39 protein-coding genes and 1 tRNA gene are annotated in these 40,460 nt (G+C 60.0%); 19 read left to right on the top strand and 21 right to left on the bottom strand.

The annotated features are described in order from the left end of the window. Positions 1-495 precede the first annotated feature (495 nt). Positions 496-942 carry a hypothetical protein gene (locus tag ABJN75_RS04450; protein WP_348437250.1) on the top strand — a complete coding sequence of 149 codons (447 nt, stop codon included), beginning with the start codon at positions 496-498 and terminating at the stop codon, positions 940-942. Positions 943-1,160: 218 nt separating this feature from the next. Beyond that, positions 1,161-1,607, top strand: coding sequence for a DoxX family protein (locus ABJN75_RS04445; RefSeq protein ID WP_348437249.1), 447 nt, complete (start codon positions 1,161-1,163; stop codon positions 1,605-1,607). Positions 1,608-1,688: 81 nt separating this feature from the next. Here the strand turns inward: ABJN75_RS04445 and ABJN75_RS04440 are convergent, their stop codons facing one another. From ABJN75_RS04440 to ABJN75_RS04420, 5 genes are all read right to left on the bottom strand, one after another. Next, a complete protein-coding gene (locus tag ABJN75_RS04440) occupies positions 1,689-2,018 on the bottom strand; it encodes a hypothetical protein (protein ID WP_348437247.1) in 330 nt (109 codons plus the stop codon). Between the two features lie 419 nt (positions 2,019-2,437). Beyond that, positions 2,438-3,148 carry an ATP phosphoribosyltransferase gene (hisG, locus tag ABJN75_RS04435; RefSeq protein ID WP_348437245.1) on the bottom strand — a complete coding sequence of 237 codons (711 nt, stop codon included), beginning with the start codon at positions 3,146-3,148 and terminating at the stop codon, positions 2,438-2,440. Then, entirely contained in the window at positions 3,145-4,266 is a 1,122-nt protein-coding gene (locus ABJN75_RS04430; protein ID WP_348437243.1) for an ATP phosphoribosyltransferase regulatory subunit, read from the bottom strand. Before ABJN75_RS04430 ends, hisG begins: the two co-directional genes overlap by 4 nt. Positions 4,267-4,273: 7 nt before the next feature. Next, a complete protein-coding gene (gene hisS / locus ABJN75_RS04425; protein ID WP_348437241.1) occupies positions 4,274-5,929 on the bottom strand; it encodes a histidine--tRNA ligase in 1,656 nt (551 codons plus the stop codon). A gap of 125 nt (positions 5,930-6,054) precedes the next feature. Continuing rightward, complete coding sequence (locus tag ABJN75_RS04420) at positions 6,055-6,534, bottom strand: BA14K family protein (RefSeq protein WP_348437240.1); 480 nt, start codon at positions 6,532-6,534, stop codon at positions 6,055-6,057. Between the two features lie 306 nt (positions 6,535-6,840). On the opposite strand from ABJN75_RS04420, the gene ABJN75_RS04415 reads away from it, so the two are divergent. Next, a complete protein-coding gene (locus ABJN75_RS04415) occupies positions 6,841-7,710 on the top strand; it encodes a DMT family transporter (protein ID WP_348437238.1) in 870 nt (289 codons plus the stop codon). A 3-nt stretch (positions 7,711-7,713) separates the two neighbouring features. Here ABJN75_RS04415 and ABJN75_RS04410 read toward each other — a convergent pair whose 3' ends face one another. Together ABJN75_RS04410 and ABJN75_RS04405 are read right to left on the bottom strand one after the other, a co-directional pair. Beyond that, entirely contained in the window at positions 7,714-8,067 is a 354-nt protein-coding gene (locus ABJN75_RS04410) for a DUF1801 domain-containing protein (protein ID WP_348437237.1), read from the bottom strand. Beyond that, positions 8,067-8,699 (bottom strand): DNA-3-methyladenine glycosylase I, encoded by a 633-nt coding sequence (locus tag ABJN75_RS04405; RefSeq protein WP_348437235.1) that lies wholly within the window; start codon positions 8,697-8,699, stop codon positions 8,067-8,069. The genes ABJN75_RS04410 and ABJN75_RS04405 overlap by 1 nt, the downstream gene beginning before the upstream one ends. A 252-nt stretch (positions 8,700-8,951) precedes the next feature. On the opposite strand from ABJN75_RS04405, the gene ABJN75_RS04400 reads away from it, so the two are divergent. Together ABJN75_RS04400 and ABJN75_RS04395 are read left to right on the top strand one after the other, a co-directional pair. Next, positions 8,952-9,719 carry a L,D-transpeptidase gene (locus ABJN75_RS04400; protein WP_348437233.1) on the top strand — a complete coding sequence of 256 codons (768 nt, stop codon included), beginning with the start codon at positions 8,952-8,954 and terminating at the stop codon, positions 9,717-9,719. A gap of 171 nt (positions 9,720-9,890) precedes the next feature. Continuing rightward, entirely contained in the window at positions 9,891-10,598 is a 708-nt protein-coding gene (locus tag ABJN75_RS04395; protein WP_348437231.1) for a L,D-transpeptidase, read from the top strand. A 95-nt stretch (positions 10,599-10,693) separates the two neighbouring features. Here ABJN75_RS04395 and glcF read toward each other — a convergent pair whose 3' ends face one another. The 4 genes from glcF to ABJN75_RS04375 form a co-directional block, all read right to left on the bottom strand. Continuing rightward, positions 10,694-12,031 carry a glycolate oxidase subunit GlcF gene (gene glcF, locus ABJN75_RS04390; RefSeq protein WP_348437229.1) on the bottom strand — a complete coding sequence of 446 codons (1,338 nt, stop codon included), beginning with the start codon at positions 12,029-12,031 and terminating at the stop codon, positions 10,694-10,696. Positions 12,032-12,126: 95 nt separating this feature from the next. Further along, complete coding sequence (locus ABJN75_RS04385; RefSeq protein WP_348437227.1) at positions 12,127-12,504, bottom strand: DUF4870 domain-containing protein; 378 nt, start codon at positions 12,502-12,504, stop codon at positions 12,127-12,129. 53 nt (positions 12,505-12,557) lie between these two features. Beyond that, positions 12,558-13,775 (bottom strand): glycolate oxidase subunit GlcE, encoded by a 1,218-nt coding sequence (gene glcE / locus ABJN75_RS04380; protein ID WP_348437225.1) that lies wholly within the window; start codon positions 13,773-13,775, stop codon positions 12,558-12,560. Then, the gene (locus ABJN75_RS04375; RefSeq protein ID WP_348437223.1) at positions 13,772-15,259 is read right to left on the bottom strand and encodes an FAD-linked oxidase C-terminal domain-containing protein; all 1,488 of its coding nucleotides are present in this window, start codon (positions 15,257-15,259) and stop codon (positions 13,772-13,774) included. The genes glcE and ABJN75_RS04375 overlap by 4 nt, the downstream gene beginning before the upstream one ends. 230 nt (positions 15,260-15,489) lie before the next feature. On the opposite strand from ABJN75_RS04375, the gene ABJN75_RS04370 reads away from it, so the two are divergent. The 5 genes from ABJN75_RS04370 (at position 15,490) to ABJN75_RS04350 (ending at position 20,385) form a co-directional block, all read left to right on the top strand. After that, entirely contained in the window at positions 15,490-16,524 is a 1,035-nt protein-coding gene (locus tag ABJN75_RS04370) for a LysR family transcriptional regulator (protein ID WP_348437221.1), read from the top strand. A 126-nt stretch (positions 16,525-16,650) separates the two neighbouring features. Continuing rightward, complete coding sequence (locus ABJN75_RS04365; protein ID WP_348437219.1) at positions 16,651-17,478, top strand: FCD domain-containing protein; 828 nt, start codon at positions 16,651-16,653, stop codon at positions 17,476-17,478. A gap of 35 nt (positions 17,479-17,513) precedes the next feature. Then, on the top strand, positions 17,514-18,260 hold the full coding sequence (locus ABJN75_RS04360) for a (Fe-S)-binding protein (protein ID WP_348437218.1): 747 nt from the start codon (positions 17,514-17,516) through the stop codon (positions 18,258-18,260). A gap of 20 nt (positions 18,261-18,280) precedes the next feature. Next, entirely contained in the window at positions 18,281-19,717 is a 1,437-nt protein-coding gene (locus tag ABJN75_RS04355) for a LutB/LldF family L-lactate oxidation iron-sulfur protein (protein ID WP_348437216.1), read from the top strand. Next, positions 19,714-20,385 carry an LUD domain-containing protein gene (locus ABJN75_RS04350; RefSeq protein WP_348437214.1) on the top strand — a complete coding sequence of 224 codons (672 nt, stop codon included), beginning with the start codon at positions 19,714-19,716 and terminating at the stop codon, positions 20,383-20,385. Before ABJN75_RS04355 ends, ABJN75_RS04350 begins: the two co-directional genes overlap by 4 nt. Here ABJN75_RS04350 and ABJN75_RS04345 read toward each other — a convergent pair. Continuing rightward, positions 20,382-21,089, bottom strand: coding sequence for an MOSC domain-containing protein (locus tag ABJN75_RS04345; RefSeq protein WP_348437212.1), 708 nt, complete (start codon positions 21,087-21,089; stop codon positions 20,382-20,384). The two genes, ABJN75_RS04350 and ABJN75_RS04345, sit on opposite strands and share 4 nt — an antisense overlap. Further along, the gene (locus ABJN75_RS04340; RefSeq protein ID WP_348437210.1) at positions 21,086-21,622 is read right to left on the bottom strand and encodes a MarR family transcriptional regulator; all 537 of its coding nucleotides are present in this window, start codon (positions 21,620-21,622) and stop codon (positions 21,086-21,088) included. Before ABJN75_RS04340 ends, ABJN75_RS04345 begins: the two co-directional genes overlap by 4 nt. Positions 21,623-21,722: 100 nt before the next feature. On the opposite strand from ABJN75_RS04340, the gene ABJN75_RS04335 reads away from it, so the two are divergent. The 5 genes from ABJN75_RS04335 (at position 21,723) to ABJN75_RS04315 (ending at position 26,583) form a co-directional block, all read left to right on the top strand. Continuing rightward, positions 21,723-22,469 (top strand): hypothetical protein, encoded by a 747-nt coding sequence (locus ABJN75_RS04335; protein WP_348437208.1) that lies wholly within the window; start codon positions 21,723-21,725, stop codon positions 22,467-22,469. A gap of 174 nt (positions 22,470-22,643) precedes the next feature. Then, a complete protein-coding gene (locus ABJN75_RS04330; RefSeq protein WP_348437206.1) occupies positions 22,644-23,285 on the top strand; it encodes a LysE family translocator in 642 nt (213 codons plus the stop codon). Between the two features lie 49 nt (positions 23,286-23,334). Next, entirely contained in the window at positions 23,335-24,069 is a 735-nt protein-coding gene (locus tag ABJN75_RS04325) for a 16S rRNA (uracil(1498)-N(3))-methyltransferase (RefSeq protein WP_348437204.1), read from the top strand. Between the two features lie 143 nt (positions 24,070-24,212). Further along, on the top strand, positions 24,213-25,586 hold the full coding sequence (locus tag ABJN75_RS04320) for a glutamate--cysteine ligase (RefSeq protein ID WP_348437202.1): 1,374 nt from the start codon (positions 24,213-24,215) through the stop codon (positions 25,584-25,586). A gap of 109 nt (positions 25,587-25,695) precedes the next feature. After that, the gene (locus ABJN75_RS04315) at positions 25,696-26,583 is read left to right on the top strand and encodes a DUF937 domain-containing protein (RefSeq protein WP_348437200.1); all 888 of its coding nucleotides are present in this window, start codon (positions 25,696-25,698) and stop codon (positions 26,581-26,583) included. Between the two features lie 208 nt (positions 26,584-26,791). Here the strand turns inward: ABJN75_RS04315 and ABJN75_RS04310 are convergent, their stop codons facing one another. After that, a complete protein-coding gene (locus tag ABJN75_RS04310; RefSeq protein WP_348437198.1) occupies positions 26,792-27,073 on the bottom strand; it encodes a DUF1127 domain-containing protein in 282 nt (93 codons plus the stop codon). 145 nt (positions 27,074-27,218) lie between these two features. On the opposite strand from ABJN75_RS04310, the gene ABJN75_RS04305 reads away from it, so the two are divergent. Next, complete coding sequence (locus ABJN75_RS04305; RefSeq protein ID WP_348437196.1) at positions 27,219-28,178, top strand: LysR substrate-binding domain-containing protein; 960 nt, start codon at positions 27,219-27,221, stop codon at positions 28,176-28,178. A 33-nt stretch (positions 28,179-28,211) separates the two neighbouring features. Here ABJN75_RS04305 and ABJN75_RS04300 read toward each other — a convergent pair whose 3' ends face one another. From ABJN75_RS04300 to ABJN75_RS04285, 4 genes are all read right to left on the bottom strand, one after another. Next, the gene (locus ABJN75_RS04300; RefSeq protein ID WP_348437194.1) at positions 28,212-28,625 is read right to left on the bottom strand and encodes an MAPEG family protein; all 414 of its coding nucleotides are present in this window, start codon (positions 28,623-28,625) and stop codon (positions 28,212-28,214) included. Positions 28,626-28,715: 90 nt separating this feature from the next. Further along, positions 28,716-29,327: a hypothetical protein gene (locus tag ABJN75_RS04295; protein ID WP_348437192.1), complete on the bottom strand. Its 612-nt coding sequence runs from the start codon at positions 29,325-29,327 to the stop codon at positions 28,716-28,718. Further along, the gene (gene guaB / locus ABJN75_RS04290; RefSeq protein WP_348437190.1) at positions 29,327-30,826 is read right to left on the bottom strand and encodes an IMP dehydrogenase; all 1,500 of its coding nucleotides are present in this window, start codon (positions 30,824-30,826) and stop codon (positions 29,327-29,329) included. The genes ABJN75_RS04295 and guaB overlap by 1 nt, the downstream gene beginning before the upstream one ends. A 230-nt stretch (positions 30,827-31,056) precedes the next feature. After that, the gene (locus tag ABJN75_RS04285; RefSeq protein WP_348437188.1) at positions 31,057-32,031 is read right to left on the bottom strand and encodes an MBL fold metallo-hydrolase; all 975 of its coding nucleotides are present in this window, start codon (positions 32,029-32,031) and stop codon (positions 31,057-31,059) included. Between the two features lie 197 nt (positions 32,032-32,228). Between ABJN75_RS04285 and ABJN75_RS04280 the strand changes: the two genes are divergently transcribed. Then, on the top strand, positions 32,229-33,644 hold the full coding sequence (locus tag ABJN75_RS04280) for a DHA2 family efflux MFS transporter permease subunit (protein ID WP_348437186.1): 1,416 nt from the start codon (positions 32,229-32,231) through the stop codon (positions 33,642-33,644). Here the strand turns inward: ABJN75_RS04280 and ABJN75_RS04275 are convergent. Continuing rightward, positions 33,627-34,340 (bottom strand): RlmE family RNA methyltransferase, encoded by a 714-nt coding sequence (locus tag ABJN75_RS04275; protein ID WP_348437184.1) that lies wholly within the window; start codon positions 34,338-34,340, stop codon positions 33,627-33,629. The two genes, ABJN75_RS04280 and ABJN75_RS04275, sit on opposite strands and share 18 nt — an antisense overlap. Next, the gene (locus ABJN75_RS04270; RefSeq protein WP_348437182.1) at positions 34,337-35,950 is read right to left on the bottom strand and encodes a Ppx/GppA phosphatase family protein; all 1,614 of its coding nucleotides are present in this window, start codon (positions 35,948-35,950) and stop codon (positions 34,337-34,339) included. The genes ABJN75_RS04275 and ABJN75_RS04270 overlap by 4 nt, the downstream gene beginning before the upstream one ends. A gap of 257 nt (positions 35,951-36,207) precedes the next feature. On the opposite strand from ABJN75_RS04270, the gene ABJN75_RS04265 reads away from it, so the two are divergent. Next, positions 36,208-36,281, top strand: a tRNA-Gln gene (locus tag ABJN75_RS04265). Positions 36,282-36,460: 179 nt separating this feature from the next. After that, complete coding sequence (locus ABJN75_RS04260) at positions 36,461-38,518, top strand: DUF6538 domain-containing protein (RefSeq protein ID WP_348437180.1); 2,058 nt, start codon at positions 36,461-36,463, stop codon at positions 38,516-38,518. Between the two features lie 112 nt (positions 38,519-38,630). Here ABJN75_RS04260 and ABJN75_RS04255 read toward each other — a convergent pair whose 3' ends face one another. Continuing rightward, the gene (locus tag ABJN75_RS04255; RefSeq protein ID WP_348437178.1) at positions 38,631-39,791 is read right to left on the bottom strand and encodes a hypothetical protein; all 1,161 of its coding nucleotides are present in this window, start codon (positions 39,789-39,791) and stop codon (positions 38,631-38,633) included. Between the last annotated feature and the right edge of the window lie 669 nt (positions 39,792-40,460).

The raw sequence follows: 40,460 nt of genomic DNA, 5'->3' as shown, positions 1-40,460 counted from the left end.
GGAATGGGCGGCATGGGCGGCATGATGTAATAAGGCGTCAGCCTTGTTACCAATGCCCCACCGTACTTGCCTATCCTCCGGAATACTCCGGGCCGATTGTGCCCGAAGTGTCGGATGGGGATGAATTCAGGGCGGTCTGCGGACCGCCCTTTATTGTTTTAGATCCTTGGTATTGAACCGGATAAACTCAAATCGTCCAGACGCCTTGTGCGAAATCTTGGCTTTTGAATTAGCAATAGTTTAACCATTAACTGAAATTAAGGGTAGGCTTACTCAGAAAGCGCAAGTGGATTCTTTGTTGCGTTGAGAACCCTGTGATTGCAAGACACCGACGTGGTGATGGATACTGTTTGACGGAGATTTCCGTGCCGGGCGTATTCCGGTCAGATCAGACAGGACCTCATATTTCGCCGAGCCGGGCCGCGCATGATGCGCATCCGGGCACACAGGGCATATTTACATGATCGAACTCATCACGCTCTGCCGAGGTGGATATTGTTCAAGATTACTAAAGCGAACGACTTAGAAGGGTTTGGCGCGCCGCCGAAAGGCTTTGTCACGCCGGATCCGGAGCTTGTCTCGCATTATTGCCGAATAGAAAGCTGGACCGCCAATCTCGCGACCGGTGTCTTTTTCATCGGGCCGGCGGCCCGGCATCACCACGGGCTCCCCGACGAGGGAGATTTCGGGCTGCTCAATCTGGTGCAATGCTACGATGCACCGTGCCGGCATCAGGTGCTGGAACTTTACGAAGTGGCCGCGACCAGCCCTTCGTCATTTTGCTTTTCCACCACCATCATTCACGAGGACGGCAGTCATTCTCCGGTTCTGTGCACTGGCCAGTCCTCCAACTTCTCCGATGACGGCGACGGTTCCATCAACGGCATTTTCATATTTCCGAAATTCAAGCTGGATCGAAACAAACCGTCGCACAATCACTGATGCATACGGGTTCCATTGGATTTCATTTGAACCTTGCCGAACACGCATCGCTTCGAAGTCTTTAAGCGGCATTTGCGTCTTCAATCGGATACGAGGCATCGCACTGCCGGCGACCCCGTTGCGTCAAGTTTAAATGAACGATATGTTCAACATTGTTCAGCTATTCAGACCTAATGATTGCAGATAGGTGTCCTGTCATGTTCAAACAGGAGACACCCATGTCCACCAACCTACTGCTTCTCATTGCTCGCGTTCTGTTGAGCTTCATGTTCATCCTTTCCGGTTTCGACAAGCTGACAGATCCAGCTGCAACAGCAGGCATGATCTCCGGCGCCGGCCTGCCAGCCGCGACACTGCTGGCATACCTTGCCGGCGCATTCGAGTTGATTGCCGGCCTTTTCGTGCTTGTCGGTTTCCAGACCAGGATCACCGGTTGGGCGTTGGCTGCGTTCTGCGTGTTCACGGGCCTGGTCTTTCACTCGGGAACTGTTGCCATTGACGGCTGGCCTGAAGGTGCGCTCGGCTGGATCAACACACTGAACATGATCATGATGATGAAGAACATCACGCTGGCAGGCGCCTATATCCTGCTTGCCGTTGTCGGCGCCGGCGCCTATTCCATCGACGCCCGTCGCGGTGCGACGCCGTTTGCCCGGACCGTCTGAACAATCCGGACCGTCTGAACAACAAATCCAGCTGAATCGAATGCAGCCCCCGGTGCATGAATGCGCCGGGGGCTTTCGCGTTCAGGCAAGAGGCTGGCGATTGACAGGCAACGGGCTGTTCCGAGTGCGCGCGGCGGGCGCTGCCCGCTTTGCCACGAACCAGATCGCCGCAGCTATGATTCCGGCGATCGACAACAACTTTATGGCCGGTGAGGTGAAATAGGCCTCCCCGCCAAAAAACATGCCCAACAACCCGAGAGTGAGACCGGCCGTTACAACAACGCTAAGCAAGGCCGGTGCGAACTCGCCGCGCAAAATCGCGGCATCCGGTCTGATCGCGGCCATTCGCGTCAGTACGGCAAGCAGTAGCAGCGACGACAGAAACACTGCCGATGCGATGGCAAATTCCATGATGTACCCCACAATCCAAAATCATCCCGGTGCCAGGGACGAGGCTGAACCGGTGGAGAAGCGGCTTTTTGGTTGGCGGAGCCATTCGTCTGCCTGCGGCGATCTGGGGCTGGCCGAAGGGACGCGAAGGACGCGTGCAGGCCGGGTCTTTCCCGGAGACTTCAACTCTGCCTCAAAGCAGCAAAAACACAAGTGGGACGAACGTCGGCACGAAAATAAAGTTGGCTTGCCGGTCTTTGCCGGTGATCCGCGCGCAAGCATGATGCGTAGATGAGATTGTGAGCCGCAGTTGCCCCCCGATCTGACATGCTGCGGCGACGCAGTCGACAGGGATTCCGCCCTCCCTTCGACATGGCCGCCCCACGAAGGGGCGGCCTTTTTCATGCGCTACCGCAAGGCTTCGCCGATTCGAGGCCGGATCAGGTTACGGACCGGACCGCCTTGATGATTGCCGCCATGCGGGGATCGCCATCATGCGACGGCTTGCGGGCGCGCACCAGACAGGCTTCAGACTTCAGGATCACGCCGTCCGACAGGATTCTGAGATGATTGGCAGTCAGGGTCGAGCCGGTGGAGGTGATATCGACAATGATATCGGCGGCACCCGAAGCCGGCGCACCTTCGGTGGCGCCGAGGCTTTCCACGATGCGGTAAAGCTGGATGCCATGGCGGGTGGAAAAGAAATTTTGCGTCAGCCGCCAGTACTTGGTGGCGATAGCCAGCCGGCGGCCATGACGGGCACGGAAATCCGCGGCCACATCGCCGAGATCGGCCATGCTGTCGACATCCTTCCAGATGTCGGGCACAGCGACCACCACATCGGCATGACCAAACCCGAGCCGGGCCATGATTTCGGCCTTCTCGTCAGCGCGCGGCAGGCTTTCGCGCACCAGATCCTCACCGGTAACACCGAAATCCACGGCACCGGCGCCAAGTTCGCGGGCAATCTCGGAGGCCGACAGGAAGGCGACCTCGACCCCGTCGATGCCTTCGATGCGGCCGCGATAGCTGCGGTCATTGCCGATCGCCGACACCGGCAGTCCGGCGCGCTCAAACACCGCGATGGCGTCATCCTTCATCCGGCCCTTGGATGGCAGCGCGATTGTCAGTGCCTCTGGGGTAATGGTCATGATCGGGCCCTCACGGTTTCCATCCGGTCAAGCCAGAGCGAAAAGCCCACGGCAGGGATAGGTTCGCGCGCGCCAAGCAGCGTCATCAGCCGGTCGTAGCGGCCACCGCCGGCGAGAACCAGACCCGTTTCGCCCGCCGCGATCTCGAACACGAGCCCGGTATAGTAATCCAGCGGACGGCCAAACGCGGCACGCCAGTGCATGCGCGCCAGATCTTCGCCCCGCTCCGACAGGGCGTTGAGGCGGGCTTCGAAACTCTGCTGCGCGGCGCGGATATCGAGCCCTGCAGCCTTGGCAAAGTCAGACAGCACCTGCGCGGCGCGATCAAGGGGCACATCAAGCGCGAGGAAAGCCTTGAGCGCGTCAAGCGAGGCCGGCGACAACCGGGTCGAGGCGAGCGTCTGCTTGTCCATCAGCCGTGCGGTGATTTCGGCGGGCGACCGGCTGGCATGAGTGGAATAGCCGGTGGCCTCCATGACACTTTCGATGTGGGCCTCCAGACCGCCGGCATCCCCCTTGGCGAGGAAGCCTGCAACAGCCTCATCGGGAGCGGCCGACGCGTCGGGACTGGCCAATCGGGCGATCATGGCGGCAAGCGCCTGCTCATTGCCAAAGGCATGGATCAGCCGTTTCTGCCAGCCCGCGGGCAAGCCAAGGCCCGCGACAACGGCTTCAAACACCGACTGATCGCCAAGGGTAACGGTGAGGTCGTGACCCGACGCATAATGCGAAACAAGCGCGCGGGCATCGGAGACAGCCTGGGCATCGGCGCGTGCCTCATCGGTCTCGCCCAGATCCTCGACACCTGCCTGGAAAAACTCGTTCGCCCCATCGCGGCGCTGGCGGAACACCTGCCCCAGATAGGAGTAGCGGCGTGGTGTGGCCACACCCTCGGCGATATGGGCGCGGCAGACCGGAATGGTGAATTCGGGCCTGAGGCAGAGGCTTTCCCCGGTCTCGGATTCGGTGAGGAAGATGCGGCGGCGCAGATCCTCGCCGGCCATGTCCAGAAACGGCTCGGCCGGCTGGATTACCGGGGTGTCGACACGCGGCGCCTGCAGCGCGGCAAGTGCGCGGGCGAGATCGTCGGCGAAATCTGGAAGTCCGGCCTGGGGCATAGGTGTCTCAGCCCTGCCCGTTGGCAGTGTTGAGTGCGGCGTCGGACGCCTGCTCGGCAAGGATCCGCTTGACGGTGATGACCAGATCTCCCTCGTCGACCAGATGTTCGCCGGCCTTGGCCTCGCGCCATTCGGCGTTGTCGGTGATGGTTTCGGCGATGCGCTTGCCCTCGATCAGGTCCTTGACGATGACTTGGCCCGCCTCCTTCTCGTTGCCGCCCTGAATGATGGCGATGGGTGAACCGCGACGGTCGGCATAGCGCAACTGCTTGGGGAAATCCTTGGGATTGCCCTGGAACAGCTCGACCGGAATGGTCGGTCCGAGCGGCTGGTTGTTGTCATCCACCGGGTTGAGCGCGGTGCGCAGTACCTGCGCCATTTTGGCGTAATCGCCGATGCGGTCGCGATCCATGATGGTGATGAGGATCGGACCGGTGGCTGCTTCGCCCGAAATCTTGCCGAGGTTCTTCAGCGCGGTCATCAGCCGCGAGACGCCGATGGAAAAGCCAGTGGCAGGCACGGGCTGGCCCATAAAACGCGAAACCAGACCATCATAACGGCCACCGCCGCCGACCGAGCCGAACTGGACTTTTTGGCCCTTCTCGTTGGTAACATCGAACAGCAGTTCAGCCTCGTAAACAGGACCGGTGTAATATTCGAGGCCACGGACGACGGAGCGGTCGATCTTGATGCGATCAGGTCCGTAACCTGCTGCCTCGAAAAGTGAACGCATGGTTCGTAGTTCCTCCTCTCCCTCCTTTTGAGCTCCGCTTTCAACGTCGACCCCAAGAGCGCTTAGGGTGAACGAACTCGGATTGAATTTATTCTCCTCTCCATAGGAAACCTGTATTTGGGCAATATCTTTGTTGCCCGGAGGTTCACTTACCTCAAGGACCTCTTTGTCAAACATCCTGAGGAGGATAGCAATTTGGTCGGGATTCAACCCCGCCCCCGGCGTAAAGTCCCCCTCACCTTCCTTGCCGCCATCCCATCGGCCCGAACCGAGCAACAGCTTCACGCCCTCGATGCCGAACTTGTCGAGCTTATCAATCGCTCGCAGCACGGTGAGGCGTTTGGCGGCATTCTCCGGGCCGCCCAAGTCGATCGCCTCCATCACGCCATCGAGCACCTTGCGGTTGTTGACGCGGATCACGTAGTCACCGCGCTTGATGCCGAGCGCTTCCATGGTGTCGGCCATCATCATGCACATTTCGGCATCTGCCTGAACGCCGGGAGCACCAACGATGTCGGCGTCGAACTGCATGAACTGGCGGAAACGGCCGGGGCCGGGCTTTTCGTTGCGGAACACCCAACCGGCGCGGTAGGTGCGGTAGGGCAACTGGATGTCGTTGAAATTCTCGGCCACGTGACGGGCCAAAGGTGCCGTCAGATCATAGCGCAGGCTCAGCCACTGCTCGTCGTCATCCTGAAACGAAAACACGCCTTCATTGGGCCGATCCTGGTCGGGCAGGAATTTTCCCAGTGCGTCGGTGTATTCGACAAAAGGGGTTTCCACCGGCTCGAAACCGAAGCGTTCATAGACCAGTTTGATCCTCGCCATCATCTGATCAGTGGCGCGAATATCCCCAGGCGACCGGTCGGGAAAACCACGCGCCAGACGGGCTTTGAGTTTCTGGGGCTTCTTCTGCTTCTTGTCGGACATGAAAAAGTGCCTGCGAAAGGAGAAACGGTTCGTCGCGCTTCTCCTAACCGACAGGCCCTTTTGCTGCAAGGCTTTGGGAGCCCGGCCGGTTACAGCCAGACCCCCTCACCTATTCCGGTACCGGCTCAATAATAGGGTGAGCGGCACACCCGGCGCGGACCGTGATAGGGCTGGAACGAGTTGTCATAGTCACGATACGAGCGGTACTTGTTGTAGCACCAGCGAACGTGCTGCGGGTTCGTGTAACCCGGACGCGTTGCCGGACTGCTGTTGTTGAGCGCGCCGCCGACGATGGCACCCAGTGCAAAGGCCGCGGGCGGGAACCAGTAGCCGTTGTGCCGGCGATACCCGCGACGCTGATGCCGGTAGCCACGGTGACCGTTATAGTAACCGCGATTGTTGTGGCGGTAAAAGCCGCGCCTGCTGTCGCGGTTGTTGCGGTACATTTTGCCATGCTTGCCGCTTTCCACCTGGATCACCAGATTGGATGAGCCGGCTCTTTCAACGGCGGGTTTCTGCAGCATCATCGGCGCGGCGCTTGCCGGCGCGATAGCCGCGAAGCAAAACGAAACCGATATCATGGTCTTCATCAGTGTCTTTAACATTTCACACTCCTCATGTGGATCACAACTATCCCGTCAAGACGTCAACGCGCTGAGCGTTTTATGGTTCCGTCGGCCGCTCATGGATCTGGTTCATTCTGATTCTGGCCAGCCCCGGAACACACCGCTTTCGATGCGACTATATCAGCCATCCGGTGATTGCCAAACTCCGGCCGGCAGACCTTCAGCCTCCCGGTCTCGCGGAAACGTGACTGTGGAAATAGGCCGGCATGATCGACAGGCGGCGCCAAGCGGGCGATAGGTGTTGCCCTCGCCCTTCCCGACCCTTCTGAAGAAAGCGGTGCTGCCTTGCGCCTGGTTCTGCTCACAACCCTGACCATGATGGCATTTGCCGCGAATTCGATTCTCGGCCGGATGGCTATGGGATCGGGCGACGCACAGTTGATCGATCCGGCGAGCTATTCCGCGGTCAGACTTGCAGGCGGAGCGGTGATGCTCTGGGTACTGGTTGCTTTCAATGCCCGCGACCGGAATGGCAATGCGCGCGCCCGTTCCGGCTCCTGGGGCTCGGCTTTTGCGTTGTTTGCCTATGCTACGGCATTTTCCTACGCCTATGTCGCGCTCGACACCGGGACCGGCGCGTTGATCCTGTTTGCCTGCGTGCAGGCCACGATGATCGGCTGGAGCCTGAAGGAAGGCGATAGGCCGGGTGCGCTTGAATGGCTGGGGCTGCTGACCGCTTTCGGTGCGTTCATCTGGCTGGTCTCGCCGGGCCTGTCGGCGCCCGATCCGCTGGCGGCAAGCTTGATGGCGCTGTCCGGCGTCGCCTGGGGCGCCTATTCGCTGCGCGGCCGCGGGCTCTCCGATCCGCTGAAGGCGACGGCAGACAATTTTCTGCGTTCGGTGGCTTTTGTCGCGCCGCTCGGACTTATCGTTCTTGCGGCGCGATTGCCGGTGCACGCAAACATGCCCGGCCTGGTGCTCGCGATACTCTCGGGGGCAGTCACTTCCGGGCTCGGCTATGCGCTGTGGTACCGCGTGCTCAGGCAGATCGGGGCGACCCAGGGCGCCATCGTGCAATTGACGGTGCCGGTGATCGCAACACTCGGAGGCACACTTCTGCTTGGCGAAGCCTGGTCGTTGCGGCTGCTCATCTCGTCACTGCTGATCCTGGGCGGCGTCGCAACTGCGATCATCGCCAGGCAGAAACGGGCGTGAGCCTCACGCCTTGCCGGCGCGCTTGCGCAGCTTGCAGGTGAGCGCAAGCCCGACGCAATGCGATAACGCCGCCCTATCAGCGGTCTTTCCCGCTTCCAGAACAATTGCCCGGTTGCCCTCGAAATCGAGCGTGTCGGGATAAAGCCTGCGAAACTCCTCGACCAGATTGGTGTGGCAGATGAACATCAGCGCCACATCGCCATTGGCGCGCGGCTGGATCCGGACCGAACTGCCGGTGTTGCGCTTTTGCGGAGCAAAACTCTGCTCGCCCCATTTCAGGCTTTCCTCGAGCGCTCCGATTTCCGGAGTGCGGGCGGCCACGTCCAGGATCAGCGCCTTGAGCTCGTCGGGGTTCATCAGGGCCGCTGCAACGCGGCCCGCGCCGCCTCCACTTCCGTCCGGCAGCAGCAGCCTTCCAGATGATCGTTAACCAGGCCCATTGCCTGCATGAAGGCATAGACAGTGGTCGGGCCGACGAAACTCCAACCACGTTTCTTCAAATCCCTGGAGATGCGTGTGGACACGGCAGTCGTCGGATTGGCGGTCAATGTGGCGTAGTCGACCGTAACGGGACGATCTTCGGGCCCGGGTTCATGGCTCCAGAAATAGCGGGCCAGCGAGCCAAACTCGTCAACCATCTCGATGGCGCGGTTGGCGTTGTTGATGGTCGAGACGATCTTGCCGCGATGCCTCACGATGCCCTTGTCTGCCAGCAGCCGCTCGATGTCGGTCTCGTCAAAGCGGGCGACCTTGTGAAAATCGAAGCCTGCGAAACCGGCTCGGAAATTCTCGCGCTTGCGCAGGATCGTCAGCCAGGACAGGCCCGACTGGAAGCCCTCCAGGCAGATCTTCTCGAACAACCGGATATCGTCGGTGACCGGCCTGCCCCATTCCGCGTCATGATAGGCCAGATAATCGGGCAGAGTACCCGGCCAGAAGCAGCGCGTGCGGCCGTCCTCGGAGACGGTCAGACCGTTTTCATGCGCCATCATTTTGCTCCATCTAGCCGCTGGCTTGCATGGTTAATCGGGAATCGGGGGCAATTAAGCGGTCGTTCACCGCGTTTTGCAAGGCGGCGATAACCCTAAGAAGAGCTTTCCGGCCAAACCGGCTTTTTATTGACGCCGATTCACCAATTGATTCCATCCCGCGCCTCAGCATGGGTCATGAAGGCAGGGTCATCGGCGCAAACCGGCGGTGGCGTTCTGCCGAAATCAGACGAAAGGTATTGGGTCCGTCCGATGAAAAAACTTGCTCTTCTCTTCATGTCAGGCGCAGCCTTGAGCTTCGCTTCCCTCGCCACGCCCGCCGGCGCGGGTGATCGTTACGGCCAGCGTCCACCTGTGGTGTTGAGCCCGGATCTGTCCGCTCCCTGGGTGATGCAGCTTGGCGGTCAGGCCGCTCCGCGCGGCGGCGTTGTCTACCGCACTCGGCCCAAAGCGGCGCGCACGCCGGTCTATCAGACCCGTACGCTCAGGGCCGAACCGCGCCGGGTGACAAATGTGGCCCTGGCAGCGCCGCGGGCAAAACCCGCCCCTGCCCGCCAGATGGATCCACGTTTCCTGCCTCAGACAGTGTCTTATGACGGCGATCAGAAAGCCGGAACCATCATCATCGATACCAGCCAGCGTTTCCTTTATCTGGTCACAGGCAATGGCCAGGCGCGGCGTTACGGCGTCGGCGTCGGCAAGCAAGGCCATGCCTGGAGCGGCACCGAGAAGGTCAGCCGCAAGGCGGAATGGCCGGGTTGGACGCCGCCTGCGGAAATGATCAAGCGGGTGCGCGAGCAGGAAGGCCGGATCCTGCCTGCACACATGAAGGGCGGCCCTGAAAATCCGCTCGGCGCCCGGGCGCTCTATCTGGGCTCGACGCTTTACCGGATCCACGGCACCAACCAGCCCTGGACCATCGGCAATGCCGTGTCGTCTGGTTGTATCCGGATGCGCAACGAGGATGTCACCGAATTGTACGAGCGGGTAAAAGTGGGAGCCAAGGTCATCGTGATGTGATTTTGGGCCGGCAAAGGCCAGTTTATCAACCCGGCCCGGCGGCAGCGCCAGGCCGGGTTTTTTCACGTCTGGATCGCAGGTCCTGCCCAGTTTCGACCCTGAGTGAGGTTGATCCCCTGAAAATCAATGGTACCTTTGTGGCATAAGATGAAAAATCCAAGAGGGGACTCCATGACTTTGCCACGTCTTTCAACCCGTTTTGCCATCCTGGCGGCGAGCGCCCTGGCGCTGTTGATCGCTCCGGCCCTGCCAAGTGCATCCGCGATGCCCAGGAGCGCCACGCCACAAGCCCAATCTGCGCTTCCTGTCGTGCAGGTGGCGCAGTCGAAGAAACCGAAATCCGAATTCTGGCGCAAGAAAGTCAGGCTTCAGACCAGCGAGAAGCCGGGCACGATCATCGTCGATACCAACACCAAATACCTCTATTACGTCGAGGGAAAAAATCGCGCCACCCGGTATGGCGTCGGTGTCGGCCGCGACGGGTTTGGCTGGTCTGGAACCGTGAAGGTGGGCCGGAAGGCCGAATGGCCGGGCTGGACTCCTCCCGCCTCCATGATTGCGCGTGAACGCAAAAAGGGCCGTCATTTGCCGGCCCACATGAAAGGCGGTCCGAACAACCCGCTGGGCGCACGTGCGCTCTATCTTTACAAGGGCGGACGCGACACCATTTTCCGCATTCACGGTACCAATCAACCCTGGACCATCGGCCAGAACATGTCGTCGGGCTGCATCCGTATGATGAACGAGGATGTCGAACATCTCTACAGCCGCGCAGGCGTTGGCTCCAAGGTCATTGTGATCGGCCCGAATGGCAGAGGCTCGGAAAAGCTCTATACTGATCGCGGCATGGATTTCTTCGGCTCGCTGTTCGGCGGCTGAAGCACGATTGACGCAACCGGACCAAACGGTTTTCACAAGGCGGCATTTCGGATGCCGCCTTTTTCATGCCCTCAACTGACCCGGTCGGCAATGTGCTATTCCGCGGCTTCCAACCGCACTGTTTTTACCGCAGCCGGCAGCCCGGCGGGCTTCTCCCCGCCGTACACCCAATCGAGAAGCTCGACCGTATGGATGATCGGAATGCCGGTGCCCCCTGCGATCTGGGTCATGCAGCCGATATTGCCGGTGGCGATCAGGTCAGGACGGGTACGCTCGATGTTCCTGACCTTGCGGTCGCGGAGTGTCCGGGCGATTTCAGGCTGCATGATGTTGTAGGTGCCTGCCGATCCGCAACACAGATGCCCCTCGGGGGGATCCTTGACGGTGAAACCAGCGGCCTTGAGCAGCGCCTTGGGCTCGGTCGTAATCTTCTGGCCGTGCTGCATCGAACAGGCGGAATGATAGGCCACAACCATATCCGCGCCATTGACCGGCGCAGGCAATTCGATACTGGAAAGATACTCGGTGATGTCCTTGGCGAGCGCCGAAACCCGCACTGCCTTGTCCGCGTAGGCAGGGTCCTCGCGCAACATGAAGCCGTAATCCTTGATCGTGGTGCCGCAGCCCGAGGCGGTGATGATGATGGCGTCAAGGCCGTCATTTTCGATCTGGCGCGTCCAGGCGTCGATATTCCTGCGCGCCGCATCGAGCGCGTCATGCTCGCGGCCCATGTGATGCACCAGCGCCCCGCAACAGCCCTCGCCTTCAGGCACCACCACCTCAACCCCGATGCGGTTGAGCAGCCTGATCGTCGCCTCGTTGATGCAGGGCTTGAGCACGGGCTGGGCGCAGCCGGTCAGGATGGCGACGCGCCCGCGCTTTTCGCCGGCCGCCTGATGAGCGCCCGGTCTGGCAAACTCCGAAGGAGCCGGCACTGTGGCGGGCGCAAGCTCCAGCATCGCCGCCATCGGCTTCATGCCTGGCAAGGCGCGAAACAGGGGTGCGAAGGGCCGTCCGAGACGAGCGGCATAGAGCGAGGCGCGAAAGCGGCCGGGGTAAGGAAGCACCAGCGCCAGCAGCGCACGGGTGATGCGGTCCATCAAAGGTCGCTTGTAGGTCTTTTCTATATGGGCACGGGCGTGGTCAACCAAATGCATGTAATTGACGCCTGACGGGCAAGTGGTCATGCAGGCCAGACACGACAGACAGCGGTCGATATGGGTGACCACCTGTTTGTCAGCGGGCCGGTTGTTTTCCAGCATGTCCTTGATCAGATAGATCCGGCCGCGCGGGCTGTCGAGCTCATTGCCGAGCGTCACATAGGTTGGACAGGTGGCGGTGCAAAATCCGCAATGCACGCATTTCCTGAGGATCTTCTCGGATTCAGCGACACCGGGATCCTTGAGCTGCTCAGCGGTGAAATTGGTCTGCATGTCGCGGATACCTCAAGGCTATCACAAATGGATATTTGATGCGGCAGGCCGCTCGGGCCGGCCGCAGAATTCCCGGATTGCGGGTGCTGGAGCGCTCAGAGCAGCCAGCTTTGCGGATTGTCGATCGGTTCGTTGCGACCGAGTTTCTGAAGCCCGACGATCGTGCGCACGATAATCCAGAGGCCAACCAGAACCATCGTCAACATTCCAACCAGAACCAGCATCAGCAGACCACTGACCAAGGCACCGAGCAGGCCGAGCCAGAAGGTGCGGATCGCCCAGGTGTAATGGCTCTCGAGCCAGGGTTCCGATTTGCCGCGGTTGAGATGGGCAAGCACTATGCCGACGATGCCGGAAATCCCGATCACGAAGCTTGCAAGGTAAAGGATGTAGATAACCTGCAGATTGGTCTTTCCCGGTTCCAGCCAGCGGTCGGTCTGGCGGGGTTCGGGGGTGTGTTCCGGATTGCTCATTGCATACTTCCTTTTTTTTCGAAAGGACCCTCGGTCCAGGCAGCACCATGCTATCATATCGTCGCTGTCATGCGCCCCGGATTGAGAACGCCAGCCGGATCGAACTGATCCTTGATCCGCCGCGACAACGCCTCAAGCACCTGCGGTTGCGGCTCGAATACCGGCACGGACGCGCGCGTTGCCGCATCCGCCCGCACCAGCGTCGCATGGCCGCCGCCCAGCACCTTGATGTACTGGCGGACCAGATCGGCGTCGGGGTCAGCTTCCATCTGAAGCCAGACCAGCCCGCCCTGCCAATCGTAAAAGGCGTCGACGCCTGTCTTGAGCCGCAAGGCTGCGACAAGCTGGTGACCGGCGTTCGGCGCGACCGACACCCGCCAGACAGGCTTGGTGTGTTGCGAGGCAAAAGGCTTCACATCCCGGATGTCACGCCACAGCCTTTCAGTCTCTGGCGTATCAAGAACCGAGACCTCGCCGCGGCGGCGCATTTCCGCGACAAGCCGTCCCGAGCGGACTTCGACCGAAGGCGTCAGCCCTTCGAGCCTGAGGACCGTCAACGGGCCGCCCTTGAGCCGGCCGTCCGCCACCTTGCTGACAACGCTTTCCGGCAGATGCGCGGCGCCTGACACTTCGACAGACATCGCCATTGCGGCTGCCATGGCTTCAGCGGCTTCGGCGTCATTGAGGCCGGAGACGGCAATGCTCACCGATGTTTCGGGCCTCGGCAGCACCTTGAAGATGACTTCACACAATACCCCGAGGGTCCCCCAGGAGCCTGCCAGCAGCTTGACCAGATCCAGCCCGGTGACGTTTTTCATCACCCGGCCTCCGCTTTTGACAACGTCGCCCGCCCCGTTGACGAAGCGCACGCCGAGAAGGTTGTCACGCGCGGCGCCCGCCAGGATGCGCCGGGGACCGGAGACATTACCCGCGAACACGCCGCCGATTGTCGGCTCGCCGGTGCTGCCCAGAAGCGGACGATGATCCATCGGCTCGAAGGTCAGCATCTGGTTGTTGGCCGCAAGGGCCGTTTCGATCTCGGCGAGCGGCGTTCCCGCGCGAGCCGCCATCACCAGTTCGGACGGGTCGTAATTGGTAATCCCGGTCAGTCTGGCCAACGACAGTGTCGAGGCGCATTGCAAAGGCCGGCCCAAACCCGTCCTGGTGCCACCTCCCCGGATTTCGATCGGAAGACCGGCGGCATGTGCTTCGCTGACACTGCGTGCGACCTCTTCCTCGGTTTCGGGATATCCGATCTCCCCCGCACTCATGCCGCAGCCTTTCCGGCACGGGCCTGGGCGCTTTGCTTGCCGGGCTGACTGCCGTTGCGGCCCTCGAGCGGAAACACCTTGGAGGGATTGAGGATCCAATTCGGATCAAACGCCGCGCGCACCCGCATCTGCTGGGCGAGATCGGCGTCGGAATATTGATGGCGCATCAGATCGCGTTTTTCGATACCCACACCATGCTCTCCGGTCAGACAGCCGCCGGCGTCGACGCACAGCTTGAGAATGTCGTTGCCGGCCATTTCCGCCTTCAGGCTTTCCTCCGGATCATTGGCGTCAAACAGGATGAGCGGATGCATGTTGCCGTCGCCAGCATGAAACACATTGGCGACCCGCAATCCGTAGCGGTCGATGATCTCGCTGGTTTTTTCCAGGACATGGGACAATTGTCCGAGCGGCACGGTGCCATCCATGCAGATATAGTCGGCGATGCGGCCGGTCGCGCCAAACGCGGATTTGCGGCCTTTCCAGATCAAAGCGGCCTCGGTGGCCGACTGGCTTTCCTTGATGGTCTTGACGCCGTGCTTGCGGGCAATCTCGATGATGCGTTCGAGCATGGCGTCCATTTCGGCGTCCGACCCCTCGACCTCGACAATAAGCAGGGCCTCGACATCCATCGGGTAGCCGGCATGGGCAAATGCCTCACAGATTTCGATGGCCGGTTTGTCCATGAATTCGATGGCAACGGGAATGATGCCCGCGCCGATGATATCGGTGACGCAAGCGCCGGCGGCGACCGAGGTCTCAAACCCGAACAAAACCGGACGTGCACCCTCCGGTCTGGCGATGAGCCTGACTGTTGCCTCGGTAACAATGCCGAGCTGGCCTTCCGACCCGCAGATCAGACCGAGCAGGTCATAGCCTGCGGAATCGAGCGCCTTCCCGCCAATATCGACGATGGAACCATCGAACATGACCATTTTGACGCCCATCAGATTGTTGGTTGTCACGCCATATTTGAGGCAATGCGCGCCGCCGGAATTCATGCCGATGTTGCCGCCGATGGTGCAGGCCAGTTGCGAGCTCGGGTCCGGCGCATAGAAGAAACCATCGGCCTCCACGGCCTGACTGATGGAAATATTTGTAACGCCTGCCTGCACCACCGCGGCACGGTTTGCAAAATCCATATCCAGAATTCTGTTCAGCTTGGAAACGCCAATGACGATGGCGTCTTCCTGCGGTATGGCGCCACCTGACAAGGAGGTGCCGGCGCCGCGCGGCACCACCCGAATGGCATTGTCGTTGCAGTACTTCAGCACAGCCGCCACCTGGGCGGTGGTTTCGGGCAGCACAACTGCCAGAGGCATGCGCCGGTAGGAAACGAAAGCATCGGTGTCAAACGGCATCAGCTCGCGCTCGTCGGTAATCAGGCAGCTTTCAGGAAGCAGCTTCGCAAGATCGGCGATAATCGCGGGACGGCGGCCGATGACCGCCTGGTCAGGCTCCAAAAAAGCAATCAGTTCCGTCATGACATCCTCCTTCGCGACCCGCGACAGCAGTCAAAAACTGATGCACGGATATAACTGGTACTATTTATTTACCACTCATTCCAAAGATCGGCAATCCGGATTCCATCGCATGTTTCACCCCGGCCTTGTCGCAAACGGTGCCAATCGAGTTTCCTTGGGCAAAATGGTCTGGTGCGATTATGCTCACGTAAGAGTAATAGGTCTATCTGAAATGAGGGAGACTGCGTCGAATGAACAATCTCGGAGACCTCGAAATTTTCGCCCGAGTGGTCTCCGCCGGATCGATGTCGGCGGCCGGGCGCGAACTCGGATTGTCGCCGGCCGTGGTCTCCAAAAGACTTCGGCGGCTGGAAGACCGGCTCGGTACGCGGCTGATGCAGCGCACGACGCGGCAGATCTCGCTGACCGAAGCAGGTCAGGGGTTTTACGAGCGGGTGCTGGCCATCCTTGCCGGGATCGAGGAAGCCGAGGCCTTTGTTTCGCGCCGCTCGACACTGGCACGCGGCGTGCTGAAAGTTTCCGCCCCGACATCTTTCGGACGCATGCACATCGCCCCTCATATCAATGCCTTCATGCAGGCCAATCCGGATCTCGGCGTCAATCTGATGCTGCGCGACGAATTCGTCGACATCGTCGGTGACGGCTATGATCTGGCGATTCGGATTGCTGAATTGGGCGATTCGAGCCTTGTGGCGCGCAAACTGGCTCCTGTTCGCCGGGTTTTGGTCGCCTCGCCCGGCTATCTGCAGCGGTACGGTCGACCCCGCAGCATCGACGATCTTGACCGGCATATTTGCCTGGCAGCGCACAACAACGATCCCTGGAAGCTTGAAGGCCCGAAGGGCCAGATCATCCATCGTCCCACCGGACCGCTGCAAACCAACTCCAGCGAAGTGGTGCGTGAAGCGGTCATCGGCGGTGTCGGCATCGCGCTGCGATCGACATGGGACATCGGCACCGAACTGGCTGAAGGGCGGCTTGTTCAGGTTCTCCCCGCCTACGAAGGCTCGCGCAATGTGGCCATCCATGCGGTTTATGCCAGCCGGCGGTTTCTGCCCGCCAAGGTCCGACTGTTCATTGATTATCTGGCCGAGCTTTACGGCCCCGCGCCCTATTGGGAAAATCCGGTTTCCGATGCTCCGGCGCGGCCGGCCGGCGGTCAGTCCGGCTCGGGCAAGCCGGGGTCCTCAGAGGCAGTGCGTCCGGCTGGCGGTGACGGCAATGAACCCGGCTCAAACTCATTTGATACCGTCGACCAGGGCTGAGGCGCGCCGAAACCAGGTCGCCATTATTTGCTGGCAACTGGAAACTTGCCATGAATTGGATAAAAATATTGACCACGTTTCCCACCGCTTGTTACGATTGCGGAGAGGAGGCACCGGGAACCATTAATGACCACCGACATTTTTTCACGTATCGAGCATAGCCGGACGGCTGATGAAGTGGTTCATCAGATCGAGATTCTCGTGCTCGAGGGGATTCTGCGTGTTGGCGACCGGCTTCCCGGCGAGCGCGAACTGGCCAAGCAGTTTGATGTTTCCCGACCTATCCTGCGCGAAGCGCTGAAGGTTCTTGAAGGCCGCGGGCTTCTCAACACACAACATGGAGGCGGGACCTTTGTCGCCGATGTCATTGGCCAGGTGTTTACCCGGCCGGTGATGGAGCTGATTGCCCGGCACCAGAAGGCAACACTCGATTACCTGGAATACCGGCGCGAAGTGGAGGCCGTTACCGTTGAGTTCGCCGCCCGGCGCGCCACGGACGCCGACAAGGCGCTGCTGACCCGCATCATCACAGCCATGAAAGCTGCGCACCAGAAAGATGATTTCGAGGAAGAGGCGTCCATCGACGTGGAATTCCACAGCGCGATCGGCGAGTGCGCGCACAATATCATCCTGCTTCACACATTGCGGTCGTGCTACAGGCTGTTGACCGAAGGCGTGTTTTACAACCGGGCCATGGTCTACAATCTGCCCGGCGCGCGCGAACAATTGCTGCAGCAACATGTGGCGATCTATGAAGCGGTGATGGCGGGCGATGCACAGGCCGGACGCCGCGCGGCGCAGGCGCATATCGATTTCGTCTCCAGGGCAATGACGGATGCGCAACGCTCGGGCGACTGGGAACGGGTGTCCATCCTGCGCCTGCAACAACGTGCACCCAACCTTTCGGGCAACTCCAAAAAAGCCAAGCTGAAACAATCGGAGACGGCAAATTGACGTCGAGTGAAACAACGGGTGCGGGACAGCCGCGCGTGGGACTTTTTGCGACCTGTCTGGTCGATCTTTTCCGGCCGTCGGTCGGTTTCGCAAGCGTCAAGCTGCTGCAGGATGCAGGCTGCGAAGTGCATGTTCCGGTGGCGCAGACCTGTTGCGGCCAGCCGGCCTACAATACCGGGGACCGGGCCGATACACGCGAGATTGCCGAGCAGGTGATCGAGGCTTTCGAAGGCTTTGATTTCATCGTCGCACCATCCGGCTCCTGCGCATCCATGCTGAAGAAGCACTATCCCGGCCTGTTTGCCGGTAACGCTGCCTGGGAAGACCGGGCGCAGCGGTTTTCCGACAAATGCCACGAACTGATCTCGTTCCTGACTGACGTGATGATGGTGCGTGATACCGGAGCGGCGCTCGACGCGAAAATCACCTATCATGATTCCTGCTCGGGATTGCGCGAACTCGGTATCAGGGAACAGCCGCGCAAGCTGCTGGAAAATGTCAGCGGAATTGAAATTCATGAAATGAAGGACTCCGATGTCTGTTGCGGCTTTGGCGGAACCTTCTGCGTGAAATATTCCGACATCTCCAACGCTATCGTCACCAAGAAGGTCGGCAATATCGATGCTTCCAGCGCGGACATGCTGCTGGCCGGCGATCTTGGCTGCCTGATGAACATGGCCGGAAAGCTCAAGCGACAGGGATCCGATATCGAGGTTCGTCACGTCGCCGAAGTCCTCGCCGGCATGACCAGTCAGCCGCCGATTGCCGGAAGCGGCAAATAGGGCGGAACAGGAGACAGCCAATGGAACTCGCCGCCAAACATTTCAAAGCCAACTCGGCCAAAGCGCTGGTTGACGCGCAATTGCAGAAGGCGCTCGGCAATGTCGAGAAGGGCTTTATCGGCAAACGCCAGACAGCTGCCGATGCGCTGCCGGAATTCGATGCGCTAAGGGACAATGCCCGCGATATCAAGAACCATGTTCTTTCCCATCTCGATCTTTATCTGGAGGAATACGAGCGCAATGTCACCGCCGCAGGCGGCGTGGTGCATTGGGCCGAAACCGCCGAGGACGCGCGCCGCATCGTGCTCGACATCTGCAGGAAGGCCAATGCCCGCACGGTGACCAAGGGCAAGTCGATGATCACCGAGGAGATCGCGCTCAACGATCATCTTTCGGCCAACGGCATCGAACCGGTGGAAACCGATCTGGGCGAATACATCATCCAGCTTCGCGGCGAGCATCCAAGCCATATCATCGCGCCGGCGGTCCATCTGAACAAGGAGCAGGTCGAGGGCGATTTCCGCCGGGTTCATACGCATCTGCCCGAGGGGCGTGATCTGACCGAGCCTGAAGCGCTGCTTGGTGAGGCGCGCGAGGTGCTGCGCCAACGCTATTTCGCCGCCGATGTCGGAATCACCGGCGCCAACTTTCTCATCGCCGAGACCGGCAGCTCGGTGATCGTCACCAATGAGGGCAATGGCGACCTTACCCAGACGCTGGGCAAGGTGCATGTGGTGGTAGCCTCGATCGAGAAGATCGTGCCAACACTTGAAGACACCTCGCAGATCCTGCGCGTGCTGGCACGATCGGCCACCGGCCAGGACATGAGCGTCTACACCACGTTCTCGACCGGCCCGAAGCGCGATGAGGACCCGGACGGGCCTGATGAGTATCATGTCGTGCTTCTGGACAATGGCCGCTCGGCGATGCTGGGCACCGAGTACCAGGACATGCTGCGCTGCATACGCTGCGGCGCCTGCATGAACCACTGCCCGGTCTATCACGCGGTCGGTGGTCACGCCTACGGATCGGTCTATCCCGGCCCGATGGGCGCGGTGCTGACGCCTTCGCTCAACGGCATCGACGAGACCGGGCAACTGCCCAATGCCTCGACCTTTTGCGGACGCTGCGAGGCGGTGTGCCCGATGCATATCCCGTTACCCAAGATGATGCGGCATTGGCGCGAACGGGAATTCGAACGCAATTTGACGCCGTTGACAGCGCGTTATGGCCTGAAACTCTGGGCATTTTTTGCCAAGCGGCCAAAACTCTACCGGCTTGGCGCATCGTTGGCGATGCCTCTGCTGTCGCTGTTTGGCGGAAAATCGAAGCGGTTCCACACATTGCCGTTTGCAGGCGGATGGACCCGTCACCGCGACCTGCCTGCCCCCGAGGGACGTACATTCCTGCAAGCCTGGGCACAACGTGAAACGCTCAAGCAGGAGGCCGGACAATGAGCGCGCGCGACACCGTACTGGGCAAGATCCGGGCATCCATGCGGGTTTCCGGGCCTGATACAGAGCGCAGGAAAACCGTGGCCGCGCGGCTGGTGGAGACGCTCACCGGCGTTATTCCCGCAAGAGCAATGCTTCCCAAGGCCGGGCAACTGGAACTGTTTTGCGCCATGGCATCGCAATTCGGCGCGACCGTAACGCAGGTGGCCGATTACAAGAAGGTGCCGGCGGAAGTCGGCACCTACCTGCGCGCTCACAACCTGCCGGCCGAAATCCGCATAGGTGCCGATAAGCGCTTGCAAAAGGCCGGATGGACTTCGGTAAAGAACCTCGAGGTGCGCCACGGCGCGTCAGACGGCGGCGACCTGACAGGTGTCAGCCATGCCCTGGCCGGTATTGCCGAGACCGGGACGCTGGCGCTGATCTCCGGTCAGGACAATCCGACAACCATCAATTTCCTGCCCGAGCACCACATCGTCGTGCTCAAGGCTTCCGACATCAGGGGCGACATGGAAAGCGTCTGGACGATGGTGCGCAAGACGCAAGGCAAGGGCGAGATGCCGCGCGTCGTCAATCTGGTGACCGGTCCTTCGCGCTCGGGCGACATCGAACAGACCATCCTGCTCGGCGCGCACGGACCCAGGGCGCTGCATATCATTGTGGTTGATTAGGCCGGCCCTTCAAGACGAGCGGACGTATCCTCGCGGTCCTGGCGATCGGCTTTGCGCCTGAAGGCATCCGCCCACCCCGATGCCAGCCGCGGCAGCTCCGCCAGTTGGGCAGCGGTCTTCTGATCGATACGTGCGTCGAGACGGGCGCGTGTAACCCGTTCCACAGTCCATCCGGGATTGGGGCACTCCATGCGTTTGATGGTGTCGCCAACCCCGACCAGACCGGGCTCGAGCACACGGTAATACCAGCCGGTACGGGCTGTCTCCTGAAACAATGCAGCCATGGTCTTGATGCCTGTATGGGCATTGAGTTTCCAGCAGGGCTGACGTCCCTGCGACACTTCCACAACCGCTGATCCGAGCCGGAGCAGATCACCGATGCACAGATCGGCCTCGGTCATTCCAAACGTCGCGATGTTTTCACCAAACCGGCCTGGGCCGAAATCCTGCGCAGGATCGCCGAGTTCCGACCGCCAGGCTCCATAGTGATCCGCAGCATAGTGATGCACCGCCTTGTCGGGGCCGCCATGCACTTTCAGATCGGCTTGAGCATCCATCTCGAACCCTTCCCGTCCCAGTTGCTGAGGACAGTCGACCAGTTGCTTGGCGATTGCCGAGCCGGGTTTTCCAGACCAGGGATGACGGACCTGTCCGACGTACAACCCGACGACCCGCGCACTGGTTTCAGTTCTGTTATTCATCATGCGGTCTCATGTTCGTGGCAGATCTGGCCGATCTCGGCAGGCTGCAAATTGACGGCAAGAAGCTGGCAATAGCCACCAGCCCCTTGTTCAAGGTGATGGCGGCAGGTGCGGCAAATGCCGAATACCTTGCCACCTCGAGCCTGGATCAACCCCCGCAACACCGTGTCCAGACCAAGTTCGAGCGCTGCTGCGCTCTCGGACGGAAGATCGGCTAACACCTGATCAAGCGTCTTTTGTGCGGACGCCAGCGACTGTCCAGAATCGGTCACCTCGAACGAGATGCTGCGCCGATCACTTTGCGAGCGCGATTCCGTCACAAGTCCCTTTCGCTCAAGCGCTCGCAATGTCTGGGAAACGGTGCCGCGTGTCGAACCGGAGTAGGCGGCGACGTGCGATGGAGCGCGGGAAAACCGGTTGGCACGAACCAGATAGGTCAGTGCGGTCATCTGCGCAGGGTTGAGATCCTCCGCCCAATCCTCCGCCTCGGAGAGTTTGGCAAGGCGTTCGATCAGGGCACGGATACGCTGGGGCATGCTTGGGTTCATCGGGAAATAATAGCGAGTCAAAACAATTCTTGCAATAGTTTCGACTCGCTACTATCGTGATGTTGTACCAACCCTAGAGGAGACCATCATGAAGACCCTGATCACATTGGCGCTGCTTGGCGCCTCGCTCACGTCCGCGGCAGCGGAGCGAAACCATGCCATCGACACTGAAGGAGCCATCCGGTCCGAAGCTGACAGCTCCAAGACACCTGCATTTGATATTCTCGCGGCCCACGCTCACCGCGACGGCAATTCGATCACATTTCACATGACAACCGGCGGGACCGCCGGTGCGGAAAAGCCCGCGGCACATGGTTCGCTCGGCGGAGCCCCGGTCTGGTCCTATGTCTGGCCGACTTCGCTTGACCCGGCGACGGTTGGTTTTGAGGGCAAGACCGGAATTCTGGCGCTTGCCGCCACGAGCCATCCTGATTTCGACGACACACCGCTTTATGACGAAAACGGTGACGGCGACATGGCCAATGATGGCGAAGGCTGGCACAGTCATTGGGTTGTGCTGACGCCGAACGAAGCCTGCGGGCCGGGAGCACTGTCGGTGCGCGACATCGGCGAGAACGAGTCCCCAAAGCTGCCCGCGACATGGCCGGGACTTCCGCTGTTTATCGACAGCCCCGGTTTTGAACCGGTTTTTGACGGTCCGGAGATCGCAGTCACCGTTACATTCGCCGAGCCTGCGGCAGCAACCGGAGCCTCCTTTGACGGGGTCACCGCAGCGCTGAAGGTCAACGCCGATGTTCACGCGCCGTTGCTGTGCGTGACCGATGTCTTTGACGTGGCCTCCGGCAATCTGAGCCTGCCCGGCAAACTCAACTGACGCATGACGCGTTTGAATGGATCCATTTGAACGCAAACCTACATGCACTGCCTCAAACTTTTGCAACGCCGCAGCCCGGCCCCGTCGCGCGAGATCATGCGGCGGGCCCGGGCAAGTTGACGCGCGCGAGATTTTGCGGCTTTGTCTGACCATCCCTGATTGGAGTCTGCCGAATTGCCTGTCTCACCTGAACATTTTGCCGCCTTTATTGTCGCCAGCATCGTTCTCCTGGTGGTTCCCGGCCCGACCATCATCATGGTCATCACCCAGGCGCTGGCGCATGGGCGCAAGGTGGCGCTGGCGAGCGTGATTGGCGTTGGCCTTGGCGATCTGATTGCAACCTCGCTGTCGATTGCCGGCGCCGGTGCGTTGCTGGCCGCTTCGGCCTCGCTGTTTCAGGTTCTGAAATTTGCCGGCGCGGCCTATCTGATCTGGATCGGCTACAAAATGTGGCGCGCCCCTGTGCAAATTCCCGGCATGTCAGAGGCTGATGTGGCGAGTGAAGCCGGCAAGTCCGGCGTCATCTTCCGGGATTCGTTTCTGATCACGGCGCTCAACCCCAAGGGGATCCTGTTCTTCGTGGCGTTCGTGCCGCAATTCATCGATCCCGCCCTGCCCTATGCGCCGCAAGCCGCAACCTATGTGCTGACCTTCACCGCGCTCGCCATTCTCAACGCCGCCCTTTTTGCACTCCTGGCCTCAGGCGCCCGAAAGACCATTCGTCGCCCTCTGGTGATGAAATCAGCCATGCGTACCGGCGGATCGTTGTTGATGATGGCGGGTGTCGCTGCGGCATTGACCCGGCGCGCGGCCTGATTTTGCGATCCACCTGATTTTTCAAGACAGCTTGAGCAAGAGGACAGTCATGCGCGCCAATTACAAACTGCAACGGCTTTATCTCGATGTGCCGCTCTCTTCCGGCGAGGCCGTGGTGCTGGGTAAGGAGCAGGCGCATTATCTGCTGACGGTGCTGCGGCTTGATGACGGCGCTGAAGTGCTGGTGTTCAACGGACGGGACGGTGAATATGGCGCCGTGCTGCGGCCGCAAGGCAAGAAGACCGCCAACCTCGAGATTGGTGCTCAAACCCGCGAACAACCACCGCATTCACGGCTGGAATTCCTGTTCGCGCCACTTAAGGTCGGCCGGCTCGACTATCTCGTGCAAAAGGCCACCGAGATGGGAGTGAGCAGGATCACGCCGGTGTTCACCGACCATACCCAGCTCCACAAGGTCAATGCAGGACGGCTGGCGGCCAATATTCTTGAAGCCGCCGAGCAATGCGGCAATCTCGCCATCCCGGAACTGGGCGAGGCTACAAAGCTCGAAGCTTTGCTGGCAAACTGGGACCCGGCACGCCGGATCATCTTTTGCAATGAAAGCCAGGCTGGCAACAATCCGGCAGCGGTATTGTCCAGCGTCAATGAACGGGATCTGGCGCTTCTGGTCGGGCCGGAGGGCGGCTTTTCCGAGCGTGAACGCGAGATTCTGACGAACCTGCCGTTTGTCACGCCGATTCCGCTCGGACCGCGCATTCTGCGCGCCGACACAGCCGCAGTGGCGGCCCTGACCGCGGTTCAGATGACAATCGGCGACTGGTAGGATCGCCCAAACCACCCCACATCAATCTTCTTTGATACTGCGATCAGGGATTTTCGCTTGCATGGCGGACCGGTTCCGGTCCAAGCAGCATGACGATGCGTGGTTTGAGACCGCGCCAATAACCAGACGACAAAGGGCCGGATATGGCGCGCGACACAACCGACGATACCCCGATCAGCACAGTCAATGACCTGGCGGACTGGATGGCCGCAGGCTGCAAACCGCAGGACAAATGGCGGATCGGCACCGAGCATGAAAAATTCGTGTTCTTCACGGGATCGCACCAACCGGTTCCCTATGAAGGGGAGCGTTCGATCCGGGCCTTGCTTGAAGGCATGGCTATGATGCTCGGCTGGGAGCCGATTATCGATGCCGGCAAGATCATCGGACTGGTGGAGCCCACCGGCGCCGGAGCCATCAGCCTGGAACCTGGCGGGCAGTTCGAATTGTCCGGCGCGCCGCTCGAAACCATCCATCAGACCTGTCGCGAATCAAATGCGCACCTGGCGCAGTTGCAAGAAATCGCGGCGCCGCTGGGCATCGGCTTCCTGGGCATGGGCGGAAGCCCGACTTGGACGCTTGCTGAAACGCCGCAAATGCCCAAGTCCCGGTACGACATCATGACCCGCTACATGCCGAAGGTCGGCAGCCAGGGGCTCGACATGATGTACCGGACCTGCACGATCCAGGTAAACCTCGATTTCTCGTCAGAAACCGACATGCGGCGGAAAATGCAGCTCGGCATGAAGCTGCAGCCGCTGGCGACCGCCTTGTTCGCCGCGTCGCCCTTTACCGAAGGCAAGCCCAACGGCCTGGTTTCCTGGCGTGGCGATATCTGGCGCGACACCGACAACCAGCGCTCGGGACAATTGCCGTTCGTTTACTCCGACAATTTCGGGTTCATGGACTATGTCGAATGGGCGCTCGATGTACCGATGTATTTTGTGCTTCGCGACGGGCGCTATCACGAGGCCACGCATGTGACCTTCCGCCAGTTCATGAATGGCGCGCTGAAAGGCGAACTGGACCAGCCGATGCCGACCATCGGCGACTGGACCAACCATCTGGGCACCCTGTTCCCCGACGCGCGGCTGAAGCGGTTCATTGAAATGCGCGGCGCCGATGGCGGACCGTGGCGGCGGATTTGCGCCCTGCCCGCCTTCTGGGTCGGGCTGCTGTACGATGAGAACGCGCTGGAGGAAGCGCTTGCGCTTGTCAAGGACTGGAGCCTGGACGATGTGAACGCGATACGCGACACGACTCCCAGGGACGGATTGAACGCCAGGATCAATGGTCAATCGCTTCGCGACATCGGCAAGGAACTTCTCGGTATCTCGCGGCGCGGCCTGGTCAACCGGGCACGGCTGAACTCGGAGGGCAATGATGAAAGCCATTTCCTGGCTCCGCTCGAGGAAACCATCGCCCGCGGCACAACGCTGGCCGAAGAGATGCTTGCGCTCTATAATGGCCGGTGGAACGGAAGCGTTGATCCGGTCTTCGTCGATTATGCCTATTAGACGAAAGGGCGTTCCGCAGCATTCCAAATCCGGACTGTAACCCTAGGCATGCCTCATTCGGCGGTATAGTCTTCGCCCATGCCCGGACGGGACGGAGGAGACAAGACCCATGATGCCGCTTTACGATATGATGATGAATGCCCAGAACGGCGACGCCATGCGCGCCATGGCCAAGCAATTCGGCTTGAATGAAAGCCAGATAGAGCAGGCAATGGCGGCCCTGATGCCGGCCTTTTCCACGGGCCTGAAGCGCAACGTCTCAAATCCGATGGACATGTCCAACTTCCTGTCGGCGCTCTCAAGCGGGCATCACGCCGAGTATCTCGAGAACATGCAGGCGGCTTTCAGCCCACAGGGCCGGGAGGAAGGCAACAACATATTGGGTCACCTGTTCGGATCCAAGGAGGTCAGCCGGGCGGTGGCAGCCCAGGCGGAAGCCGCGACGGGAATCGGCCAGGAGATCTTCAAGCAGATGCTGCCTGTGCTGGCGACCTCGATCATGGGCGGTCTGTTCAAGCAGGCCACTGCGCAATCGGGCGGGCGGACCCAATCCGCGGCGATGGGCAGCGGATCAAATCCGATCGGCGACCTGATCTCCGAAATGATGCGGCAGGGAATGGGTGGCGGACAGGCAAAGCCGGCGCCCCGCGCTGCGCCGATGGACAACCCTCTGGGACAGATTCTCGAAGGCATGTTCGGCGGTGGACAGGGACGGCAGCCGCAGGCTGGCGGAAGCAATCCATTCGGCGACAATCCGCTCGGACAGATCTTCCAGGACATGCTCGGCGGCGCCGCGGGTGGCGGACAGTCGCGACAAGCGCCTGAACCGGAACAGCAGCAACCGACCGCTGAACCCACTCCATCAGGGCGCAAAACCAGCCCTTATGAAGATCTGTTCGGCAAGATGTTCGATTCGGGCCGCGAAGTTCAGAAGGGCTACCAGAAGAACATGGAGTCGATTTTCGACCAGTATCTTCAGGGCATGAACCGCCGCTAACGGATCTCGCTTTCAAGCGGGTTCAGGCGACGCGCTACAGCTCGTTGGTTTTGCATGTCATTATCGCAAAACGGCGCATTCATTTGTGCAATCCGCATTGGCAATTTGTGACAAAAAGCCCGGCCGTGCTCACTGAAGGTGTGGAGCTATCGGCCGGGCAAAGGCGGAATACAGGGCAAGTATCCCGCGGGGGAACCTCAAAAAGCGATCAGCGGCAACTGTTGAGCCGCGCGCGGCGAGCCAGCTCGGCCGTCGGATCCGCATTGAGCGGTATTGATCTGCCAAAATGCAAATCCGCGCGGGTCAGGCCGATATCCCACAATTCATGATCAGAAAGTTGGTCCAGATTGCCGACCAGACGTCGGTTGAACAGCGCGCGCAGCAGAGCCTTCACACTGCCGGAAACGACATGCAGGATGTTGATTAAACCCGGACCAACCCCGATGGAGCTGGCAGACGCCCGGGCGGCAGCAAAATTGCGGGCGCTCATGATGATCATCCTCGATAGATCCGCGCCGATTGATCGCCGGGCCGGCGCAAAACCCGTTGTGCGAGACATGTCTCGCAAAAACCGATTGATCATACCAACGAATGTTTCTAATCTTTATCATCAGAACTATTGATAGGAGCCTTCAATGCCCGCGCCCCTCGATATCGATCAACTGCAGACCTTCGTAGCCATTGTCGACACCGGCAGCTTCACCCGTGCGGCGGACAAGGTGTTCAAGACCCAGAGCGCGGTTTCGATGCAGATGCGGCGCCTGGAGGAACGCGTCGGCAAAACATTGTTTGTTCGCGATGGCCGTCTGAACCGGTTGAGCGAAGATGGCGAGCGGATGCTCGGCTATGCGCGGCGCATTATCCGGCTCAACAATGAAACCATTGCAGCCTTCGATGACCAGCAGCTGGAAGGTTCCATCCGGATCGGAACGCCGGATGACTACGCCGACCGCTACATGCCCGGCATCATTGCCCGCTTCGCCAAGACCAATCCGAATGTCGAATTGTATATCGAATGCGAGCCTTCGGCCGAGCTCTCCGCCAGGCTGGCGCGGGGGGAACTGGATGTCGCTCTGGTCACGCACAATCCGCGCGAACGGACTTCGGAAGTGGTACGCACCGAGCCGCTCTACTGGGTCACATCGATGAACCACACCGTGCACGAAGACGCGGTGGTTCCACTGGCGGTCGGCAGGCGTTCATGCCTGTGGCGCAATCTGGCCTGTTCGGCGCTTGATTCAGCCGGCCGGGACTACCAGGTTCTGTTCACCAGCTGGTCGGCAACGGTTGTCGCTTCGGCCGTGCTTTCGGGACTGGCGGTTTCGCTGCTGCCTGAATGCGCTGTGCGTCCGGGCATGCGCATCCTCTCCCCCGCCGATGGCTTCCCTTCGTTGCAACCCGCGCAGATCGGTCTGATGAAACGGCCAGGAGCGCCGGCGGCCCTGGTCAACGCCATCTGCGGTCATATCGCGGCCAGCCTCGACAACATCACGCCGGTGGGCGCTGACGATAAACCAATCTCGGCCATGTCAGGCTCGTCTTCCCGCAGGGAACTGCGAGGTCGCCCGGATATCGCTGCGGTGCCCGCCTGGTAAGCAAGACAAACCGATGATCGGCAATCGGCAGGTTCAGGCGATCTGAACGGCGAGAAGCATCCACTGGGCGAGATTGACCACCAGACTGACGATAAACAGGCGGCGGCGGAGCAGGACCCGGTTTGAGGTGAGATGCACGTAGGCATGGGCGGCGCGCGCAAGCACGAATGCCCAGGCCACCACGACTGCGGCGGCTCCCGCACCGCCGGTCACATAGAGTGACAGACAGGCTGCAAAAAACAGCACCGGCAGTTCAAACTGGTTGGACAGGTTGCGCGCCGCTGTGGCGCTGGGCTCCGGCTCTATTGACGGAACCTTGAAATCCGACGGCGTGGCGGCGCCTGCCTTGACCGCGCCGATCCGCCGCGATGAGACCACAAGGTAAACACCGTAAGTCAAGAGAACCTGAGCCAGAACCGGCCAGAATATCGCTGTTGATGTGGTCATGAGTGAGCGCCTTGACAGGTGTTAAGCCTACGGCTTCTAGATCGCGCAGAAGTTAATCGCAAGGGAGTCTGCCACCTCAGTGCTCAGTGCCTAACCGTCTTGCGAAACATCCGGCACGATGCCGCGCCCACGTTTCCAGCGGGCTATCCACAGCGCGGCTATCAATCCGAATGCCACAGCGAGGATCGAATATTTGCCGATGGTCAGCACTTTGAGCGCAAACGCCAGCTGATCGTTGAAGCCCGCTTTCATGGCCGTGGGTCCGTACATCGCATCAGCCACTGCATTTTCAATGAAATCGCAAATGAGATAGACGAACGCCGCAGCCAGAACCAGACCGAGCCCGATACTGACCAGCCGGGAGGTTTCAGCCTGCCTGCGTCCTGTGTAGATCGATGCAAAAGCACAAAACGCGAGACTTGCCGCAAGCAATGGCGGAAGCAGCAGATCTGACCTCGCATGCATGGCCAGATAGGCAGCCGACGCACTTCGCCGGCCTTCGGCCTGTGCAGCGGTGAAATCCGCGGCAAAGGCTTCATACAATGCGCGCGCGCCTTGCTCATCGTAACCCAGCGGCATCGCGTCCGGCAGCGCCATTCCGCCCAGCATCGCGCTGATCGCCGGCACCTCGATCACGGCCATGTACCCGAACAGGCCAGCCGTGATCAGGCACAGCAACCAGCCTGTCCAAAACCATTTCATTACATCGCGCCGGGATAGTTCGGGCTTTCCCGGGTGATGGTCACGTCATGGGTGTGACTTTCGCGCAGACTCGCCCCGGAGATACGGACAAAGGTCGCCCGTTCCTGGAAGGATTTGAGATCAGCGGCGCCAACATAGCCCATGGCCGCCTTCAGGCCGCCGGCGAGCTGATGCAGGACCCCCGATACCGGCCCCTTGTAGGGCACCTGGCCTTCGATGCCCTCGGGCACCAGCTTGAGCGTATCACGGACCTCGGCCTGAAAATACCGGTCAGCCGAGCCGCGCGCCATGGCGCCGACCGACCCCATGCCGCGATAGGCCTTGAATGACCGTCCCTGATGCAGATAGACCTCGCCGGGGCTTTCATCGGTTCCCGCCAGCAGCGAGCCCACCATGACTGCCGCCGCTCCCGCGGCAATGGCCTTGGCCATATCACCTGAATATTTGATGCCACCGTCGGCGATCACCGGCACACCGTGTTTCTGCGCTTCCTCGACTGCGCTCATGATGGCAGTGAGCTGAGGCACGCCGACACCGGCGACGATGCGGGTGGTGCAGATTGAGCCCGGCCCGATTCCGACCTTGACGGCGTCGGCGCCCGCATCGATGAGCGCCCTGGCGCCCTCGGCGGTCGCCACGTTGCCTGCCATGATGCGAACCGAGTTGGACAGTTTCTTGGCGCGAGTGACCGCATCCAGAACGCGCTGCGAGTGGCCATGCGCGGTATCGATGACCAGCAGGTCCACACCCGCTGCAATCAGGCGCTCGGCGCGCTCGAACCCGTCTTCGCCGACCGAGGTGGCGGCGGCGGCGCGCAGCCGTCCCTGCTCGTCCTTGGAGGCGTGCGGATTGAGCTGAGACTTTTCGATATCCTTTACAGTGATCAGGCCGACACAGCGCCCCTCGCCATCGACCACCACCAGTTTTTCGATGCGGTGGCTGTGCAACAGCCGCTTGGCTTCGGTCTGTTCGACGCTTTCCTTGACCGTGACCAGATTTTCATGGGTCATCAATTCACGGATTTTCTGATGCGGATCTGAAGCGAAACGCACGTCGCGGTTGGTGAGAATACCCACCAGATGTCCCGGACCGGCGGGTCCGCTGCGATGTTCGACAACCGGAATGCCGGAAATGCCATGCGCCTTCATCAAGGCCAGCGCTTCTGACAAGGGTGCCTCCGGGCTGATGGTCACCGGATTGACGACCATGCCGCTCTCGAACTTCTTGACCTGGTGGACCTGCTCGGCCTGCTCTTCCGGGGTCAGATTGCGGTGAATGACGCCGATGCCGCCGGCCTGCGCCATGGCAATGGCGAGCCGTGCTTCCGTCACCGTATCCATGGCGGAGGAAATGATGGGAAGATTGAGTTCGAAATCGCGCGCTATGCGGGTGGCGATATTGGCCTGTCCGGGCATGACTTCAGAGTGGGCGGGCTGCAGCAGCACGTCATCGAATGTCAGCGCTTCAGCGCCGGTAATGGATTGGATAATGGTCGCCATCGCCTGTCGGTTCCGTCTGTTCGGGGCAGCCCGAACCAGGCCGCCCGGTGCTGTTTCGGGTCTCTTGCGTTGGCAGCGGCAAGTACCATGGTTCCGCCGCTTGGGAAAGAGCGGGAATGCGTTTGCTCACCGAAATTCGCTGCGGCGCACACATTCGAAACCGGCAATGGCGGCAAGCCCGGACAAGGCTGCCCGGGCTTGTGTTCACATCGCGAATGATTGCCGTCGGGTTACAGGTCCAGCTGATAGGTTTCGGGGATGAAACGATAGCCCTCGCCAACCGCTTCAGCGTAGCCCACCGAGGGGAACGGCATGTGATAGCCGATGAACGCCAGCCGGTCGGTGGCGATCATGTCGAACACCGATTTCCGGGTCGCCGCGGCCATTGCCTTGTCTGTATCGAAGACGACTTCCCAACCGGGACGCTGCAACGACAGGACAAAATGGTTTGCAGCATCAGCCGTGAGCACAAGCTTGCGACCGCCCGATTCGAGAGCATAGATCATATGGCCAGGGGTGTGGCCAAAAGCAGCCATGCCGGTGATGCCGGAAACCACTGTTTCGCCATCGCCAATGAAGCTGATCTTGTCTGCCAGCGGAACCACCTTGGCGACAACGCCCTTGTGACCATTTTCAGCGCCGGTGCCGATGCGGTCCCCGGAAGACCAGAAATCATACTCGATTTGACCGGTGACATAGCGCGCATTGGGGAATGCGGGCGCGCCGGCTTCCATCAGGCCGCCGATGTGATCGCCATGCAGATGGGTCAACACCACCACGGTGACCTGTTCGGGCGTGTAGCCGGAGGCCTTGAGATTGGCCAGCGTCTGGCCGACGCCGCCTTCGCGTCCGCCCTCGCCGTTGCCGGTGTCAAACAGCACAAGATCGTCTCCGGTGTTTACCAGTGTCGGCGCGAAGGTGAACTGCATCTTGTCGACCGGCAGATAGTTGCTCTCAAGCAGTTCGCTGACCTCTTCCTCGGTCTTGTTGATGCCGAATATCTTCTGCGGACCTGGAACGATACGGTGCCCATCGGACAGCACGGTCACTTCGAAATCACCCAAGGTGAATCGCTTGAAAGCGGCGGGCATTGTGGCCGACATCGGCACTTCCGCCTGTGCGGCGCGAACCAGGATCTGGGGGGCGGCGAGTGCGGTGAGCCCCGCTGCCGACAATTTGAACATCGAACGTCTGGAAAATTTCATTTCGAACTCCCTCGGGTTACTTCGATGGTGTGAAAGTTAGCGCGGCACGCCCGACACGCAATGGCAGCTGAGACATTTGTGACCGGCATCACGTCAATCAATCGTGAACGAAATTTGCCACCCGGCCACGGCGAAGTACTTGACCGCCATCTCGAAAGCGCCAAAAAGACGATCACCTGCCTTTCCGGATACATATTGTGAATCGCCGCATTCCCCTCGTTCTGGCTGTCGCCCTGTTCATGGAGCAGATGGATTCCACCGTGATCGCCACGGCATTGCCGGCGATTGCCGCCGATATCGGAACCAACCCGATTGCGTTGAAGCTCGCACTGACGGCCTACCTGGTTGCGCTCGCGGTGTTCATTCCGATTTCGGGCTGGATGGCCGACCGGTTTGGCGCACGGCGTATTTTCGCGATCGCCATCGGGGTATTTCTTGTCGGATCCATTGCCTGTGCGGTGTCGGCCAACCTGTTCGAATTCGTCATGTCCAGGTTCCTGCAGGGCATGGGCGGCGCGATGATGACGCCGGTCGGTCGGCTGGTGCTGTTGCGGTCGACGCAAAAATCCGATCTGGTCAACGCGATGGCCTGGCTGACCATCCCTGCCCTGGTCGGTCCGCTGGTTGGCCCGCCCGTCGGCGGCTTTCTCACCACCTATCTGACCTGGCACTGGATCTTCCTGATCAACATCCCGATCGGGATCGCAGGCATTGTGTTCGCACTGACGGTTTTGCCAAGGGATGACGCCCGGGCGCGTGTCAGGGTTGACTGGATCGGCTTCCTCCTTTCAGGCGCAGCCGCCTCCGGCGTTGTCTTCGGGCTTTCGGTGATCAGCCTCCCGGTGCTGCCTCCCGCATGGGGAATCGCCGCGACGATCGGCGGAATCGTGTGCTTCATCGCCTATCTGGCGCATGCACGGGTGCACCCCAAACCGCTGCTCGATCCGAAGCTGTTTCGCAACAGGACTTTCGCCCTATCACTGATGGGCGCCAACCTGTTTCGCATCGGCGCGGGAGCTGTTCCCTTCCTGTTGCCGCTGATGCTGCAACTGGGTTTCGGGATGTCGCCATTTCAGTCCGGTATGATCACCTTTGTTGCGGCGGCTGGCGCCATCTTGATGAAATTCATCATTCAGCGGGTTCTCAGGCTTGGCGGGTTCCGCCGCACGCTTCTGATCGCCGCCGGTGGGGCGGCGATCTCGATCGCGGTCAACGGATTGTTCACGCCATCGACGCCGGTGGTGTTGATGATGGTGATCCTGTTTTTCGGCGGCATCGTCCGCTCGATGTTCTTCACCTCGGCCAACGCGCTGACTTTCTCGGAAATCAGCGAAGACACCGCTGCCCAGGCAACGTCGATCACATCGGCAATGCAACAGGTTTCGATCGCTGTCGGCGTGGCGCTGGCCGGCGGCATCCTCGATATTGTCAGCACTTACAATGGCGGGCAGCTGACGCTGGGCGCATTCCACACCGCTTTCTTCATCATCGCGGCGATCACGGCCTTCGCGCTTGTGCCGCTTCTGGCGCTGCCAGCAAATGCCGGCGAGGTCGTCTCGGGTCACGGGTTGAACCGCGCCGGGTCCCGCGCGGCCTCACCCGTCCGTCAGTGAGTCCTGATCCCGGCGGCCCTTGAAGCCCTTGGCGAGCACGAACATTTCGACAGATTCGGCGCGCGAGGACGGCGGCTTGATGTGCACCACGGATTTGAAGTTCTGCTTGAGCATGGTCAGGAGATCGTTTTCGGTGCCGCCCTGAAAGGTCTTGGCCAGGAAATGTCCGCCAGGGCTGAGCACCTCGATGGCGAAATGCGCCGCCACCTCACACAAATGCATGGTCCTGAGATGATCGGTGCGCTGGTGCCCGGTGGTTGGCGCCGCCATATCGGACAGCACCACATCCGGGGCGCCGCCAAGCGCATCCTTGAGCGCCTGGGGTGCGGCATCATCGAGAAAATCCATCTGCAGGAACCTGACCCCGGCCAGGCCATCCATCTCCAGAAAGTCGATTGCCACCACCTTCGGATCCTCGTCGGTGGAATCGGTGACCCGTGCGGAGATCTGCGACCAGCCGCCAGGTGCCGCGCCAAGGTCAATGATCCGCTTTGCATTGTCGAGAATCTTGTGCTTGGCGTCGATTTCGAGCAGCTTGTAAACTGCGCGCGAGCGATAGCCTTCCTGCTTGGCCTGCTGCACATAGGGGTCATTGAGGTGCCGCTCGATCCAGCGTCGCGACGACGCCTTGAGCTTGCCCTTCTTGACCTTCTGTCCAAGCTTGCGGCCGGTGGGCCCTGAGGGTGGTCGGGTCATGCTTTATCCCCCGGGTTCGAACGCTGATTGCGGTAACGATAGTTTCGTCCGGCGCGCCGCCATGCGCCGTCGGATGCCATCATCTCATTGAGAAGACCTTCGCGCAGGCCTCTGTCGGCAACACGCATGCGCTCGGATGGCCAGCGCTTGCGGATCGATTGCAGGATCGCGCAGCCGGCGAGCACCAGATCGGCCCGGTCGGCGCCAATACAGGGATTGGCGGCGCGCGCTTCAAAATCCCACGACAACAGCCGATCGAGCATAAGGTCGACCTCGCCATTGGACAGCCACAGCCCGTCAACCTTGCGACGGTCATAGCGGGGCAATTCAAGATGCAGGCCGGCCAGCGTGGTCACGGTTCCGGAAGTCCCCAGCAAATGAATCCGGCGATCCCCCAGACCCGAGAAGGCTGGCAAAGCCGGAGGCGTGAAGCCGGCCAGCATCGCATCGACTTCCTCGACCATGGCCGCGAATATCGCGGGCGTCACCAGGCAACCGCCATGGCGCTCGGAAAGTGTGACGACGCCAACCGGCAGAGAAGTCCAGGCCTTGATGTGATTGGCCAGACGGTTGGTCCGGTTTTCAGTCAGGTCGATCATGGCGATTTCCGAGGAGCCGCCGCCGATATCGAACAGGACAACCCCATCGGTGTCGCGCCCGACCAGTGACGAGCAGCCCGCCACCGCCAACCGGGCTTCGGTTTCCCGGGTGACGACTTCAAGCTTCAGCCCGGTCTCCGCCTCGACGCGTTCAAGAAACTCGGCCCCGTTTCGTGCCTGGCGGCAGGCCTCGGTGGCAATCAGCCGGTGACGGCGGACCGGACGATTCTTCAGCTTGCCGGCGCAAACCTTGAGCGCCTCGACGGCGCGGTCCATGGCATCATCGGACAATCGGCCGGTGGCGTCGAGCCCTTCTCCCAGCCGGACAATTCGGGAAAAGGCATCAACGACGCGGAACTGTCCCGGCCGCGTCGGCTGGGCGATCAGCAGGCGGCAATTGTTGGTGCCCAGATCAAGCGCCGCGTAAAGATCATCCGCCGGCCGCCGCACCGGCGGGGCAGTGATCCCGGACGGGCCACCTGCAAGGTGCACGTGCGCGGCTGCTGCATGGGTGGAGCCGTCGGCATGGGATATCCGCGGCCCCTGGCCGGACGTCTTTTGCGGCGTCAGGGGCCGGCCCTGAATTTCACGGCCGGACTTGCGACGCCGGCGACGTCCCTTCTTCTCGCCCGGCCTGTCAACCTGCCTGTCAACCGGCTTGCCGCCTGGCCTGCCATCTGGAGCGGACGCGTCAATCCCGGCGGGAGCTTTCGCCGCGACCGGATCGTTGCTGGATTTGATGTCGGTTTTGCGCGCGGATTTCTTGCGTCGCCGCCGGCGGCGCCCTGCCGGTGCGGCGCCGGCTTCATTGCTGGCGGATATGCTGGCGGGATCTCGCTCCGATGGAACGCCATCGGAAGCGGAGCCTGAAACCACGGAGTCCCCGCGTTTTCTTTCCACACCATCCGTCGCTGCCTTGCCGGCGCGCCCGGACGGCCCTTCACCTGCCAGTGATACCCCCGCGTTTGGCTTTTCGCCGTCCCGAAGGTCTTTCACGGTCTGTCCTGTCATGCGCGGCGAACATGCTGTCTCGCTTCGCGCTTCACGGTTTGTCGTTGGACAAGGATTAGCAAAACGGCGAGCAGAACGCAAAATTCTTTTTGGACAGGGAAAAGTATCAACTTGCTGATCCTGCAGGGTCCTGCCTTGCCGGCGATGGACTGATTGCGGAACCGGCCACGAAAAAACTGCGCAGACCGGGTTTGCATCAGCGCCGCTTATTGGTTATAAGCCGCCCGCTGACCCGGAACATTCCGGTCCGCCCACGTTGGGGAATAGGTTAACGGTAGACCCGCAGACTCTGACTCTGTTAGTCCTGGTTCGAATCCAGGTTCCCCAGCCAATCGACCTCTTCAAGCTCTGAACAAGATTGATTTTCCAGCGTTTTTTCGTTAGCTGGGGATAGATTTTGCCGTCTGGTGGACAGTACTGTCTTACACGGGTGTCCCCCACGCGTGTCTTACATTGGTGTTCAACGGACGGAAAAGTTGGAGATTCCGTCACCTCCAAACGGAGGTTGGCATGAGTGTGCAATATGTGTTTCGGCGTGGAGCGGTCTATTGGTGGAGGCGGCGATTGCCCGTTCAACTTCAGGCCGATTGCCATACGAGGATTGAAGTCAGCCTGCGGACAACGTCGCTGAACATTGCCCGTTCGATCGCCGCCGAGGTCACAAGGGCCAGCGAGCACCTAATGCAGGAAATGAGACAATCCATGATCTCTGCCGATGACGCCCGACGCATCCTGACCAAAGTGGCTATCACCCATAGCGCCAAGCTTGACCGTGTGGCGGCGGCCGAACTCGCTTATGGAGACAGTGCTCAAAGCGGGCGCACCATGGACCTGGTGACGGGCTGGGCATACCGCCTCTTCGCCGCCCAGGGCATGGATGCCGCGGTGGGCGAGACCGAGCGCAACGAAATGTTGGCCGCAGAGCTCGACGAGCAAATGATTGCAGCTGTTGCGCAGACGATCACGACCCTGCGAGACAGCGGAGCCATGCCGCCAAATCGCAACCGTATCATGGGGCTGATGGCGGAGTTCAGCATTCCCGAAACAAGGGTCAATGTGCAGCAGGCCGAACAGCTCTACTTGCGTGGCATGGCTGCAGCACTTCTCGACGCCGATCGCCGCTGGACTGGCATGCGTCATGACGATGACCTGCTCCTCCAGACGGGCCTTCAGGAAGAGGCAAGACGGCCGGTCGCTCAATCGTTTCCTGATGATGCAGCCAATCGGCTAGCCATACCTGCCCTCGCCCAACCGATCCCCGCCCCCGTGCCTGTGGCTGAAAAACCAAAGACGCCTACCCCACCCGCCGTGACACCCGCTGCAGCAGACAACGCCGAGGTGGCAATCAGCGACGACGCCGATGATCTCGACAGCACCATTGACATCGAAGATGAGAGCTATCGCAGCCTGATCGATATCGTCACGGCGGCCGGCGAAGCAAAGGTTACGCTCGGTGAGTGGGACAGCAAGACACTCAAGCAACATATCCAACTCGCCAAGCTGTTCGAGCGCTTTCTCGGACACGATAACCCGACCCGTGTCCGCCAAAAGCATCTGGCCCAGTTCAGGGATGTCCTGCTCAAGTTTCCCAAGAATTATGGCAAATCGCCCCGGGACCATATCATCCCGGTCAGCGAAATTATTGCCCGCGCAGAGAAACTCCCAAAAGATCAAGTCGGACTGACAAAAGCGACAATCAATCGGCACATGAACAACATGGCCAATATTGCAGGAATGTGCGAGGCCTACGGCTATTCGTGGGAGAGCTACGATGGCATCTCGAAACTTCGTGCGAAGGCTCGCGGAAACTCCGAGAATGAACGCCCGCCATTCACCACCGGTGACCTTCAAGCGTTGTTCAACCTTTCGATCTGGACCGGCGCAACCTCGGACACGAATGATGGCAATTCAGACGATGTCATAATTCATGACGCACGTTATTGGGTGCCTCTGATTGCAGCCTACCATGGTGCGAGGCGTGAAGAAATCTGTGGCCTACAGCTTGATGACATCACCGAATTTGAAGGCATTTGGGGATTGAAGTTCACCCCGACCGACGTGCGCGGCTTGAAGACAAAAGCGTCGAAGCGTCATGTCCCATTACATACCGAACTTATTCGCCTTGGCTTCATGGACTACGTCCAGTTGCTGAGAAAGACAGAACACACCCTGCTGTTTCCGGAGCTTCTGGCTGTCGCAGAATCGACTCCCATGGGGGATGTCTTCAACGACGACTGGCAAAAGATGAAAGAGGCTGCACTGCCGAAGGCGAAGGAGGAACGAAAGGTGTTCCATTCGTTCCGTCACTGGTGCAACAATGAAATGAAACAGACAGGTGTCGGATCAGAAATCCGCAAGGACATTCTCGGTCATGTGAATAAGGACGTGAACGAAGGGACCTATTCGGAAGTCGCGCATCTTCGGCTAATGAAGGCTGCCTTGGGTAAGCTTCCCACTCCCACATCCGAGCTCAAGGCATCGCCAATTCGACTACGTCCGGAGGTGATGTCGCACACGCCCCGCAGGACACGAAAGAGCAAGAAACAACCGGCAGGCCTGGGCCAATGAACCGGCGTGTGACCATCAAGATCAAAAAGCCCCACTGCGAGATTCAGCGGGGCTTCTGCAGGTGTTAGGATGAGGCATGACGTGGTGCAACCGACGTACTGCTGTCCCCGCCTTACTGTGAGATGCGTGCTTCAGTGGCTGTCTTGCCGGCTGCGACCAGACTCCCGAGCGTTGCATCCTGCTGGTCGTCTGAAATGGCTGGTATGGTCTCATCGGCTTTGACTTCCTTCTCGGCCGCAATCTGCTCATTCTTTGTGACGTCGCTATCTGTTTTTGCGACTTCCACTACGGGCGAAGTGGCCGCATCTGCACAGACCACATAGGGTTCGCCGTGGACCGCGAAGCGCAGCGCTGGGCGGGCAATTTCGATGACCCACTTTTCCATATCGTCGCGTACCGGCCATGACCCAACGCCACCCAACCGGTAGAGGCTGTGCTGCACCGCGCCCCAACCGGTCTTCAGTCCGAATTGCTCATGCTGAAGATTGGCTTTCGGCATACGCTCGACTGGCACCAACGGTGCCACAGCGTCTTTGAAGAGATCAGATGCGTGGCGTGCATTGATTTCCACATCAGCTGCCAGCGCATTCATGACGATTCTCTTTCCGCTCTCGTGACGCGCAACAGCCTCGTCCAATCCGACGAGGACAGCAGCAATGAGTCGGTGAAACTCTGCCGTGCTCGATTTGAGCTTTGCAGCAGCCATTTTCTGTAGCCCTGTTCTACCACCCAGCTGTCTGAGATCGGTGAGCTCTTCAGCCTCGTCCTTTTTGCCGCCAACGAGCGCCTTGATTTCCGAGGGCTTGAGGCTCTTGCCTTCATCATACAATTTGATGACGTCTTCAATCTGATCCGGCTCTGCTTTTGCAAGCTCGATGAGGGCAGTCGACGGGATGGCGTGCTTTTCATGCCGTTCGCGGTGATCAGCAAGCCGTTCGTGAACCGAAATGAAATTCCAAGCTGAACGGACGGAATAGCCGCAATTATCTTTCAGCCAGCGGCCGAAGCGTTTTTCCGGCTGCACGGATTTCGCTTCAGCCAGGCACTCGCCCAGTTCAAATATCTGGCTGGTCGATTTACGATGCAACGAGACGACCCGTGCGACGATTTCAGACAGGCGCGCTTCGACGGCAGGTGAAAGTTGTTCGTCACTTTCCTTGGGTGACGGCGCTGCGCGCACCTTCTTTTTGGTTGCGGTGTTGTTTTCCGCACGAGTTTTTTTGGTCTGCTTTACAGCGGCTGCGCGCTGTATTTTTCTGTCTATAGACGCCATTTTAATCTCCTTGTAGCACTAACCCACGCATAAGTAGGTAATACCATTATATCACATAATATATAATATTTCAATACTAATATTTTTTGAAATATAATGAGGTTTCCATATTATTATGTATATTTTTTCTTTTTTAAATTATTTTATATTTATCTATTGGAATATATATTTATATTCTGGCGTTCTATGCAACTCTATATAATGCCCAAATAGCGTCTTGAATTCTCAAGCGATGGAGAAATCTATCCAGCGAGCCGATGCTCTATTGCGGCCGGAGGCTGCATCACTTGGTCGCCAATGAGAGGTTTTATGAGATTGGTCGCGACGGGCCGCTCTCTGTTCAGGCGTAGGGCTCAAAGCGATCTGGCAACTCACTGTAAATGCTGCGCTGTGGCTATGCGCCTTGGGCAGGAATTCCCGAGTTTTCACTACCCAGTCCGCAAGTGGTTGGAATTCGGGGCGGCTGGGAGGCCAAGGTGCGGCGGCTATTTGCAGTGGGCAAATGACCGGAATGGGGCCGGGAGGGGACTGAGTAAGCGTCCGGCCTCGCTGCTCTGACGCGTCATAGAGTGTGTTGATAGTGTCCACCATTGCTAGTGGACATCTTGAGGGCAGATATGGCGGGTAAGAAGGGTCAGAAGAAGCGGTTCTGGTCGGACGAGGAAAAGG

This window comes from Hoeflea sp. (genome assembly GCF_039975035.1).
In the GTDB taxonomy this organism is placed as follows: Bacteria; Pseudomonadota; Alphaproteobacteria; order Rhizobiales; family Rhizobiaceae; genus Hoeflea.
Note: the sequence above shows the minus strand (reverse complement) of the source record. Positions and strands in the feature narration are given on the sequence as shown.

Excerpts from the sequence above, each read along its gene's own strand:
- ABJN75_RS04445 (WP_348437249.1), top strand. The coding sequence starts at position 1,161 with ATGTCCACCAACCTACTGCTTCTCATTGCTCGCGTTCTGTTGAGCTTC.
- ABJN75_RS04440 (WP_348437247.1), bottom strand. The coding sequence starts at position 2,018 with ATGGAATTTGCCATCGCATCGGCAGTGTTTCTGTCGTCGCTGCTACTG.
- hisG (WP_348437245.1), bottom strand. The coding sequence starts at position 3,148 with ATGACCATTACCCCAGAGGCACTGACAATCGCGCTGCCATCCAAGGGC.
- ABJN75_RS04430 (WP_348437243.1), bottom strand. The coding sequence starts at position 4,266 with ATGCCCCAGGCCGGACTTCCAGATTTCGCCGACGATCTCGCCCGCGCA.
- hisS (WP_348437241.1), bottom strand. The coding sequence starts at position 5,929 with ATGTCCGACAAGAAGCAGAAGAAGCCCCAGAAACTCAAAGCCCGTCTG.
- ABJN75_RS04420 (WP_348437240.1), bottom strand. The coding sequence starts at position 6,534 with ATGTTAAAGACACTGATGAAGACCATGATATCGGTTTCGTTTTGCTTC.
- ABJN75_RS04410 (WP_348437237.1), bottom strand. The coding sequence starts at position 8,067 with ATGAACCCCGACGAGCTCAAGGCGCTGATCCTGGACGTGGCCGCCCGC.
- ABJN75_RS04405 (WP_348437235.1), bottom strand. The coding sequence starts at position 8,699 with ATGGCGCATGAAAACGGTCTGACCGTCTCCGAGGACGGCCGCACGCGC.
- ABJN75_RS04400 (WP_348437233.1), top strand. The coding sequence starts at position 8,952 with ATGAAAAAACTTGCTCTTCTCTTCATGTCAGGCGCAGCCTTGAGCTTC.
- ABJN75_RS04395 (WP_348437231.1), top strand. The coding sequence starts at position 9,891 with ATGACTTTGCCACGTCTTTCAACCCGTTTTGCCATCCTGGCGGCGAGC.
- glcF (WP_348437229.1), bottom strand. The coding sequence starts at position 12,031 with ATGCAGACCAATTTCACCGCTGAGCAGCTCAAGGATCCCGGTGTCGCT.
- ABJN75_RS04385 (WP_348437227.1), bottom strand. The coding sequence starts at position 12,504 with ATGAGCAATCCGGAACACACCCCCGAACCCCGCCAGACCGACCGCTGG.
- glcE (WP_348437225.1), bottom strand. The coding sequence starts at position 13,775 with ATGAGTGCGGGGGAGATCGGATATCCCGAAACCGAGGAAGAGGTCGCA.
- ABJN75_RS04375 (WP_348437223.1), bottom strand. The coding sequence starts at position 15,259 with ATGACGGAACTGATTGCTTTTTTGGAGCCTGACCAGGCGGTCATCGGC.
- ABJN75_RS04370 (WP_348437221.1), top strand. The coding sequence starts at position 15,490 with ATGAACAATCTCGGAGACCTCGAAATTTTCGCCCGAGTGGTCTCCGCC.
- ABJN75_RS04365 (WP_348437219.1), top strand. The coding sequence starts at position 16,651 with ATGACCACCGACATTTTTTCACGTATCGAGCATAGCCGGACGGCTGAT.
- ABJN75_RS04355 (WP_348437216.1), top strand. The coding sequence starts at position 18,281 with ATGGAACTCGCCGCCAAACATTTCAAAGCCAACTCGGCCAAAGCGCTG.
- ABJN75_RS04350 (WP_348437214.1), top strand. The coding sequence starts at position 19,714 with ATGAGCGCGCGCGACACCGTACTGGGCAAGATCCGGGCATCCATGCGG.
- ABJN75_RS04345 (WP_348437212.1), bottom strand. The coding sequence starts at position 21,089 with ATGATGAATAACAGAACTGAAACCAGTGCGCGGGTCGTCGGGTTGTAC.
- ABJN75_RS04340 (WP_348437210.1), bottom strand. The coding sequence starts at position 21,622 with ATGCCCCAGCGTATCCGTGCCCTGATCGAACGCCTTGCCAAACTCTCC.
- ABJN75_RS04335 (WP_348437208.1), top strand. The coding sequence starts at position 21,723 with ATGAAGACCCTGATCACATTGGCGCTGCTTGGCGCCTCGCTCACGTCC.
- ABJN75_RS04325 (WP_348437204.1), top strand. The coding sequence starts at position 23,335 with ATGCGCGCCAATTACAAACTGCAACGGCTTTATCTCGATGTGCCGCTC.
- ABJN75_RS04320 (WP_348437202.1), top strand. The coding sequence starts at position 24,213 with ATGGCGCGCGACACAACCGACGATACCCCGATCAGCACAGTCAATGAC.
- ABJN75_RS04315 (WP_348437200.1), top strand. The coding sequence starts at position 25,696 with ATGATGCCGCTTTACGATATGATGATGAATGCCCAGAACGGCGACGCC.
- ABJN75_RS04310 (WP_348437198.1), bottom strand. The coding sequence starts at position 27,073 with ATGAGCGCCCGCAATTTTGCTGCCGCCCGGGCGTCTGCCAGCTCCATC.
- ABJN75_RS04305 (WP_348437196.1), top strand. The coding sequence starts at position 27,219 with ATGCCCGCGCCCCTCGATATCGATCAACTGCAGACCTTCGTAGCCATT.
- ABJN75_RS04300 (WP_348437194.1), bottom strand. The coding sequence starts at position 28,625 with ATGACCACATCAACAGCGATATTCTGGCCGGTTCTGGCTCAGGTTCTC.
- ABJN75_RS04295 (WP_348437192.1), bottom strand. The coding sequence starts at position 29,327 with ATGAAATGGTTTTGGACAGGCTGGTTGCTGTGCCTGATCACGGCTGGC.
- guaB (WP_348437190.1), bottom strand. The coding sequence starts at position 30,826 with ATGGCGACCATTATCCAATCCATTACCGGCGCTGAAGCGCTGACATTC.
- ABJN75_RS04285 (WP_348437188.1), bottom strand. The coding sequence starts at position 32,031 with ATGAAATTTTCCAGACGTTCGATGTTCAAATTGTCGGCAGCGGGGCTC.
- ABJN75_RS04275 (WP_348437184.1), bottom strand. The coding sequence starts at position 34,340 with ATGACCCGACCACCCTCAGGGCCCACCGGCCGCAAGCTTGGACAGAAG.
- ABJN75_RS04270 (WP_348437182.1), bottom strand. The coding sequence starts at position 35,950 with ATGACAGGACAGACCGTGAAAGACCTTCGGGACGGCGAAAAGCCAAAC.
- ABJN75_RS04260 (WP_348437180.1), top strand. The coding sequence starts at position 36,461 with ATGAGTGTGCAATATGTGTTTCGGCGTGGAGCGGTCTATTGGTGGAGG.
- ABJN75_RS04255 (WP_348437178.1), bottom strand. The coding sequence starts at position 39,791 with ATGGCGTCTATAGACAGAAAAATACAGCGCGCAGCCGCTGTAAAGCAG.